This window comes from Streptomyces sp. NPDC001880 (genome assembly GCF_053594575.1).
Map to the genome: position 1 here is coordinate 1 of NZ_JBSFET010000049.1, position 44,508 is coordinate 44,508.

A 44,508-nucleotide genomic window follows, 5' to 3' on the forward strand; every position below is an offset into this window, starting at 1 on the left:
GCCTGCTTGTACGCGTCGGAGACGGCGATCGGGCCCGCCGGCGCGGAGAGGCCCACGACCACTTGGCCCTCCTCCGCCTTCGCCCCTTCGGCGGACCGCCGCCCCGGGGTGGGGTGTCACTGCCGTGGGAGGGCTCAGAGGCTGTCTCTCAGGCGCCCGGCGGGACCGGGTCCCCGCCCTCCGCGCCGTCCGCCTTCTCCTCGGCCGGAGCCAGGCCCAGGCGCTCCTGGAGCCACTTGTCGAACTCGATCGAGGCGCGCACCCAGCTGACCGTCGACGAGACGAAGTGCTCCAGGCTGACGCCCGTACCGATGAGCATCTGCGCCTCACCGATCAGACGCACCGAGATCTCGGTGTCCTCGGAGCCCTCCTCGGGCTCGTGGGTGTGCGTGTAGACCTTGGGCCACAGGGTGCGGCGGTTCCAGTCGTCGATCGCGTCGAGGAGGACCGGACGCTGGTCCGCGGCGTGCGGGCGGTCGTAGAACGTACGGACCGAGAAGACCTGCTGCTCGTCCTCGCCCCGGAACATGAAGTACGTGCGGAAGTCCTCCCACGGCGCCGCGAGGTCGCCCTCGTCGTCGACGACGTACTTCAGCTCCATCTGGTCGAGAAGCTGCTTGACGAGGTCCTGGTCAGGGACAACGGGGCCCTCGGGTCCTGCCGCCTGCGGTTCGGGCTGGCCCCCGAAATTCGGAATCGAGGACGGATCGATAGACATCGTTGTGTACTCCTGTGGATCGCACGTGGTTTCCTGCCGACGACCCTAGCCGTGATCCGCCGGACAGGCCCTACGCCCTCCGGGGAATCATCCGCGCATCGGCTCCCTGCGCCCGTGTCCAGGCGGCGGCGGCAAGAATCGCGCACAGCACCCCGAGCAGTCCGGACGCGCCGATGGTGTTCGCCGAGGAGCCGGACAGTTCCGTCGCGACACCCCCCAGGGCGACACCGATCCCCTGCATGGCGGTCACCCCCGACCTGGCGAGCCCCAGCGCCTGGCCACGCCGGTCGACCGGCGTCAGGAGCACGAAGGTGGCCCCGGCGGTGATCTGGTAGGCGGAGCACACCCCGGCCACCAGCAGCAGGAACATGGCCACACCCACGCCGGGGTCGAGCCAGTAGGCGAGCAGCGGCAGATTCGCGCCGATCGCCAACGGCCCGAGCAGACGGCGCCGCGACTCGTCGCCGACCTTGGCCCGCCCCAGCAGGGCCGCTCCCAGCACCATTCCCGCCGGATGCGAGGCGAGCAGGAGTCCCACCGAGGAGGCTCCGCCGCCGGCCTCCTCCGCGAACGGGGCGGCCAGCCCCTCCGGCAGGACGACGAACCCCGCGAGCCACCCCAGTGCGAGCAGCGACCGGAGCCTGCGGTCCGACCAGATCAGCGCGGCCGCACCCCCGACCTGTGCGCCGAGCCGCGTCTTGCGGGCGTCGGCACTGGCCGCGGGACGGGCCTTCACACCGAACCTGACCAGGGCCGCCGAGAGAAGGAAGGTCGCCGCGTTCACGCCCAGGGAGAGGTTGCTGCCCAGCCACGCGGCCAGCAGGCCTCCACCGGCGAAGCCGACCAGCTGTCCGACCTGGTGGGTGATCTGCATGACCCGCTGGCCGCGTTCGTACCTCTGTGCGCCGAGCACGGTGGGCAGCAGTGCGCCCTGGGCGGCGCCGAAGGGTGCCTCGGCCAGCTGCGCCAGCACCAGCAGCCCGGCGAGCAGCGGCAAGGGCATTCCGGGCAGGGCCATCAGCCCGACCAGCACCATCCGCACCAGATCGCAGCTGATCATGACCGTACGCCGGGGGAAGCGGTCCGCCAGGCCGGACAGGAGCACCCCGGAGAGCAGAGCGGGCAAGGTGGTCAGCGCGTACGTCGCCGCGGTCCACCCTGGCGAGTCGGTGCGTTCGAACACGAGCAACGACAGGGCCACGCGTGCCAGCTGGTCACCCAGAATCGACTGAGCATAGGCAGCCCAAAGGGTACGGAATTCGCCAAGGTGAAAGAGATTGTCAGATCTGGGCTTTTTTGGCCCCGGATTTATCTCATCGCCCAACTGCTCGTTCATGCGGGCACGCTACCTACTGCCGAATTCGTCCCCCAACCCTGCTTGCGCACAGGCCACTACGGACGCTCCGAGGTGTCCTGATTATTCGCGCACCGCCAGGCGGACACTGCTCGCACCCGAGCAGACTTCCCTTGTCAGGGGCGGGTGATGCGGCCAGGAGCGAAGCCGGTTCGGGGGATGCGACCTATCGGTGCAGTGCGAGGCGTTTGGCGCAATATCGATGTTGAACAATGGATCACCGATGACAACGGGCGTTTTCACTTTCTCCCGAAAACACCGCAATTCCTCGCTTTTTGCACAACGGTCTTCCGTACGGCAGTCTTCCGCGCGACGGGCTGCCGTACGGCGGCCCGTTCGATGCCGGGGACCCGGCATCGAACGGGCCGTGTGCCGTCTACAAGGCGCTGCCCGGGGTCGCGGGCCCGACGAGCAGCTCGTCCCCGACCCGGTCCACGCGGACGGTGTCCCCGTCCCTGACCTCGCCCGCGAGGATCTCCTTCGCCAGCCGGTCACCGATCGCCGTCTGGATGAGGCGGCGCAACGGCCGCGCCCCGTAGGCCGGGTCGTTGCCCTCCTCGGCCAGCCAGGCCAGGGCCTCGGGCGTGACGTCGAGGGTGAGCCGGCGGTCGGCCAGGCGGCCGGCGAGCCGGTTGATCTGGAGCTGCGCGATGTGCGACAGCTCGTCGCCGGTGAGCGCGGAGAAGACCACCAGGTCGTCGAGCCGGTTGAGGAACTCCGGCTTGAACGAGGCCCGCACGACCTCCAGGACCTGCGCCTTCTTCTCCTCGGGCTTGGTCAGCGGGTCGACCAGGAACTGGCTGCCGAGGTTGGAGGTCAGGATCAGGATGGTGTTGCGGAAGTCCACCGTCCGGCCCTGTCCGTCGGTGAGCCGGCCGTCGTCGAGGACCTGGAGCAGGATGTCGAAGACCTCGGGGTGGGCCTTCTCGACCTCGTCCAGCAGCACGACGCTGTACGGGCGGCGGCGGACCGCCTCGGTGAGCTGGCCGCCCTCCTCGTAGCCGACGTATCCGGGCGGGGCGCCGACGAGCCGCGCCACGCTGTGCTTCTCGCTGTACTCGCTCATGTCGATGCGGACCATGGCCCGCTCGTCGTCGAACAGGAAGTCGGCGAGGGCCTTCGCCAGTTCCGTCTTGCCGACACCGGTCGGACCGAGGAAGAGGAACGAACCGGTGGGCCGGTCGGGGTCGGCGATTCCGGCGCGGGTACGGCGTACCGCGTCCGACACCGCCCGTACGGCCTCGCTCTGCCCGATGAGGCGCTTGCCGAGCTCGTCCTCCATGCGCAGCAGCTTCTGGGTCTCGCCCTCCAGCAGACGGCCGGCGGGGATGCCGGTCCAGGAACCGACGACGTCGGCGATGTCGTCCGGGCCGACCCCCTCCTTGACCATGGTGTCCTTCGCGGCCTCCTGCTCGGCCTCGGACGCCTCCGCCAACTCCCTCTCCAGGCCCGGGATCTCCCCGTACAGAAGCTTGGACGCGGTGTCGAAGTCGCCGTCGCGCTGGGCGCGTTCGGCCTGGCCGTGCAGTTCGTCGAGGCGCTCCTTCAGCTCGCCGACGCGGTTGAGGCCCTGCTTCTCCTTCTCCCAGCGGGCGTTGAGGCCACGCAGCTCCTCCTCCTTGTCGGCGAGGTCGCGGCGGAGCTTCTCCAGGCGCTGCCGGGAGCCGGGGTCGGTCTCGTTCTTGAGGGCCAGCTCCTCCATGTGGAGGCGGTCGACGGCGCGCTGGAGCTCGTCGATCTCGACGGGCGAGGAGTCGATCTCCATGCGCAGCCGGGACGCGGCCTCGTCGACCAGGTCGATGGCCTTGTCGGGGAGGAAGCGGGAGGTGATGTAGCGGTCGGACAGGGTCGCGGCGGCCACCAGCGCGGAGTCCGCGATGGAGACCTTGTGGTGGGCCTCGTAGCGGCCCTTGAGTCCGCGCAGGATCGCGATGGTGTCCTCGACGCTCGGCTCGGCCACCAGCACCTGCTGGAAGCGGCGCTCCAGGGCGGGGTCCTTCTCGATCCGCTCGCGGTACTCGTCGAGCGTCGTCGCGCCGACCATCCGGAGCTCGCCGCGGGCCAGCATCGGCTTGAGCATGTTGCCGGCGTCCATGGCGGAGTCGCCGCCGGCGCCCGCGCCGACGACGGTGTGCAGCTCGTCGATGAAGGTGATGATCTGCCCGTCGCTCTCCTTGATCTCGGAGAGGACGGTCTTCAGGCGCTCCTCGAACTCGCCGCGGTACTTGGCGCCCGCGACCATCGCGCCGAGGTCGAGCGAGACGAGCCGCTTGTTCTTCAGGGACTCGGGGACATCGCCCTTGACGATGCGCTGGGCCAGGCCCTCGACGACGGCCGTCTTGCCGACGCCGGGCTCACCGATGAGCACCGGGTTGTTCTTGGTGCGGCGGGACAGGACCTGGACGACGCGGCGGATCTCCTGGTCGCGCCCGATGACCGGGTCGAGCTTGCCCTCACGTGCGGCCGCGGTGAAGTCCGTACCGAACTTCTCCAGCGCCTTGTACTGCCCCTCCGGGTCGGGTGTGGTCACCCGGCGCCCTCCCCTGCTCTTCTCGAATGCGTCCAGCAGCCTCTTCGCGCCGGCCCCCTGCCCACCGAGGATCTCACCGGCGCGGCCGCCCTCGGCGGCGATGCCGATCAGCAGGTGCTCGGTGGAGATGTAGTCGTCGCCGAGCTCCTTGGCGCGCTGCGCGGCATCGGCGATGACGGCGAGCAGTTCGCGGTTGGGCTGCGGCGGCGCGACCGTCGATCCGGTGACGCTGGGCTGGGCGCCCAGGAGCCGCTCGGTCTCGGCGCGTACGGCGATCTGGTCGGCCTCGACGGCGGCGAGCAGATCGGTGATGTTCTCGTTGTCCTCGCCCGCGAGCAGCGCGAGCAGCAGATGCCCGGGGGTCAGATCGGGGTGCCCGTCCTTCACGGCCCTGCTGGTGGCCGCATTGATGGCGTCCCGGCTCCTGTTGGTCAGCTCGGCGTCCACGTGCGCTTTCTCCTCCTTGCGGCGACTGACTCTCTCCACAACACTGACTTAGTCAACGTGCATAAAGTTGAGTCTATTCCACTCAAGTCATTGTTGACTCTACTCCACTCAACTTGATGCCGGGAGCTGTCCGCGCCGGGACCCCCTGCCCCGATCATTCGAGTGAACCGGCCGCACCGGCCCTCCGCCACCGCGGCGAAGCCCGTGGAGGGGCCGGCGCCGTGCCCGCGCTGCCTACGCTGTCCCCATGGCAGTCGACGTGACGAACCCCGGCCCCGAGTACCTCGCCTTCTGGCGCGCGCGCCATGTGTGCACCCTGACCACGCCCCGCCCCGACGGCACACCGCATGTGGTGCCGGTGGGCGTGACGTACGACCCCGAGACGAGGCTGGCACGGGTCATCACCGGCAAGAACACCCGCAAGGCCGCCAACGTCCTGGCCGCGGGCCCGGACGGCGCACGGGTGGCCGTCTGCCAGATCGACGGGCGCCGCTGGGCGACACTGGAGGGGTGCGCGACGGTGCGCACGGATCCCGAGGCGGTGGCCGACGCCGTACGCCGCTACACCGAACGTTACGAGCGCACGCCGAGGCCCAACCCGGACCGGATCGTCATCGAGATCGCCGTGGACCGGGCGCTCGGCAGAGCCTGACCGGCCCGCGGGGCACGGTCCACGCCGGTCGGGGAAGGCGCGGCGGGCGCGGCGGGCGCGGCCAGGGAAATGCACAACGGCGCCATCGTGTTCAGGTCACGATGGCGCCGTTGTGTGGGGGAGTGACTGAGCGACATGGAACGACGGGGGATCGCTCAGGCACTGCGGGGGGTGGCGGAAATGGTCTCTGGCTCGAACAGCTGGTGGTCCCGCCGGTCGAGGTTGACGAAGATCATGTCGTACCGAATCGCACAGCGGACGGGCTGCGGGGCACCGCGCGGCTTGCGCAGGCAACGGTAGGCACGTACTTCGTCGTCTTCTTCACGTGCGACAACGATGGGGTCGCCGAACAGAGTGACCATCAACGAGTCGCCACAGTGGGGGATGGCAGTGACGAGATCGATGAAATGCCAGCCTGATCGGTAGGCCGTGGCCATCTCTCGCCGGAAGGTCCGGTCGTCCGGCGGGATGGTCATGCGCCCGTGCGGGCCGTGGCGGAGCCGGTGCCGGCGGGCGAGACCCAGCCGATGTCGGCGGGCGAGACCCAGCCGATGTCGGACGACTTGCCGGCCGAGGCCTGGACGACCCACCCGATGTCGGACGACTTGGCAGGTGCGACCGGCCACCCGATGTCACCATCGGCCGAGGCCTGGACGGCCCACCCGATGTCACCACCGGCAACACTGTCCTCGCTCCAGCCAATGTCGCTGCCGCCCAGCAGCCCGATGCCCAGGGCCGCGACGAACGAGACGGCAAGCGCCGAGCGATGCATTCGCTTATACATAGTCGGCTTCGTCCTCACTTGTGGATTCTTCTCCCCCGCACCTAAGACGATGTCTCACCTGGGCACGCGAGCACCACTGCGTAGATGCATCATGTTCCTGCATGTTCAGGAACCTGGGGGGTGACGATATGACCACAAGCGACACAAAGCCGACACATTCTCATGGGATCACCGAACTGTGCGACGCGGGAGCACGCCTTTACGCCAGCGCTTTGCGGCTGGGACGCATCGCCCGCGCCGAAGTGGAACCGGCGCCCTGCCTGATGGAGTTCGCGCTACTGCATCCCGATCCGGACGACCCGGCATGGCTCCGGCCCGTTCCGCCGTCCACCGCTCTCGCGCAACATCTGCATCCCATCGAGCGCGAGATCCTGGAACGGCGCCGACACTCCGTCGAACTGACGGAGTCGTTCGAGCCGTTCATGGACATCAGCACTCTGGGGCCGCCCAGCACCCACGCCATCACCGTGCTGGAAGGCGTGAACCGGATCAACGCGGCCCTCGATCTCGCCACCGCAGAGTGCCGCACGGAAGTGCTCACCGTCCAGCCCGGCGGCGGCCGAAGCGAGCATCGTCTCAGCAAGTCGCTGGAACGCGGCCTGTCCGTGATCCACCGCGGCGTCAGCATCCGCACCCTCTACCAGCACACCGCGCGCCACAGCCCCAGCACACTCGCGTACGCGGAACGCATGACCGACGACAACATGGAAATACGCACGCTCGAAGAGCTCATCGGCCGCCTGATCGTGTTCGACCGGACCGTCGCCTTCATCCCGGCCAGCGACGACGACCAAGTCGCCCTGGAACTCCGCCACCCCGGGCTCGTGCAGTACCTGGCCAACGTGTTCGAGCAGTTCTGGGCCAGAGCGGCTCCACTGCAGGAGGAGGTCAAGTACGAACCGACCTCCCTGGGCATCAGCGGGGTCCAGCGCTCCATCGCCCAGCTCCTGGTGGAGGGCCATGTCGACGACTCCATCGCCCGCCGTCTCGGCATGAACGTCCGCACCTGCCGGGCCCACGTCGCCAAACTCGCCGCCGCACTCGGCAGCAACAGCCGGGCCCAGCTCGGGTATCTGATAGCCCGGTCGGGGATCCTGGAAGAGGAGCAGAACTGAGGCCCCCGCCCCACCCCGCAGCAGCTTCTCCCGTTCGCGTAGGCGTACGGCAAAGGGCCGGGCAGCCGACCCGTGAGTCGGCCCCCCGGCCCATGACCGGTCCGTTCAGTCCTTCGGCCGCTTCGGCCGCCAGACCACCAAGGCGCTGGTCTGCTGCACGTCCTGATAGGGCACCAGATCGCGCCGGTACGAGGCGTGGACCTGGGCCTCGCGCTGCTGCATCGCCTGCGCCGCGCCGTCCACGGCCGCCGAGAGCTCGGCGACGCGCTGCTGGAGCGCGGCGACCTGGTTCTCCAGCTCGATGATGCGCTTGATGCCGGCGAGGTTGATTCCCTCGTCCTGCGACAGCTGCTGCACGGTGCGCAGCAGCTCGATGTCGCGGGCCGAGTAGCGCCTGCCGCGCCCGGCCGTGCGGTCGGGCGAGACCAGGCCGAGACGGTCGTACTGGCGCAGCGTCTGCGGATGCAGGCCCGAGAGCTGGGCCGCGATCGAGATCACGTACACCGGTGATTCATCGGTCAGTTCGTACGGATTGCGTCGTCGGCCGTCCACCTCAAGCTCCCTTCGCCGCCTGGAACAGTTCCGCCCGCGGGTCCTGGCCCGCGGTCGCCTTCCGGTATGCCTCCAGTGCGTCCCTGGCCTCGTCGCTGAGGCCCTTGGGGACCGCCACCTCGACGGTGACGAGCAGGTCGCCCCGGGTGCCGTCCTTGCGTACGGCGCCCTTGCCGCGGGCGCGCATCGTGCGCCCGTTGGGCGTGCCCGCGGGCAGCTTCAGGGTGACCGGCGGACCGCCGAGCGTGGGCACCTTCACCTCGCCGCCGAGCGCCGCCTCCGTGAAGTCGACGGGCACGGTGACCGTGAGGTTGTCGCCCCTGCGGCCGAAGACCGGGTGGGCGTCGACGTGGACCACGACGTACAGATCGCCGGCCGGTCCACCGCGCTCGCCCGGACCGCCCTTGCCGCGCAGCCGGATCCGCTGGCCGTCCGAGACGCCCGCCGGAATCCTGACCTGCATGGTGCGGGAGGACTTCGCCCGCCCGCTGCCCTTGCAGACGTCGCAGGGGTCCTGGGCGATGAGGCCCCGGCCCTTGCAGTCCACGCAGGGGTCGGTGAGCGAGAAGCCGCCGCCGGTGCCGCGCGAGACCTGGCCGGTGCCGAGACAGGTCGGGCAGACCCTGGGGGTGCCGTTCTTGTCACCGGTGCCGGAACACGCCTTGCAGGGCGCCTGGCTGGACATCCGCAGCGGGACCGTGGCCCCGTCGACCGCCTCGGTGAAGCTGAGCGTCACCTCGGACTCGATGTCCTGGCCGCGGCGCGGCTGCACCCGTGTCCCCGTACCGCCCCGGTTGAACAGGCCGCCGAAGACATCGCCCAGACCGCCGCCGCCGAAACCGCCGGCTCCGCCCTGGCCCCCGCCCTGGGCGCCTCCGAAGAGGTCGCCGAGGTCGAAGTTGAAGTTGCCTCCGGCGCCTCCGGGGCCGGCCCTGAAGCCGCCGTTGCCGAAAAGTGCGCGTGCCTCGTCGTACTCCTTGCGCTTCTTGCTGTCACCGAGGACGTCGTTCGCCTCGGAGATCTCCTTGAAGCGCTCCTCCGCCTTGTCGTCGCCCTTGTTGGCGTCCGGGTGGAACTCGCGGGCGAGCTTCCGGTACGCCTTCTTGATCTCGGCGTCGGTGGCGTCCTTGGGGACGCCGAGGACCTTGTAGTAGTCCTTCTCGACGAAGTCCTTCGTGCTCATCGACGTCCCTCCTTCCGGACGATCGGCCATGCGACCGGCCTGCGGGCCGGTCGCATGGCCGGGCGGTGTGCGGCGAGGTGGTCAGACGGGATGTCAGACCTCCTCGGTGCCACCGCTCTCCTCGTCGGTTGCCTTCTCTTCCTTGGCTGCGGCCGGTGTCGCACCCGGCTGGGGTTCGGCCACCGCCACCCGCGCGGGGCGGATGGTGCGCTCGCCGATCCGATACCCCGGCTGCAGGATCGCCACGCAGGTCGTCTCGGTGACATCCGGCGCATACGAGTGCATCAGGGCTTCGTGGATCGTCGGGTCGAAGGGCTCGCCCTCCTTGCCGAACTGCTGCAGGCCCAGCTTGGCGACGACCGTCTCGAGAGACTCGGCCACCGACTTGAACCCGCCCACGAGCTCGCCGTGGTCCCGGGCCCGGCCGACGTCGTCGAGCACGGGCAGGATCTCCGACAGGATCCCCGCCACGGCGATCTCCTTGACCGTGGCCCGGTCCCGCTCGACGCGGCGGCGGTAGTTCTGGTACTCGGCCTGGAGCCGCTGGAGGTCGCCCGTGCGCTCGTTGAGCGCGGTGCGGACCTGGTCCAGCTGGGCCGTCAGGCCGACTGTCTGTACTGCGTCCCCGGCCGGGGCCGCCCCCTCCTCCGAAGAGGAGGAAGTGGCGTCCTTCGGCTCAGCTCCGTCAGGGGTGGCGCCGGAGGGGACGTCGGGCTTCTCCTCGAAGCCCGGAGTCTCCTCGGTCACACCGCACCGCCCTTGGCGTCCTTCTCGTCGTCCACGATCTCGGCGTCGACGACGTCGTCGTCGGCCTTGGCCTGCTGGGCGCCCGGCTGCGGGTCACCCTGCGGGCCGCCGTCGGCCTGGGCGCTGGCGTACATCGCCTGGCCGAGCTTCTGCGAGACGGCCGCGACCTTCTCGGTGGCGGTGCGGATCTCGGCGGTGTCCTCGCCCTTGAGCTTCTCCTTCAGCTCGTTGAGCGCGGTCTCCACCTCCGTCTTCACGTCGCCGGGGACCTTGTCCTCGTTGTCCTTGAGGAACTTCTCCGTCTGGTAGACGAGCTGCTCGCCCTGGTTGCGCGACTCGGCGGCCTCGCGGCGGCGGTGGTCCTCCTCCGCGTACTGCTCGGCCTCCTCACGCATCCGGTTGACCTCGTCCTTCGGCAGCGAGGAGCCGCCGGTGACGGTCATCTTCTGCTCCTTGCCGGTGCCGAGGTCCTTGGCGGCGACGTGCATGATGCCGTTCGCGTCGATGTCGAACGCGACCTCGATCTGCGGGACGCCGCGCGGGGCCGGCGGCAGGCCGGTCAGCTCGAACATTCCGAGCTTCTTGTTGTACGCCGCGATCTCGCGCTCGCCCTGGTAGACCTGGATCTGCACGGACGGCTGGTTGTCCTCGGCCGTCGTGAAGATCTCGGAGCGCTTGGTCGGGATCGTGGTGTTGCGCTCGATGAGCTTGGTCATGATGCCGCCCTTGGTCTCGATACCGAGGGACAGCGGGGTGACGTCGAGGAGCAGGACGTCCTTGACCTCGCCCTTGAGGACACCGGCCTGGAGCGAGGCGCCGATGGCGACGACCTCGTCCGGGTTCACACCCTTGTTGGCCTCCTGGCCACCGGTCAGCTCCTTGACGAGCTCGGCGACGGCCGGCATACGGGTGGAGCCACCGACGAGAACGACGTGGTCGATCTCGGTGAGCTGGATGCCCGCGTCCTTGATGACGTTGTGGAACGGCGTCTTGCAGCGGTCCAGGAGGTCAGCGGTGAGCTGCTGGAACTGCGAGCGCGTGAGCTTCTCGTCCAGGTGCAGCGGGCCCTCGGCGGACGCCGTGATGTACGGAAGGTTGATCGTGGTCTCGGTCGAGGACGAGAGCTCGATCTTCGCCTTCTCCGCGGCCTCGCGCAGACGCTGGAGCGCCATCTTGTCCTTGGACAGGTCCACGCCGTGGCCGTTGGCGAACTGCTTCACCAGGTATTCGACGACGCGCTGGTCCCAGTCGTCACCACCGAGGTGGTTGTCACCGTTGGTGGCCTTCACCTCCACGACGCCGTCGCCGATCTCCAGGAGCGAGACGTCGAAGGTGCCGCCACCGAGGTCGAAGACGAGGATCGTCTGGTCGTCCTTGTCGAGCCCGTACGCCAGCGCGGCGGCGGTCGGCTCGTTGACGATGCGCAGGACGTTCAGGCCCGCGATCTCGCCGGCCTCCTTCGTCGCCTGACGCTCGGAGTCGTTGAAGTACGCGGGGACGGTGATGACCGCGTCGGTCACCTTCTCGCCCAGGTACGACTCGGCGTCACGCTTCAGCTTCTGCAGCACGAAGGCGCTCATCTGCTGCGGGTTGAAGGTCTTGCCGTCCAGGTCGATCTTCCAGTCAGTGCCCATGTGGCGCTTGACGGAGCGGATGGTCCTGTCGACGTTCGTCACTGCCTGGCGCTTGGCGACCTCGCCGACCAGCACCTCGCCGTTCTTCGCGAAGGCGACGACGGACGGCGTGGTCCTGGCGCCCTCTGCGTTGGTGATGACGGTGGGCTCGCCGCCTTCGAGAACGCTGACGACGGAGTTAGTCGTGCCCAGGTCGATGCCGACCGCACGTGCCATTTCAGTTCCTCCAACTTGACTACTTGAGTGGATCTGGCTCAAGGATGCATGACACCCGCCCCACTGTCAACAGACTTGAGTCGTAGAGGCTCAACTATCGTGCACGCCCCCAGCGCCAGCTGCGGTTTCCCGCCCCGGAGGCATGCGCAACAAGGCGCGCACAGGGCGCGCACGGGCCGATCGCGCACGACACTCCGCACCCCAGCGGCGCAACGCCACCCCATCATCGCCTCATGGGATCGTTCTGTCACAAATGGCGTGAGTCACGCAAAACCGGCACTCGATCCGCCACGAACCCCGGGCAGGTGCGAACGATGCAGACGCAGACACAGCAGGGACAGAGGGCAGTGAGCGCACGGGCGCGGGCGCGGGTGCATACGTGGCCATGGAAGCCGCACCGGGACCGGCCGTCGGCCAAGCGCGTACTGGACCTGACCCTCGGCTCGGCCCTCCTGGCCCTGACCTCTCCCCTGCTCGCCGCGGGCGCCGCCGTCCTGGCGGCGCGGCGGCCCCCCGGCGGCGTACTGACCCACTCGCCCCGGGTCGGCCTGGACGGCCACGTCTTCGTACTGCGCTCACTGAGCACCCGCCGGCTCGGGCTCGACCTGCTCTCCAGGCTGCCGTACGTCGTACGGGGAGACCTCTCCCTGGTCGGCCCGGAGCCCCTGACCCCGGACGAGGCGGAGGCGGAGCGCACCGCGGCACCGGACACCTCCCCCGCCGCGAGACACTGGCGCCAGGAACTGAAGCCCGGCCTCACCGGCCTGGCACAGGTCCGCTCCCGCTCCGGAATGCCGTGGGACGAGCCGGCCCTGCTCGACCAGCACTACGCCGAGCACCACGGGGTGAGGACGGACCTGGCCATCCTGGCGAGGGCCGCGCACGCCCCGCTGCGCGAGGCGGCCCGAGGGCTCACCCGGCACGGAAAGGCGCGCCCGAGCGACACAGATCACCGCCTGTCCGGCTACAGCGCGACGGAAGAAGTGGGTAGTGTCAGCACAGACTGATTAAGTTACTGCTTAGTAATCACGGATAATCGCCAGTACTCGCTCATTGACGCTGGATCCCACCCTCGCAGGCCCGAGGAGCCCCCAAATGCAACTCGCCGCGATCATCGTGTCGCTGGTTCTGATCGTGGTCGGCGTGGCCCTGTTCCTCCGCGCCCTCCTGCAGATCTACAACTTCATGCGGCTCGGCCAGAACGTGCCCGCGGGCACCCGCACGGACGAGCCCGCACAGCGCACCGTCACCGTGGCCAGGGAGTTCCTCGGCCACACCCGGATGAACCGCTGGGGCATCGTCGGTGTCGCGCACTGGTTCGTGGCGGTGGGCTTCTTCTCGCTGCTGCTGACGATCGTCAACGCCATCGGTCAGCTCTTCAAGGCCGATTGGCTCCTGCCGATCATCGGCGACTGGGCGCCGTACAACGTCTTCGTCGAGTTCATCGGCACGATGACCGTGCTCGGCATCCTGGTCCTGATCGTCATCCGCCAGCTGGCCCACCCGCGCAAGCCGGGCCGCAAGTCCCGCTTCGCCGGGTCCAACTTCGGCCAGGCGTACTTCGTCGAGGGCGTCATCCTCATCGTCGGCGTCTGCATCTTCATGCTGCACGCCCTCGAAGGCGCCCAGCACCACGTCGACGGCTACGAGGCCTCCTTCTTCATCTCGTACCCGGTCGTCAAGTGGCTGGAGGGCATGGACCTCTCCACTCTCCAGAACCTCACCTACTTCTTCGCCGGTCTGAAGATCGCGACCTCCTTCATCTGGATGATCACGGTCGCGCTGAAGCAGGACATGGGTGTCGCCTGGCACCGCTTCCTGGCCTTCCCGAACATCTGGTTCAAGCGCAACGCCAAGGGCGAGACCTCGCTCGGCGAGCTGCTGCCGATGACCTCCGGCGGCAAGGAGATCGACTTCGAGGACCCGGGCGAGGACGACGTCTACGGCGTCTCGCAGATCGAGCACTTCTCCTGGAAGGGCCTGCTGGACTTCTCCACCTGCACCGAGTGCGGCCGCTGCCAGTCGCAGTGCCCCGCCTGGAACACCGGCAAGCCGCTCTCCCCCAAGCTCCTGATCATGTCCCTGCGCGACCACGCGCACGCCAAGGCCCCGTACCTGCTGGCCGGCGGCGGCAAGACGATGGAGGGCGAGGAGAAGGCGTCCGAGGAGCAGCTGAAGGACGTACCGGCCGCGGCTCTCGCCGAGGCCGAGCGCCCGCTGATCGGCACGGTCGAGGAGAACGGCGTCATCGACCCGGACGTGCTGTGGTCCTGCACCACCTGCGGTGCGTGCGTGGAGCAGTGCCCGGTCGACATCGAGCACATCGACCACATCGTCGACATGCGCCGCTACCAGGTGATGATCGAGTCCGCGTTCCCGTCCGAGGCGGGCACGATGCTCAAGAACCTGGAGAAGAAGGGCAACCCCTGGGGCCTGGCGAAGAAGCAGCGCGTCGAGTGGACCAAGGAGGTCGACTTCGAGGTCCCGATCGTCGGCAAGGACGTCGAGGACCTCACGGAGATCGACTACCTGTACTGGGTCGGCTGTGCCGGCGCCCTGGAGGACCGGGCGAAGAAGACCACCAAGGCCTTCGCCGAACTCCTCCACATCGCGGGCGTCAAGTTCGCGATCATGGGCGGCGACGAGAAGTGCACCGGTGACTCCGCCCGCCGCCTGGGCAACGAACCGCTGTTCCAGCAGCTCGGCCAGGAGAACGTCGCGATGCTGAACATGGCGTTCGGCGAGTCCCTCGACGAGGACGGGGGGGTGGACGAGACGACGAAGAAGCCGAAGTCGTCGAAGAAGATCGTCGCGACCTGCCCGCACTGCTTCAACACCATCGCCAACGAGTACCCGCAGCTCGGCGGCGAGTACGAGGTCATCCACCACACCCAGCTGCTCCAGCACCTCATCGACGAGGGCAAGCTGATCCCGGTGACCCCGGTCGAGGGCCTGATCACGTACCACGACCCGTGCTACCTGGGCCGTCACAACAAGATCTACACCCCGCCGCGCGAAATCATCGCGAAGGTCCCGGGCCTGCGGAACGAGGAGATGCACCGCCACAAGGAGCGCGGCTTCTGCTGCGGCGCCGGTGGTGCCCGGATGTGGATGGAGGAGCGGATCGGCAAGCGCATCAACAACGAGCGCGTCGACGAGGCCCTCTCCCTCGACCCGGACATCGTCTCCACCGCCTGCCCGTTCTGCCTGGTCATGCTGACCGACTCGGTCAACGGCAAGAAGAACGACGGCAAGGCGAAGGAGTCGGTCCAGGTGGTCGACGTCTCGCAGTTGCTGCTGGACTCCGTGAAGACTCCTGCCGACCCGGCCGGGGAGGCTGAGTCGGCGGACGCGCCGGAGCCGGAACCGGTGAAGTAACCCGCTCAGCCGCACGACGGAAGCGGCCGGACCTGCCTCGGGGGCAGGACCGGCCGCTTCCGCTTTCCCGCTCTCCCTGGGGCCGTCCCCCCAGGGTTCCCTTAGGGGATGTCACAGCTCGGCCGCAATGGCGGGCAGGTTCCCCAGGCCCTCTGACCACACCGCCCCGGACCAGGTACGTTCGATGACGTGGCTGGATTCAGGATCGGACGCGGCCGGGACAACCGCACCCCGCAGCAAGCGCAACAGCAACCGCGGCAGCAGCCGTACGGCACACAGGCACCACCGCCGTACGGCCAGCAGCCCTGGCCGCCGACAGGAGGCAACGCGGCCCCGCCCCCGTACAACAACGGCGGCAACGGCGGCTACGGCGGTGGCGGCGGCTACGGCGGTGGCGGCTACGGCAACGGCGGTGGCGGACACGGCAACGGCGGTGGCGGACACGGCTACAACGGTGGCGGCCAGGGCGGCGGCCACGGTGAGCCGGAGTACTTCGGCGACCCGTACCACCAGCCCCAGCACCCCCACGGTTCCCCCCAGCAGGGCGACCCGTACGCCAACTCCCCCGGCCACACCCAGGCGTTCAGCATCGGCGAGGACCCCTACGGCCCCGGCGACACCTACCGCGCCGGCCAGGCCCCCGCCCAGCCCGCGGGCCCCCGGCTGGGCTGGAAGGAACTGCTCACCGGCATCGTGCTCCGCCCGGGGCCGACGTTCTGGCAGATGCGCGACTACCCCGTCTGGGGTCCGGCGCTGATCGTCACGTTCCTGTACGGCCTGCTCGCGCTCTTCGGCTTCGACCAGGCCCGGGACGACGCGATCCACGCGACGATCTCCGCAGCGGTGCCCTACGTCGTCATCACGGGCCTCGGCTTCGTCATCGGCGGCCTGGTCCTGGGCGCGGTCACGCACACGCTCGCCCGCCAGCTGGGCGGCGACGGCGCATGGCAGCCGACGGTGGGCCTGTCCATGCTGATCATGTCGATCACGGACGCGCCCCGCCTGATATTCGCGGTCTTCCTCGGCGGCGAGAATTCCCTGGTCCAGGTTCTCGGCTGGATCACCTGGCTGGCCTCGGCCGCGCTCTTCACCTCGATGGTGAGCAAATCGCACGACCTGCCGTGGCCGAAGGCACTGGGCGCGTCCGCGATCCAGCTGATCGCACTGCTGTCGATCATCAAACTGGGCACGCTCTGACGCCACCGGCCCGCCCGCCCCAAGACACCGAAACCCCCGGCACACACAATGTGCCGGGGGTTTCCCACGTTCCTGCTCAGGCGTCCAGAACCTGCCCGCTGCGCCGTACGACGGGCTTGTCCACGCTCCACGGGAAGTTGATCCAGCGGTCGGTCTTCTTCCACACGTATTCGCACTTCACGAGCGAATGCGACTTCTCGTAGATGACCGCGCTGCGCACCTCGGCGACATGATCGATACAGAAATCACGCACCAGCTTCAGCGTCTTCCCGGTATCGGCGACGTCGTCGGCGATCAGGACCTTCTTGTCCGAGAAGTCGATGACGTTCGGAACGGGCGCCAGCATGACCGGCATTTCCAACGTGGTGCCCACGCCGGTGTAGAACTCCACGTTCACCAGATGAATGTTCTTGCAATCCAGGGCGTAGGCGAGCCCGCCGGCGACGAACACCCCGCCGCGCGCGATGCTCAGCACGACATCGGGCTCGTACCCGTCGTCCGCCACCGTCTGCGCCAGCTCACGCACGGCGCGACCGAACCCCTCGTAGGTCAGGTTCTCGCGCACGTCACTCGCCTCACCGCTCATGGGACATCACACCTGGGTCCGGTGGAAATTCATGAATGAACGCGACGCGGTCGGCCCGCGCTGGCCCTGGTACCGCGATCCGTATCGCTCTGAGCCGTACGGGAACTCCGAGGGCGAACTCAGCCGGAACATGCACAGCTGCCCGATCTTCATCCCCGGCCACAGCTTTATCGGCAGCGTCGCGAGATTCGACAGCTCCAGCGTCACGTGCCCGGAGAAACCGGGGTCGATGAACCCGGCGGTGGAATGCGTCACAAGCCCGAGCCGCCCCAGCGAACTCTTGCCCTCCAGCCGCGACGCAAGATCGTCGGGCAACGAGATGACCTCATACGTCGAAGCGAGCACGAACTCACCGGGGTGCAGGATGAACGCCTCGTCCCCGTCCGGCTCGACCATGCGCGTCAGATCGGCTTGTTCGACGGCCGGATCAATATGTGGATAGCGGTGGTTCTCGAACACCCGGAAGTAGCGGTCGAGCCGCACATCGATGCTCGAGGGCTGCACCATCGACGCGTCGAACGGATCAATGCGCACACGTCCGGCGTCGATCTCGGCCCGGATGTCCTTATCTGAGAGAAGCACGCCCCGAGGATACGCAGAACGCGCGGGCCCACCCCAATCCGGGACCGCCCGCGCGCCTGCCACCGCCGCTTACCGCTGCTCGAACACCACCGGCACGGCATGCCGCAACCGCGCACAGCGCGGACAGCGAATGAGCCGCCCGGGACCGATCCGCCCGGCCCCGAGCTGCTGCATCGGGAACGAAGCGGTAGCGAAAACGTGCCCTTCGGCACAGCGGACGACGGTGCGCTCCATGGAGTCCATCAAGTCCCTTCCCCAACAAGCCTTGGACGAGAAAGCCACATTAGGGGATGAACAGGACGCCACTCCAGGCGGCACTCCGACCACCACGCTACGCCCCCAACTCCCGCCCACGGCACCCGCATCCACCTTCCGCACGCAACAAAAAGGCCCCACGGCTCAAACGCCGGGGACCTGCGATGGGGTACAGTGTGGGGCGGTAGGCGCCGCTCAGGCGGCACCGCTTCGCGGGTGTAGTTTAATGGTAGAACATGAGCTTCCCAAGCTCAGAGCGCGAGTTCGATTCTCGTCACCCGCTCCATGATGAAGGCCCTGGTCAGAGACCAGGGCCTTGTTTGTTGTCTGAGACCTGCTCCATGCGTCGCGTGCCATATCCGTGCCAGATGCCCAGTGGTCCGCCGCTGTGCGCCGAGCCCGTACGAGCTGGTCGACGATCCGTGTCCGAGTACTGATCGGCAGTGTGGCGCTGGACCGGGCAGAGAGGGTCTGGCCTGTGAGCCGCGGGACTCCCTCCTCCGCCACGAACGGCAGCCCGTCAGGCTCTTCCTCCGCGAACCGGTCGAGGAGCCGCGCCGAGCTCCCTGCGGAGGATGGTCGGAAAGTGGATCGCGAGGACATCCGCTGTCGACTTGGTGTCGCCCTCGCCACCAGCCCCGGAGCAGCCTTGGCGAACCGTTCGGCGAGCGGGGCGTGAGCGCCGAACTCCGGCGCAAGGTCATCTGCCCTTCGGAGCGCATCGGCCCGCAGGCGCGGAAGCAGCCAATCAGCCGCCGCCGGACCAAGGCCTTGTCAAGATGGCGGAACAGGACCTGCCCAAGTGCATGGGCCGGCTCCCGCCGAGGTCAGCTGCCATATCGTCCCTGCCGAGCGCGGCTGCTCATCTGTCTGGCCGAGCCGCACTTTGCCGCAACTGCATTGCAGCGGTGGCTGATTCCATGATGAATACCACTGCTACGGTAAAAGGTATGTGGACGTTCCTCTATCCACTTTGCAAGTGGTAATGCGCTGTTGATAGACATGACACACCGGCGCAGGCCGTGGTGATCGGACGGCGGGCCCTGGGAAGCGACGGTGTCCAGCTCGTGAAATGCGCTGTGATCAAGCGGTGTTGACCGGACCGATGACTGACACGAGATGGTGACCGAGACCTGCTTGATCATCGCGCGCTCGACGTTGGGGTACAACGACGGCACGGCGCACCAGGCGCCGGTCAGGGCCACGGCCGCCGTCGAGGCCATCGGCGGACGCCGGGGCACTGGAAAGAGACGATTACGGAGCGGGGGGACCGTGTCCAAGTGGGACATCAAGCCGGATGGCGTTCGTGGAGTCCTGAGCAGGACAGCCGAGGTCGGCGGCGAGTTCGAGGAAGAGTTCACGTCGTACGGCGAGGGCTTGCTGGGCGCCGCGACGTGTGCGGGGACGATGGTTCTGGGCGGGACCGAAATTCCCAAGGGGGCGCGTTCGGCCCCGTGGCTCAGGCGTTGCAGGAGTTCCAGGACCATACGAACGGCGAATTGAAATTTCTTGCTGTTCGGACGGGGAAGTCCATCACCGGGGCGCGCCTGGCCACTGAGGAGTACATCAAGGGCGATCTGGAGATGGCAAGGAACAAGCAGAAGGAGTACTCCAAGGCTCCGACTCCGGAAGAATTGAAGGGTCTCAAGAAGTGATTGACCTGGAGAAGATACCGACCTTCACGGGCGATCTGGAGGCCTTGGAGACGCAGGCGACTTCACTGAAGACGACTGCCTCCAGCATTCGCGGTACGGGCAAGGACACTCACAACGCTTTCCAAGCCTTGGACGCGGTCTATGACGCTCCCGAGCAGGAGGAGTTGCTCAATTCGACCGTCCCGGTGCGGGACAAGGCGGATGAGTTCGCGAAAAAGCTGGAGTCCGTCAGTGGTGCGTTGACCGAGTTCGCGTCGACCGCCCGTCCGCTGGTGAACAAGATGAAGCATCTCCGCGAGGATGCGGAGAAATTCGTCGCGGAGAACAAGGAAGACGACGACTGGCAGAAGGACCAGGACAAGATCGACGAGAACGCGCGTCTTGTCCGTGAGGTCGGCACAACATGGGTGGCGTTCCAGGGCGTCGAGCGTGATGCGGCCAACAAGATCACTTCATTGGTGGGCGGTACGCGCTTCGTTGTTGATGACGGGTCGCACAAGGCCGGCATGTACGGCTTCAAGGAAAGCGACGTCAAGGACGCCAAGGAAACACCCTGGGGGACGGCCGACGAGCGTGAGTACACGGGCCTACGGGCTGCGTGGGAGTGGACGAAGGACCACGTCGGCGGTGGGCTGAAGGGGTTCTTCGTCGACGGCGTCTGGGGCACGATCAAGGGCCTGGGCAGCATGGTCAACGTGTTCGACTGGGACAATTTCAAGAAGACCTGGTCGGGCATCGGTAGTGTCTTCGGCGGTATCAGCGCCTACATCATCACGCCGTATGACTGGGCGATGGACAAGATGTTCGGCCCGGTCGACCACAGTGACCGTGAAAAGCAGAAGGCGGCTCTGCGCAACTTCGGCAAGTCGCTGGTCGCGTGGGACGAGTGGGACAAGGATCCCTCGCGGGCGTTCGGGGCCGTGCTTTTCAACGGTGCGACGCTCGGTTCGGGCTCATTGCTCAAGCTCGGCAAGGCCGGAAAGCTGGGTGTGGGCGCGGAGGCCGCGACCGTGCTGGGCAAGGCGGGCGCACTCGTCGATCCGATGAGTTACCTCGGCAAGGCGGCGGGTGTCACCAAGCTGAAGGTCGGCGACTTCATGGAGGGCCTGAAGGCCAGCCAGGCCGGTATCGACGACATGGCCCGCAACGCACCCACCGGGGCTCCGCCTCATACAGGTGGGGTGGACGCGCCCCCCGGCCATGAATACGTCGACCACGCGGGCAACAAGCGCATCATCGGCGATGATGCGTACATCAGGGACGAACACGGCAACGTCGTTCCCGATACCCAACCCGTCCGGGAGCCGCACAAGGACGACCTGCCCAACACGCACGAGACCACCCCCGGCGAGGAGAAGGTGCTCGAGGGCGCGGGCGGACCCAGCCGCGCGGAGAACACGGCGGGCCACCCGACCGGCTCGGCGCACCCGGGCGGTGGTTCCCACCTGACGGATGGCGGTGGCACACACCACACGCCGTCCACGGGCGGCCACGCCGCGGACCACCCGACGGCCGGTCGAGGCTCGGGCAGCGCCGCGGGTTCGTACACGCCTTCCCGCGGCGGTGGTCATGGCGAAACCCCGGGTACGGGCGCGAGCGGCCACTCGGAGCACACCCATGGCGGCGACGGAGCCCACAGCAGCGACGCGGGCGGCGACAACCCTGCGTCCGGTTCCGCCGATCACGGATCCGGTGACGGTGCCGATGGCCAGGTGGAGAAGCACACGCCCGGCGGGGAGACGCAGGAGCACGGGGGAACAGGAACATCGGATGCTTCGAGTGAGACAGGCACGACGCCCGGCGATCGTGTGAACGAGCCGATTCCGGAGCTGACGGCGGAGGAAAAGGCAGCGCACTGGGGCCATCTGGAAGACGTGGAGAAGCGGGCTCCGGAAGAATTCGATCACCTGAAGCACGACCCGGATCACAAGAATCAGATCGATGAAAAATCGATGGATGAGGCCCGGGTCGGCCTCGACCTTCGGGAGAGCGGACGTCTCCCGAAGGACATCCGCCGCCCGGAAGCCGATATGGGCGAGTTCTATTCCGAAACCACCGGCGAGTATTATGACATCAAGGGCGTCCACTCCGACTATCCTCCATTCAATAATGTGCGCGACAAGTCCCAGCCGTTCAAGGGTGCGTACGACCCGGCCAACAATGAGGCATGGGTCAACAAACAACTGGTGAAGCAGATCGAAAAGCGCGGACGTATAGTAATTATTGACATCCGGAATGCAAATCAAGCGGCAATCGACAGCGTCAAAGCAACTGTTGAAAGCCGCGGTTGGGGAGATCGTGTCATCTGGTATCCGTAAGAACTGGAAGCCGAACGTGCTCCCCACTGATCCGGACGCCACACGGCAACTGCAGGAATGGCTTGCCTCGAGTGAGTACAACCTCAACGGGATGGGCCGTGACTTCCGGGGCGCCGACCTCTCGGGCGGAGACTTCTCGAATGCATGGTTCACCGACGCAATCCTGGTAGGCGTACGACTTGCCAGCACGTCCTTCTACCGGGCCGACCTTCAGTCGGCCGATCTGACCGGAGCGGATCTGACCGGAGCTGATCTCGTCAGGGCGAACCTGGACGAGGCGGTGCTCCGATCAGCGCGGCTCGACGGAACGGACATGGTCCGGGCTTCGCTGTGCGATGTCGACGCGTCGGGAGCGAGCTTCCGCAGAGCACGGTTCCTCGGTGCTTCGCTGATCGACACCGACATGAGGGGGGCAGACCTGACCGATGCTGTCCTTGACGAGAACTTCTTCGAGATCAAAGTCGACGACACTACAGTGGTGCGTGGCCTGACGGGCACCGTTTTCGGGCCGATCACTGTCTTCAGCGGCGAATCTTCCCAAGAGCTGGCCGGCGCAGAACTCGAGGCATGGATCGGTGCGCGAGGCGGACAAGTACGAGTGATTCCTCCGCGCCGCCCATCACAATAGGGCCTGGCGGCCCATTAGTCGGAATCCACCAGTTCTGCAGCAGGTGACTGGTTTTCGCTGATCTGTCAATTCTTCTGGTCTCGAAGTCGAGCGGCTCTTCAGGCGGCTTGTCGGCGACGAACGCAGAGGATCCAGTAGCCGTCCCATGCACTGCCATCGTGAATTGTGCGACACGGATTTCGGCGGTCAGCCGACGGACGAAATCGACGACGTGATCCACGACGCGCTCGAACGTCCCTGCTGCACCGGCTCTGTGCCCCTGGCCTCGTCGCCTTGATGAACAGCCCCAGTGCGCCCGAGATCGGGCGGTTGTCGGCTTGCCTGGTGCTGACGACCTGGGACCAGGCGGTGGGATACGGAACGGTGATCCGTGCTGCCGCGGACGTCGGCATCAAGACGACAGCCGACCACGCATGATCGGAGAATACTTCGCATGACCAAGGACGTGATCGCGCTCACCGAGCGTGTACCGGACGCGCTGAGCGTGCTGGCGGGCCTGCTCGCGGGCGGCCCGGACCTGCGGGTCGAGGCTGCTGGCGAGGGTGCCGTGGTCCAGCTGTGTGATGCTGAGGGTCGTCCACTCGTCTCGATCGAGGTGCCGCTGCTGCTCCAGGTGCGGGGTGAGGCGGCTCGGCTGCTGGGTCCCGGCGCCGAGCCGTCCGGCGACGGCCCGGCGTGGTGGGTCGAGGCCCGTGCCGCCGCGGGGGTTCCCCAGGCCGAACAGCTCGCGGGTGCCTTCGCAGCACGGCTGACCATGCTTCTGGGCGGCAGGGTTTGGCCGCCGGATGCCCCCGGCACCGTCGGTGCGGCCAGCCCGGTCGATGTCTCCGGCATCACCGCCGTACCGGCCCCCGCCGCTGCCCAGCCGGCCGTCGACATGCTCACCAACAAGGCTGCCGTCGTACTCCAGGACCGACCGGTCGTCCCCATGACCAGCTGGCTCTCCGAGGCACTGCGGGCCACCGTGGACAGCGACCGGTCCCTTCAGATCGTCACCCCGTCGCACAGCCGGCTCTCCCTGCCCACCCGCATGCTGCTGCAGTCCACATCCTCGCGTTGGGTGGTCCAGGACGAACGGTGCGGCTACTACGACGGACTGACCGGCGCAGTGCTGCGCTGGCAGAACGACACCTTCTCCCCGGTCCGGGATGAGAACGGTGAGACCCCGGTGGCGGACGCCTTCGCAGAGGTTCGGCCCAGCGGCGAGTGTCAGCTCATCCTTTCCTTCCGCACCCTGCACCCTCCCAGGGCGGACCTCGTTCTCGGCGGCGCGCTGGAAGCCGCCTGGCAGGCGTTGGCCGGTGGCCCGCCGGCCAGCTGGGGGACATCGGAACCGGCCGGTCTGGCCTGGTCGAGGCGGCAGCTGACCGAGCTGGCGTACGAACGTGCCCCACGGCCCACCTGGACGGTGGTCGTCGGCGTCCCAAACCAGCCCGCCGTCGCCACCCTGCGCGTGATCCGCACCCCGGAGGGCGTAGAGGAGGACATCACCCTCACCATCGGCTACGGCCCCGGTGAGAAGCCGACCCTGGAGGCACTGCCGGAGCTGGCCGACGAACTCGTGACCCGGCATGGACTGAAGACCATGCTGTGCCAGCTGCGCGCGGCACGCCGGGACCTGAGCGCCCCGCCCCACTTCGAGCACCCGCCGCTGCCCTACGCCTTCGTGCTGGGCCCCGCGGAGGTCCGGGAAGCAGGACGCGACACCGCGAGCAGGACACCGCTCAAGGAACGCCCGGTGCGACTGGGCCCGAACGCCCGGCCCGGCTTCTACTACCCGCTCGGCGACGGAGAGACCGCCGAGAGCTGGTACGCACTTGAGCAGCTCATGCGTCATCTGCGAGGGGCGCCGCCCGCCTGAACGATCACGCATGGTGCGCTCGGTCGCGCGCTGCGTCCGACCGGAAGACGGACATGCTAGTGCCGGTGTGCCCCGCACAGGAGCGACACCCCGCCTCCCGGCTCTGCCGCCCACCGGCCCGGCAAGGCCCTCGGATCGGATACGTGAGCGGCGGCACATCGAGCTATCGCTCATACAACCGAGCATCCTGCCGAGTCCCACCACCGCGCCGGGCAACACGACTTTCCTCCCGCCCAGCGTCTCTCCCGACGCCACGCAGGTGGCCGTGCCACAACGTGCCAGAAGGGGCGGTAATCAGCGGTCACCAAAGGGCTGAAGCCGCTATCAGGACGAGGCCATCAAGGCGCGTTCCCGCAGTTCACAGGCTATACATGGACCGAGTGCAGGGTGATTCCCAAGCTCAGAGCGCGAGTTCGATTCTCGTCACCCGCTCCATGTATAGCCCCAGGCCAACGGCCCGGGGCTTCCTCTTTGACAGCTTCACCCCTGGCGGAACGGCACCGGTCGACCCCTCTGCCTGCCCGCGGGAGCGTACGTCCGCGGATCGCGGAGCCCACCACTGGCTCTTCCTGGATAATCGAGCTATGGCAACACCGCCCGGTCTTTCTGATCTCCGCCGTGCCAAGTTTGCTCGGCGCCTGCCCGCAGCGCTGTCCGATCTTGTCGGCCCCGAGCACGGCACAGTGAGTCTGCCGCTCCACCTGGCATGGTCGGGGCTCACTACGTTCGACCTCGATCAGCCCCGGCTGCGGATGAGCTACTACCGCATCGTCCTGGCCGAAGGGCAGCACGACGACCTGGTCCGGTACCTCGATCGCGACCTTCTCGTCGGCCTGTGGCCCACACTGCGCACACTGGTCAGCCGTGATGTCCGTGAGGTCTGGGAGAGCTCCTTCGACGAACTGGCTCACAGCGTTCAGGCCGCTGCGTGAACCTCACAGAACTGCACCGCCGCCTGCTCGCAGATGTGCTCGCCGTGGGCGGTGATTACCCTCTGGTGCTCACCGGTGGCTACGCGGTCCAAGCACACGGCCTGGTCGACCGGCTCAGCCAGGACCTCGATGTCGCGACCGAGAACCCAGATCCCATGGAGGACATCGCGACCGTCGTGCGCACCGGACTGGAGCGGCGCGGATGGCACGTAGAAGCCCTGGAGACAGACCCACTGTCCGCACGCCTGATCGTCACCGACCCTGCCAGCCGCGAAGAGTGCGAGGTCGACATCCTCAAGGAAGCACTCTGGCGACCACCCGTACACACCGAACACGGCTTGGTGCTGTCCCTCGAAGATGTCGTCGGCACCAAGGTCCGCGCCCTGGCCGACCGCGGACTCGCCAGGGACCTGATCGATGTGCAGGCCGCCACGAACCGCTGGAGCCCCGTCGAACTCGAAGAGCTCGGCCGACGCCATGCCCGCGACTCCTTCGACCTCAGCGAGCTTCAAGCGCGGCTGAGCGGAGCCGACTGGATCGATGACACGGAATTCGCCGCCTACGGACTCGACGCGCAGGCAACTGCCGGGCTGCGCCGGTGGGCACAGACCTGGGCCGACGACATCGGGGAACGGCTTCACGAGCTTGAGGCCCCGCACGAGGACTGATGGTCTGACGGATGCCGACCGTTCGACAGGAATGCGGTTCGCAACGAGGGGCTGGCTGCCCCTCGGCCGCCGTGCCCCATCCGTGCCCTTCAAAGCGGACAACAGCGGTCACGTACGGCTCCCAGAGACCTCGCCGACCTCACCCGGTCCAGGCAAACATGCAGGCCAAGGCCCCTGTGGCAGTCCAAGCACCGTAGATTCCCAAGCTCAGAGCGCGAGTTCGATTCTCGTCACCCGCTCCATGAAAAAGCCCCAGGCCAGCGGCCCGGGGCTTTGTTGTCTGGATCTCTCGGGCCTTTCCGAACCCTTCGGCATGCCCCAACTCGCATGAACGCCCTCGGCGTGCACCTGCAGTTCGCTGAGCACGCCCGGAGCGCGGTGCCGGGTTTGCTCCCGGTCCGTGCCGGAAGACCGCATCCTCGTCCCCGACCGGAAGTACGTCGTCGGTGCCGATCGCAGGGCACTGCTTCACCGGTGCCTAGTCATGGGCGACCTTCACATAACCCGGGCCCACCGTCGCACCGTCGCACCGTCCAGAGGAACGAACACCAGACTTGGCGGGTGGGCAAACCGACCCGGATCGCGGCCATGGCCGACTCGTCAGTGCTGGTGTCGACGTAATTCGCCTCCAGCTCGCCGATCCTGCGGCCCCGGGTGTCCACCACGTCGTCGGTCCCCCACTCACGGATCCACCATTCCGATCATCCCGACTCCTCGCGCTCGGTCGCCGGTTCGGCAAGCGTGGCGACAAGGATGTCGGCAGCCTGGGTGACGTTGTCGGTGTCGACCGCACGGGCCATGGCGTCTCGTGCCGCGTCGGGTGTCGTGTCCGGCGGCACCACCAAGAGGGCGAAGTGGTCATTGTCGCCGCGCGTGATGAGGGCGGTGTCGTCGCCGACGGGAAAGGAGTCCAGGTGCACGACCCGGTCGTCGACGACCACACGAGTCGGGACATCCTCCCAGGCGGCGGCGTCCAGGCCGACCCTCGTGATGGGGCCGAGGTGCGCGGTGAGCACCTCGATCAGGGCGGGCAGCTCGGCCGTGACGTCCCGGGAGCGGGGCCACCAGGCACCGTCAAGGATGCCTTCGCGAAAGTGCGTTGTCTGCAGCCGGAGCAGTGCCGTGCCGGGTTTCACCGCCCGATGGATCTCGTCCGGAAGGAGCCTCCGGGGGGTGGGGGTGTCAGATTCGGCCATGGTGGTCCGCCTGCCTGCGCGGGGCCGCCGACACCTCATGGCCGGCGAGATACCGCCTTGTTGTCACGGTACTCCGCGTGCCTGCCCACGAGCATCAGCCGGGCGGTGTTCCCGGTCGGAAATCACCTGGCCAAAACGGCTCGCCCGGCCGCGGCGCGGAGTAGGCTCAAAGTACCGGGAGTAACTCGAACACCCGCTCCCACGCGGACGTCGTTTCCGGCGATCAAGACACTGGGCCGTCCTGCAGGGCGGCCCGGAGACGGGTCCGCATCATGACCACGACCGTCGAACGCGGAGTGGCACGGACGCTTGTTCCCCCGCTCCCGACGCGCATTTCCCTCACGCCGAAAACCACCCTCGCCGGCCAGTTGGACGGTGCCTGGTGGCCCCGCTCGCGCGACCTGCTCACTGAGCTTCCGTCCCTGGTCGAAGCGCTGGAAGGACGTCTGGAAGGGCGTTGGGGACGCATCACGCGCGCCATGGTGAACCCGACCCGCTGGCCCGTCGTCCCGCACAAGGTTCCCGTCACCGGGCACATCGTGCACGTGGGCTGGTTCACCGAACAGGATCCCGACAAGATGATCCTGCTCTCCTACACCTGCACCGCAGGCCGCTGCGACCTGCTGGTGATCCCGCCCGAGACCGAGCCCGCCGCAGCCGCCCGGCTGATGACCGCCGCCGCCGTCCCCGGCAGCGTCCTCACCGCAGGTGTGCTGATGTCCGACGAAGCCGCGACCGGCCGCCGTATGCGGGACGCCCGAAGCAGCCAGGAGGCTTGGGAGACCGATGGCGGGTCCTTGCTGCCTCTCCGGCACCCGGTCGTCGGCGCGCGGATGATTCCCCTGCCGGGGAACACGCGGAGATGACGACATGGAGACCCTGATCACGCTCGCGGCAGGCGCCCTCCTGATCGCGCTCGGCATGCTCCTGATCCACCGGCTCAACGCCCAGCACGACGCACGCATCGCGGTCCACCACTTCAGCGATCCCTTCCCGGCCATCAGCCGGCCACCCGGCCACAGCCACGGCCACCACACCTCGACAGGGCAAGCCTCCAGCCGCAGGCTCACGGGCATCTGGCCCTGACCTCGGACCGCTCCTCCGACCGAAGGCCGCGGGTGGGGCGCCCGACACCCGGGACAACCCACCCGTCGGCCTCTCGCTTCGCCCGGAAGGGAACACACCGCCTTGTACCCCGTCGAGAACGAGCCCCTGCCGCAGGCAGGACACGCCGAGATCCGGATCGTCGCCGCAACTCCCGAAGCCGCCCGCGCGGTCGCCGAAGTAATCCGTCGCTGCTTCGCCGGAACGGAACAGCGCAGCTACCCCGCTCCCGGAGGCGGCACCCGGCTCCACCTCACCGTGGACACCGAATCCGCCGCAGGACCGGCCCTCTCCTGGCTCACCACCAGCAGACCGTCCGCGCACACCGGCACCCACGGCAACGAAGTCTGAGAAGCACCGGACCTTCACATGCACGAAAGGACTCGATCATGGCGACCCTCCGCGAGCGGCAGATCTACCGCGAGCGGGTCCTGACCGCCCTCTACGAAGCCACCGAAGGCAACCGTCTCCTCGGAGTCCCTGGGCGCAAGCTGCAGAACGACCTGCGCATCCCGGAGGAAGACCTGGCCGCCGCCTGCACGTACCTCGCCGGCGAAGGTCTGATCACTGTTGACTGGGAACCGGGCAACACACCCGCGATGGTCTCCCTGACCCACCAGGGAATCCGCCGCATGGAGGCCGAAGAAGAAGAACGCGACTGAGCCGGACTGTCCAAGGGCCGAGCCGTCCACCGCTCAGCCCGGCACGTACGGCCTGCACGGCCCCCTGCGCGCACACGAACGAGGGGGACGGGGCCTGCCCGATGGCCCGCTCTCCCCTCCCGGTCCGTCCGGCCCGCAGTCGTACAATTAAACGTGGATCGAGCACTCTCACGTGTGACGATCCGGAAGGGCGGCCCCGGCGGAGTGAATGCGCTGGGGCCGTTGCGACGACGGCCGCCATAAGGCCCACGCGCCCGACGTCATGTGGCCGCCTCACAGCCGGCGGATCGGTCCCCCTCCGGGGCGAAGGCGCCAGGAGCCCCGGGGCCAGGAGGTGGGCACGGTCCGCAACGCCCCTCTCCCGGAGGCCGGCCGACCTGGCCCACATCGATGCGGACCCCGTCGACCGCGTCCTGTGCGGCGGTCCCGTACGCGTAGACGTGCACGTCGGCAGCGGCGCAGAGTGTTCCGTTCAGATGGTGTCGCCCTGCCGGACTGCAGCCCAGAACTGGTTCGTGCACTTCCGGCACGGACGGCCCTGACCATCGGAGCGGGCTTCTGCTACGAGGTCGCGCAGGGCTCAGTCTGTCCCTCGGCCCCCCAGCGCGTGCTGCTGGGTCAGCCGTGAAATGTCCTTCGCGGTGACGATCCCCACCAGATGGTGCCCGTCCACGACGAGAATGCGCATGCCCGTACCCGGGCGGAGCTTGTCGAGAGCCTCACTCAGAAGATCACTCGGCGCGGCAACCGCGCACTGTGACAGCGGGATCGCCACCTCGCGCACGCGCAACGCCTCCCGGCGCGCTCCCGGTATCCGGGCAAGCTTGCGTATCGATACGATCCCGCTGGGACGGCCTTCGAAATCGAGCAGCGGCACGGCGGAATGGCGGGAGTTCACGGCCACCTCGTCGATGAAATGCCGGATGGTCAGCCAGTCGGCGCCGGTGGTCACCGGGCTGGACATGGCATCGGCCACCTTGATGCCCCGCAGCGCTGTGTGGATCACGGCGCGCTGCCGTTCGGCGCCGGCAACGACCGTGATGAAGAGACCGACGAAGACGATCCACAGCCCGCCCGGCGCCCCACGCAGGAAGGAGATCCAGCCGAAGGCCATCAGCAGCCCGCCCACGACCTGACCGCTTCGGGAGGCCGCCCGATCCGCACGTTCCCGGTCTCCGGTACGCCACCACAACAGCGCCTGCACCACCCTTCCGCCGTCGAGCGGCGCAGCGGGAAGGAGATTGAATGCGCCCAGGAACAGGTTCGCCCAGCCGAGCCACACCAGAACGGCGGCGGGCACAGCCCAGCCGGACATCGCGTGCAGCCCGATTCCCGCTCCGAGCGCGGCGCTTCCAATGGCCAGGCTGGTGAGCGGCCCGCTGATCGCCACTGCGAAAGCCACCGCGGCCGTCGGCGGTCGCCCCATCCGGGTCATCCCGCCCAGCGCCCACAGCGTCACATCCTGTACCGCGATCTTCTTCCTGCGGGCAGTCGCAGCGTGTGCCGTCTCGTGGAGCAGGAGGCTGCCCATGAGCAGCACGGCCCCCACTGCACTGGCGAAGGTGTAAACCGCATCCGAGCGCCCTGGAGTCCACGCGGGGAGGGTCTGGCGGCCAAGACCGTACGCGAACAGGACGACCAGCAGCGGCACGCTCCAGTGCATCCGCAGTGGTACCCCGACAACCTGTCCGACACGGACCGAGCCGTTCATCGTCGTCTCCCGCCGGCTCGGCACCCGGTCCACCGGACAGGACCTCGCGACCCGACTCCATGGACCGACCAGCACGGCACCCACCCACAATTGTCGCTCTCGGAATCTCCCGCAATCGCCCAGGGCCCGGAACGGGCTTGCTGACCGGCGAACTGCCCGAAGAGCCCGCCCGTCCATTCCGGATCCGGGTACGCCAGCCGCCCCTCGTCCCCTCCGAACCCAAATGCACGGCTCCAGCCGATCCGACACACCCCGCGTGCCACTACGTGCCATTCGTAGGGGAAAAAGCGGTCACCACAGCGCACCGTCCGGCCGTCGGCCAGCAACACGCCTGTGCAGCGTTTCCGCTGCTCAGGAACATGTCTGGCGATCACGCGCTGGTTGATTCCCAAGCTCAGAGCGCGAGTTCGATTCTCGTCACCCGCTCCACTGCAAAGCCCCAGGTCACCTGCCTGGGGCTTGTTTGCTGTCCATACCCCTCGGGGCCCGCGTGCCCTCGTGTGCCACAAGTGCCCTCGTGGCGCGTCGGGTTGGTTCTGGACGCTACTCAAAATTCCGAGTCGCTGCCGTCAGTCGCCCTCTGCTGTGAGGCCGACAGGCGGGGCGTCATCCGTGTGTCTCGCTTCGCAGTCGCCATCATGCGGACCTTCGCTGTGCGTGGCAGCGTGATCCGAGAGGAATCCGTACCCCCACGCATCAAGAGGAGCGCCGTCATGGACGGTACGCAGGACAAGCGTCAGGAGCCGGGCAAGGGCCGGGGCCGCGAGGCGCAGGAACACCATCGCCCCGGAGACCCCGCGCAGCCCCGACCGGGCAGGCAGGCCCGTGAACAGGGACGGAAGCCCGGGCAGAAGGAGAGCTCGCGCCGCCGCGAGGACGACCTGCTGCGCGAAGAGGACCTGCACGACGAGGGGCTCTGACCAGGGCACCGCACGCCCGGAGCCCGGCCGGTACGCAACACTCCGGCCGGGCTCTGTCGCATCCCGCCCGACGCCGAAGGAGACCGGGCCGCCCACCACGGTGGCGCCGCACTCTCGGCTCGGCCGCCGTGAATTCGGGGGTCAGCCTTCCGCATCGGCGGCGCTGTCCTGAGGCACCCTCGACCGGACCGCGCCCGGCGACCTCGCCGCAGAGTTCCCGGCCCGCTTGTCCCTCGCCCCGAAGGCCACGCTCTACGGCCAGTTGGACGGGGCCTGGTGGCCGAGGAGGAAGGAACGGCCTAGATGCGGGCGAACTTCTCGGTCTGGTGGGCGAACTCCTGGGCCATGGCCGCGCTGACCGTGGGCCTGGTTTCGCCGATCGTGCGCAGGTAGTCCTCGGTGGTGGGGCGGGCCCGGGCTCCGGTGTCGAAGGTACGCTCGAATTGGGCTTGGGAAACGGTGCGCGCCACATGGGCGATGTCGGCAGGGGTGAACCCCTCGCTGGCGGACGCCAGCGCCGTGCCGTCGGCCTCCGCGCCCGCTCGGGTCAGATAGCTCTCCCACAGCGCGGTCCTCGCGCGGTCGTCGGGCGGGCCGATCGGCAGCACGTAGTCGAAACGGCCGTGCCGCAGGAACGCGGAGTCGAGCGTGGTCACGTCGTTCGTGGCGCAGACGAGCAGCCGCCCGTCCTGGCCCCGGAACCGGACGATCGCCTTGAGCAGTTCGTTGACGACACCGACCGCGGTCGCGTCCGCACCGCTCCGGGTCCCCGCGATCTCCTCGACCTCGTCGATGAAGACCAGGACGTGGTCGAGCCGGGCGATCTCGTCGAAGCGCCTTTTCAGCCCGCTGGCCAGCCCGTACTCGGCGGCCAGCCGGGCTGGGAACAGTTCGAGGAACGGCCATCCCAGACGGCTGGCTATCGCGTGCGCGAACGTGCTCTTGCCGGTCCCGGGCGGACCGAACATCATTACCGCCCGCGGCAGCTCCACCCCGTGCTGGGCGGCCATTTCGGGATGGGCCAGTGGCAGGACCAGACGCCGCTCGATGAGCTTCTTCTCCCTCTGCATGCCCGCGACCTTCTGCCACAGTCCCCCTGGCGGCAGCTCCGCTCCGAGCGACGAGAGCATGCTGACCGCCTGAGGGGTCACTCGCCCGCGCTTCTCGAAGAAGACCAGGCCCGGACGGGCGCCGAAGCCGCAGTTACGCAGGGCGGTGGCACCGGTCTCGCCATCGGGCAGGACCGCGTGCACCGTTCGGACGCCACCGGCGAACAGCCGGTCCTCCAGGGCCGTGATCAGGTCGCTGCCCAGCCCCTGGTGCCGCCAGGCAGGCGCCATGCCGATGCACAGGATCCACGCCCGGTCACCCTCCACCCTGCTCACCGCGGCGCCGACCACCTCCTCGTCCGCGGTGGCCACCACCGCCGGGTGGAGGGCCTGGAGGGCCGCCACAGTGTCCGAGAGCGGAAAGAGAGGCGCCTCTTCGGCCGTGCCGCTCTCCGCGTCGACTCGGATCACCGCTTCGAGATCTTCCTGGGTGTAGTCCCTGACACGCCAACCCGTCATGCTCAGCTCCGCGCGTTCGGCCGTACTCCCATCATCAGCCGATGTAAGCCGGAACGCGCGCTGCAGCGGCCGCGCGCCGAAGACCTGGTCAACGGTGACCACCGCGATGCGGTCGCCCGCTCCCACTCCGCCACCCACATACTCCGCCGCACGCTGGCGAGCGACCACGCGCCAGCACGGCTCCCTCGTCGACGCCGGACGCCTCCGCTTCGACTTCGTCCACTTCTCCGCCATCGAGCGCACCGAACTCGCCGCCGGTAGACGACCACCTGCCGGTCGGGCCGGAAGCCGGATGGCCTGAAAGCCCGAGTCGGGGACGGGGTACATATCTCCCCCAACGACCCCGGGCAGGATGAGTGTCGGAGGAGTTGAACCCTGCACCCCGATCAGGCGGGCTCCGGTGGCGCGGCCGTCGGTCGGGGGAGATCGGCGACGAGGATCTCGGCGGCCTGGGTGACGTTGTCGGCGTGGACGGCGCGGGCCATGGCGATGCGTGCCGCCTCGGGCGTGGTGTTCGGCGGGACGACCAGGAGGGCGAAGTGGTCGTTTTCGCCGCAGGTGATCAGGACGGTGTCGTCACCGACGGGGAAGGAGTCGAGGTGCACGACCCGGTCGTCGGCTTCCTGATCGGAGCCGACGGGCACGGGCCGGTCGGACGTAGGGTGGAGATACGGGGGAACGTGTCGGTACGCGCTCCTTTGTGTCGCTCCGGCCCCGCGGGAGCGACCCCGGGTGATAAGGACGGTTCCGCCTTGACCCGCTACGACTCAGAAGCCCTGCCGGCGCCAGGGCATGCCGAAGTCCGCATCGTTGCCGTCACGCCCGACGCCGCCCGGGCGGTGGCCGAAGTCCTCCGCCGCTGCTTCGCGGGCGACGAGCAACGCAGCTATCCCGCCCCGGGCGGAGGCACGCGGCTCCACCTCACCGTCGACACCGCGCACGTCGCGGAGCCGGCCCGCTCCTGGCCGGCCACCAGCAGCCCCCCGAGCGGCGCGGACCCCCACTCCGAGAAACCCTGACCAGCCTCGGCGACGAGGTCGGCACGGCAGACCGCCGCCCTTGTGGAGGCAACGGAATGACCACCGGACGGCACGGGAATCGTGACGACGACCGCGCGGAGAGCTTCGGGGAGATGCTGCTGGGTGGGCTCCTGGACCGCGCGCACGAGCTGCCACCCCATCGGGTGGGACCGGTCGTCGCCGACACGGTGGCCCGGCTGGGAGGCCGGGATCTGCAGATCCTGCTCCAGGACTACGGGCAGCAATGGCTGGTCCCCCTGCCCGGCGAGGGACTGACGGGCGGCGAACCCCTGCCCATCGACCATTCGAAGGCAGGCCGGTGTTTCCTCACCTCACACCCGGTCGAGGAGAAGCTGACCGACGGGGTACGGGTCCTCCTACCGCTGCTGGACGGCGGCGAACAGGCAGGCGTCCTGGCCGTCACCCTGGACACGGTTGTCGACGACGACCGCCGCATCCTGCGCAGGATCGCGGGCCTGACCGCCGACCTGCTGCAGACCCAGAACGGCTACACCGACCTGTTCTTCCGCGCCCGCCGCAGCGAACCGATGAGCGTCGCAGCCGAGATCCAGTGGGCGCTCCTGCCGCCACTGGCCATGTCGATGCCACGCGTCGCGGTCGCCGGAGTCCTGGAGCCCGCCTACGACGTGGCCGGCGACAGCTTCGACTACGCCCTGAACGGGGACGCCCTCCACCTCGCCATGATCGACGCCATGGGCCACGGGCTGGACGCGGCCACGATGGCCACCGTCGCCATCGGCGCATACCGGCACGCCCGCCGGATCAGCGTCGAGCTGTCCGAGATCTACCTCTTCATGGACCGGGCCGTGGCCGAGCAGTTCGCCCCCGACCACTTCGTCACCGCGCAGATGATGCGGCTGGACACGAACACCGGCCACCTCCAATGGGTCAACGCCGGACATCCCGCCCCCATGCTGATCCGCGGACACCGCGTCGTACGCCGCCTGGACAGCCCCACCACCCTCCCCGTCGGCTTCGGAGGAGCACAGCCGCAGGTCAGCGAAGTGGCACTCGTTCCCGGGGACCGCATCCTCTGCTTCACCGACGGCCTGACCGAGGAGCGCAAGAACGGGCAGGAACAGTTCGGCGAGGACCAACTGGTCGCCTGGATCCATCAACTGGACAGGGCCGACCGAGGGGTCCGCGCGGTGGCACGCGACCTGTCCCACACGCTCAGACGGGCCCGCGGCGATGCCACCTCCGACGACGCCACGCTCGTCCTGGCCGAGTGGCGTGGATGATCCGCCGTCGTGCCACAACGTGCCAGTAGGGCCGGTACGCAGCGGTGAACAAGGGGGCGGAAGAGACAGCCAAGAACGGGCCGCTAGGCATCGTTCCCGCAGGTCAGAGCCCTTTGCCGGCCCAAGTGCCAAGTGATTCCCAAGCTCGGAGCGCGAGTTCGATTCGGCACCACCCGCCGGAACAGCTCCCGCCCACGCAGAGCGCTCGGCTGGGAAACTCCAGCCGAGCGTCTGACTGAACTGCTGACAACAGCCGCTCGACCAGCGGGTTGCTACGCCCTCTTGAATCCGCCACCGGGAGGGGCTTGTGCCTCCGGCGCGGCCTCTAGGCCGCCATCAGGTCAGATCGTCGGTGTGTCATCGACGATTTCCTTGTGCGGTTCGACAATGAACTTCCAGCCCTCGCTGGGCTCCAGGAACCGCACTCGGGTCGGATAGATGTCCAGGGCGCGGCGGTCGCGGTTCTGGCCGTTCGTGTTCTTCCGCGCCCGGGCCGGCTCCTCGTACAGATCGACCTTGACATCCGGCACCGCGACGGTTTCCTCGCTCCAGCGCTGAACGATCCCCGCGCCGAACGCGTCCCGTGCGGCGGAGTAGAGCGAATCCAGCGATTCCTTGTTCCCGTCGGGCACGAAGAGTGCGAGGTTCAGGAGGACGCCGGCACTCCGGAGAACCTCGATTTCTTCCCCTGCCTTGTCGGCAATCCAGATCCCGCGCTCTTCGGCATTGTCCGGGAGAACATGAATTTCCTCACCGAAGATCGTCCTCGCAGTGAAGGACCCTCCCTCGAAATTCTTACCCGGCTTCGTGAGGAAAGCCGGGGCGTAGCAGTCGAGAGGAAGGCCATCCATCACCGCCGAGACGAAGATGTCGTCCTGGAGGTCCAATTCTGAGACCTCTCCGGCCGTAAGACGTCGAGCCGTAACCTTCTCGGTATTCACGCCATTCCCCTTTTTCGCGGCGTCCTATAAATTCATCAGGACTATATCACGAAAGCGAACAGCCAGCCCCTTTACGCACACCTTCGCGATCACGACAGCACAGTCAACCCTCCGAGTAATTTCTTCCGACAGAACAGCCGACAAACCCTCTCGAATCACCGACGAAACGCAGCCCCCGTAAAGAAATACGGCGAGATCCATCCAAAGGTGACTCACCGCTTCGTCCGGGTTTTCGAACTGAGTCGGCCGCCAAGTGAAATGGGAGCGGCCTTGGCCGAATGGCGACCCGGCGACCCGGCGACCCGGCGACCCGATCGAGCGATCCAGGCGGTTTCTGCTCCATGTCGGAGGAGGGGAGCCCGCCCCGACTACGGCCTGATGACACCGGCCTTGGGCGACAGTGGGTGGCAGTGGCGCGGCATCGGGCTCGCCTTCTCCGCGCACCGGATCCGCGCCGCTGCACCATTCCTGTCCCGTGCCCAGACATCGGCCACCCCGAGCACCGGGCCTGCGAGCGGGATCCTCGTGGAGTCTGGTCAGCGATGCCTTTGGCCATTAGAGTGCCTGCTCAGCGCGTGATCGGCCTCGCCCGCAGCGCCTTCCCCCCTCACCTCGTCCGCGTTACCCGCCTGCCCGCGCCCTGCTGCAACGCTGTGGGGGCGAGCCCGGGCCTGAAGGGGCCTCTCTCTACGTGAAGCACCGTATCCGACTGAGATCCGTGTCCGCCGCGGTCGTCATCGCCACAGCGGGTGGCCTACTTGCCGCCGTACCGGCCTCAGCCGCTGTCACCTGCACCTCCCCGGTGTTCAAGCGCCAGTTCTTCGCGAACACCACGTTCTCCGGTACGCCGAAGAAGACCGACTGCGACTCGGTGATCAACCAGTCCTGGGGAACGGGCGCCCCGGCCGCCGGGCTGCCGTCCAACAACTTCGCGGTTCGCTGGACCGTTACCCGCGACTTCGGATCGGGCGGACCCTTCACCCTCGCCGCCGAGGCACGGGACGGCATACGCGTGTACATCGACGGTGCGCGCAAGATCGACCTCTGGAAGAACGTCTCCACGGCCGTAAGAAAAACCGTCAACGTCACCGTCCCATCCGGTAAGCACACCCTGCGCGTCGACTATGTCAACTGGACCGGTTCGGCCGACGTCAAGTTGAGTTACGCGCCCCGGACGTCGGCCACCGTCGACAAGGTCCAGCCACTCGCGCCCAGCGGTGCCACCGCCGCTTACAATGCGAGCACGTTGAAGGCGACCGTCAAATGGGCCAAGAACAAGGAGATGGACCTCGTCGGCTACCGCGTGTACCGGCGGTTGCAGGGCACCAGCGTATGGACCCTTGCGGCGACCACCACCGGCACCAGCTACACCGGCGCCCCGCCAGCCACCGGCCAGACCTTTTACTACGAGGTCCGCGCCTACGACAAGGCAGGCAACATCTCCACCGGCAGCGCCGACCAAGCCGTCCGCACCGCCGACAGGACCCCGCCCTCCCGCGCGGTTGCCACCGTCGCCATGGGCACCGACCGTACGCGGGAGAGCTACGTCGTCACCTGGAAGCCCGTGGCCGACGCCGCACGCTACCGGGTACTCCGCATCGTGTCGGGTCACGGCACCTGGGCAGAGGTCGCCCGCACGACCGGCACAACTTTCACCGACTACGTACCCGCCGTGGGCAGCTCGGTCGGCTACCGCGTCGAGGCCTATGACGCCGCAGGCAACGTCGCCCCCGCCCAGGCCGGCGACGAGAGCTACGCGAATGCCTTCTGGTATCCCCGGGCGACCGACGTCACCGTCTCCTACCAGGGCGACAACAAAGCTCTCCTGCAATGGAGCCTGCCCCAGGACACCTTCGCCATCCGATGGGACCTGTACCGCCTCAACCACAGCGTCGGCATCCCGTCGTCCGCGGAAGGAGCGCCACCGGAGTACTGCACCAAGCTCACGTACGTCGCCGAAAGCGACCACTTCCGCTTCAGCTGCGTTGCAGCGGTGACTCCGGGTGAGACGAATTCCTTCTCCGTGGAGCCGTACCTGAGCGAATCCGCTCGCGCGCTGCCCAGTTCCGCCGTCTCCGTCGCCGTTCCATCTGCCCCGGCGCCCGCCACCGACTTCACCGGTGTCGCGGACGGCTCCCGGGTGGATCTCAGCTGGACCGGGAGCACTTCGGGTGACGTGGACCACTATGAACTGCACAGCGGCGTCTGGTACCCGGCTACCTCCCCCGGAAATGAGGGGCGGTTCCACACCTACATGAGTATCGAAGTTCCGGGTGACACCACCAGCGTCAGGTGGCCGTGGCTTTACTCGCAGGCGGTGGACTTCGTGCTCGTCGCCGTCAAGGAGGACGGCACCAAGCTGTCTGCCGCCAGGTCCCCACGGGTGCATATGCCTGACCCCGCTGTCGGCCAAGGGTGATCACGTTCTGTGGGACGTGTGGCGTCCGTGGGACCGGGTCCATGACCTGTTCCGGCGCTGGCAGCGTGATGGCACCTGAGCCAGGATCGCCACTCGGCTCCAGGCCCGAGCGGACGCCGAGGGCCTGATCACCCAATCCGTGATGGGGGCCCAGGTCGGGGACCCGGGCCGTGCTGTAGTGCGCGGTGATCAGTCATCACCACACTCCCCGACCGACCGCAGGTCACGTACACGTCAAGTGCTAATATCCGGCCACTCGCCTGGGGGGGTGTCTGAACGTCATACGTGCCGCGCGTCCATGACCTGCGGCTCGACGGCGTGCGCACAAGTCCCTCCAAGTCTTCGCCTATCGTCCCCGGAGAGGTCCCTGCATGGGCAGACGTGCGCTCGTACGAGGCGCCACCGCCACCGCTGTTTCCTTCACGCTCGCCCTCGGGCTCGGCCCGCTCACGGCCGGCAGTGCGCATGGGGCGGCGGTCACCGGAGAGGTGGTCGTGCCGGCCACCATGGCCACGGTTCCCCGGACGGGCCTGCTGAGCGCGGGGCCCTCGGGGTTCCTCCGGCACGAGGAGGGGCGGGGCCAGCTGTGGACGACGTACGACGGTGTCGACACGGTCGTCGACGCCTCGGGCACGGACGTGTACGGCGTCACGAGTGCCGGCGCGGGCTCGGACGTCGTCGCCCGCTACGACGACTCCGCCAGGGCCGTGACGCTGCGGAACATGACGTCCGGCCAGGTCAGTACGGTCGCGCTCCCCGACGGACACTCATACTTCAGCACCCTCGGGTCGACGGTCGTCACGACGGCGGGAACCCCGGGCACCGATTCCGTGTGGCATCTGCTGGACGCCCGGGCCGACGGCTCCGTCACCGACCGCACGGTGGAAGGCGTCCCCTCCGGCGTCCACCTGTGGTCCGCCGCGGGGCTGGGTGACGCGCACGGACAGGTCGTGCGGTACCGAAAGGGCGACGACGAAGTCACCGGATGGCTCGATGTAGAGCAGGGGCGCTTCACCGCCCTGCCGTACACCGTGCAGTCGTGGCACAACATGGTCGCGCTCAGCCCCACCCACCTGGTGTGGTTCTACGACGGCACCCTGCACGTCGCCTCCCGCCAGGACCCGGCCGCCGCCGTGCGGACCGTAGCGGTCGGCGACATCGCACAGGTGCTGGGCCTGGTCGGTGACACCGCCATCGTGTCCCGGTACGACTCGTCCCTGGGCCGCTACGACACCAGTCGCGCGGTCTCACGGGTCGAGGCCGTCCCCCTCGACGGCTCCGTGCCGCGGACGCTGCTGGCCAGGACGTCACGGCAGGCCGTGGCGACTCCGGACGGCGGGCTCCTGGTCGCGGGCGGCACAGACACGGACCACTGGGGTGTCTCCCTCGTCGAGGCTGCCGAAGGCGGCGGGGTCACCGTGCGCAGGATCGCGGACGCGTACCCCCGGCAGACCGCCCACACGGTCTCTCACCTGACCCTCGCCCAGGGGCGGTTGACCACCGTGGAGCGGGACCCCGTGGGTGACTGGTCGTATCTGCACACCCGGGAGACCGGCGTGGCCGACTCCCCCACGGCGGGGGCTCGCACCACCCGCGGCCGTATCGTGCTGGAGGACTACTCGCAGGGCCGTCCGCGTCTCATCGACACCGGCGACGGCCGTACGGTCATCTCCGGCTACGGCACGAGCGGCGCTCAGCAGCCCCAGCTCCTCGGGGCCGCCGGGTCGCTGCCCGGCACCCGGATCGACAGCTCCCGCAGCTACCAGACCGCGACCGCCGCGGACGGCCGCTTCGCCGCCCTGACCAGGCCGTACGACAGCACCGGCGCTGCGGAGACCCGGATCGTCGACCTCGACACCGGGCGCACGGTGTACACGACGACGAAAACCGTGCGGGCGATGTGGGGCACCACCGTGTGGGTGATGTCCGGCAACGACACCGTGGTCCCCGTCGACCTGCTGACCGGGCAGCAGGGCGAGCCGGTGTGGTTCGGGCGCGGCTGCCTGCTGAACGGCTTCCAGGCGGTCGGTCGGTGGCTGCTGTGGAACTGCGTGCTCGACTCGGAGGGCCAGGGCGTCTACGACACCGTCACCAAGCGGAACCTGACCCTCGTCTCCGGCTCCGGCTGGGAGCAGGCACAGCTCGGCGACGGCTTCGTCGCGACGGTCGAGGCCGGCCTGCTGAAGGTGATCGACGTCCGCAGCGGGACGCCCGTTTCGCATACCGCCGGGAAGTTCGAGGGGAACGCCTGGGACGTCGACCCGTACACCGGCGTGATCGCCCAGCTCCGCTCCGACAACACCATCCGCCTCACCTCCAGCGACGTCCCCGTCTCCGCCCTCGTCCAGCGCGACGCCACCGTCGCCGCCTCGGTGGACGTCAAGGGCGGCGCCGCGCAGTGGAGCCCGAAGTGGTGGCTGAACAAGCCCGCGGCCTCCTGGAAGCTCGTGATCAACAACAGAGCCGGTACGGCCGTGCGCACGCTCTCCGGCGGTCCGGCACGCGGAGTGGTGACCCCGGCCTGGAACGGCAAGGACGGCTCCGGCCGGCTGGTGCCCAACGGCGCCTACACCTGGAAGCTGACCGTCACCCCCGCGGACGGGCAGGGCGCGGCGCTGACGAGGACGGGCACGGTCAAGGTCACCGGAGCCGCCGCGGCCCGTCGCGACTTCGTCGGATCGGACGGCTTCGGCGAGTTGCTGACGCTGAACGGCTCGGGCGGGCTGACGTACCAGTACGGGACGGGGAAGGGAACGTTCACCGGGAAACGAACGGGTTCCGGGTGGCCGACCACGGTGAAGGCGGTGCCCTTCGGCGACCTGAACGGTGACCGGTGCAACGACGTGCTCGTCCGGTTCAGCAGCGGTGCGCTGCGCGCCTACCGGCCCGCGTGCGGGGCGGCGGTGACGTCTTCCACCGCGTACACCTCGCTGGGCACGGGCTGGAACCAGTACGACGTGCTGACATCGCCCGGGGACATCAGCGGTGACGGCCGGGCCGACCTGATCGCACGTCAGTCCTCGACCGGCGATGTCTACCTGTACAAGGCGACGAGCACGGGCAAGCTCTCCGCCAAGGTGAAGATCGCGTCGAAGTGGACGGGTTACAAGAAGATCCTGGGCGCGGGTGACCTCAACGGCGACGGTTACGGCGACCTGCTGGTGCATGACAGGTCGAACGAGCTGTGGCGCTACGACGGCACCGCGACCGGCAAGTTCAAGAGCCGCGTGAAGGTCTTCAACGACTGGGGCTCGTCGTACAACGTGATCGTGGGCGTCGACGACATCACCGGCGACGGCAGGGCCGACATCGTCTCCCGCGACACCGCCGGCACCGTCTGGCGCAACAACGGCAACGGCAAGGGTTCCTTCGGCGGCCGTACGAAGATCGCCACCGGCTGGCAGGGATACAAGGGCCTGTTCTGAGCCGGCCTTCACCACTGCCCCGCGGGCCCGGACGACATGATTCGTCCGGGCCCGTTCCACGCCGCATGCCCAGGACACCCCGGCCACCGCTGCCCGGCGAACGAACCGCGGGCGAATTCCGGCTCCGCCCCGGTCCGGAACCCGAACTGCTCATTCAGCGCCCAGGCCATGACCTGCGACCAGAAGCGCGCCCGAGATGGCGCGTGAGGAGGTCAGCAAAGCCGGGCAGACCGGCCTTCCCTCCCGACCGGCTGATCTCCGCCGAACCCGGAACGGTTCACACCGCACTCGGCAGGGACCGCCGGCCTCCGCCCCAAACCGGCCCGGCCCGTTTCGCTGCTCCCAGGTGCGCCGGAGAGCCGTTCGGCACCACTCACACTGCCATTCCCTCCACCAGGCCCGGCCCGGCCGTTCGCTCCGGCCCTGGTCACGCATCGTTCACCTGCGGGGGATCACGCCGTCAACGTCGCTGGCTAGCGTGCCGAGCCGAAAGTGATGTGTTCGTCGGAGGTTCTGCCATGCACCGTCCCCTCGCCCGCGCAGCCGGGCTCCTCAGTACGTTCGCGCTCGCGTCCGGGCTGACCGTCTCGGGCTCGACGCTCGCGGCCGCCGAGGCGCCCGCAGCGAAGCCCACTCAGGGGCAGGCCAAGGAGCACCCCGAGCACACGGCGTCCCTCCTGTACTTCAACGACGCGCACGAGATCGGCCCGGTCCTGACCGGCGGTCAGGACCGGGGCGGCGTCGCCCGACTGGCCACGGCGGTGCGCTCGGTCAAGGAGCAGAACCCGGCCACGGCCGTCGTCTTCGGCGGGGACCTCGCCGGCGGCACCCTCTTCGGCGGCCTCTACAAGGGCGTGCCCATGGTCGACGCGCTCAACAAGGTCGGCGTGGACCTGGCGAACTTCGGGCAGCACGACTTCGACTTCGGTGTGGAGCACACGCGCGAGTTGGTCGCGGCGTCCGACTTCCCGTGGATCACGTCCAACCTGACCGACGCCGACGGGGCGCCTTTCGTGGACAACGGCACCTGGGCGGTGCAGCGGGTGGGCAAGGTCCGTGTCGGGTTCGTGGGGCTCACGGATGCGATCGAGACGACATCGGCCGCCGGGAAGGTCGTCGAGACGGACCCGGTCAAGGCGGCCCGCGCCGCCGTCGCCGACCTGAAGGCGCACGCCAAGGCCGATGTCGTCGTGGCCGTGAGCCAGTACCCGATGGACGAGAACCGCGAGCTGGTGCGCGCCGTGCCGGAGCTGGACGCCGTGTTCGGCGAGGAGATCGCCGAGTACGACTCGGCGATCGAGTACGAGGGCGACGTGCCGCTCATGGCACCCGAGGGGAACATCGGGTCGCTGATCCGCCTGGACATCACCAAGCAGCGCGGCGAGTACCGGGTGAAGCCATCGGTGGTCGAGGTGGACCACACGGTCACGCCGGACCCGGAGCTGCGCGAGGTCGAGAAGCGGTACGCCGATGAGATGGACGAGCGGCTCTCCGAGGTCCTGGCCGACATGCGGACCCCGCTCCGCCGCGAGGGCAGGCTGTCCGAGGAGACCACGCTGGGCGACTTCGTCGCGGACGCGTTCCGCGAGCGGCACCAGGCCGACATCGGCTGGGTGAACGGGGGTGGCCTGCGCGCCGAGGCGCCGGGGCCGGACTTCACGCTTCGTGACGCCTACTCGATCGCCCCGTTCAGCAACCGGGTCATGAAAGTGCGGGTCACGGGCGCGGAGCTGCGGCAGTCGCTGGAGGACGCGGTCTCACGGGTGGAGCACTCCGGCGGCGGATTCCCGCAGGTCTCCGGCATGACGTACGCCTACTCGCCGACCGCCCCCGTGGGCTCGCGCGTGAGCGGCGTCAGCGTGGGCGGGCAGCCACTCGACCCGGAGGCCACTTACACGGTCGCGGCGACGAACTACGTGGTCGGGGGCGGCGACGGCGTCAGCGGGTTCGCCGACGCCGAGGTGCTGGTGCCCGTCGCGGACGCCCCGGTCGACGCCGAGGTGATCGCAGAGCGCGCCCGGACGCTGGGGACCATCGACGTCGCTCTGGAGGGCCGCATCACGGTCCTGCCGTGAGGCGGTCCTCCGGGGAGCGTCACAAGGAACGCGTCGGACCCTTGGTCGACGCCCTGCTCGTCAGCTCCTGCACCGGCGCCCCGGGCCCGCTCAGCGGCCTGGGGCGACCGCGCTCCCCCAGGGCCTGTCCGGCGGATCAGGGTCGGACAGGGCGCGGCGTCCGGTGCGGTGCATCGCAAGGCGCCGGAGCGTCTTGATAGCGGAGCTGTTCGGA

At 68.3% G+C, this 44,508-nt stretch carries 39 protein-coding genes, 1 tRNA gene and 2 pseudogenes; 25 read left to right on the forward strand and 17 right to left on the reverse strand.

The window, feature by feature from the left end; genetic code table 11:
• Positions 1 to 148: 148 nt before the first annotated feature.
• The 3 genes from ACWCQ6_RS23670 to clpB form a co-directional block, all read right to left on the reverse strand.
• Complete coding sequence (locus ACWCQ6_RS23670) at positions 149 to 718, reverse strand: YbjN domain-containing protein (RefSeq protein WP_451092230.1); 570 nt, start codon at positions 716 to 718, stop codon at positions 149 to 151.
• Positions 719 to 788: 70 nt separating this feature from the next.
• Positions 789 to 2,054: an MFS transporter gene (locus ACWCQ6_RS23675; RefSeq protein WP_451092232.1), complete on the reverse strand. Its 1,266-nt coding sequence runs from the start codon at positions 2,052 to 2,054 to the stop codon at positions 789 to 791.
• Between the two features lie 394 nt (positions 2,055 to 2,448).
• Positions 2,449 to 5,049, reverse strand: coding sequence for an ATP-dependent chaperone ClpB (gene clpB, locus ACWCQ6_RS23680; protein ID WP_451092234.1), 2,601 nt, complete (start codon positions 5,047 to 5,049; stop codon positions 2,449 to 2,451).
• A 247-nt stretch (positions 5,050 to 5,296) separates the two neighbouring features.
• On the opposite strand from clpB, the gene ACWCQ6_RS23685 reads away from it, so the two are divergent.
• Positions 5,297 to 5,701 (forward strand): pyridoxamine 5'-phosphate oxidase family protein, encoded by a 405-nt coding sequence (locus ACWCQ6_RS23685; protein ID WP_451092236.1) that lies wholly within the window; start codon positions 5,297 to 5,299, stop codon positions 5,699 to 5,701.
• 155 nt (positions 5,702 to 5,856) lie between these two features.
• Here ACWCQ6_RS23685 and ACWCQ6_RS23690 read toward each other — a convergent pair whose 3' ends face one another.
• Together ACWCQ6_RS23690 and ACWCQ6_RS23695 are read right to left on the reverse strand one after the other, a co-directional pair.
• Complete coding sequence (locus ACWCQ6_RS23690) at positions 5,857 to 6,177, reverse strand: Rieske (2Fe-2S) protein (protein ID WP_072487853.1); 321 nt, start codon at positions 6,175 to 6,177, stop codon at positions 5,857 to 5,859.
• A complete protein-coding gene (locus ACWCQ6_RS23695; RefSeq protein ID WP_451092238.1) occupies positions 6,174 to 6,473 on the reverse strand; it encodes a hypothetical protein in 300 nt (99 codons plus the stop codon). The genes ACWCQ6_RS23690 and ACWCQ6_RS23695 overlap by 4 nt, the downstream gene beginning before the upstream one ends.
• A gap of 140 nt (positions 6,474 to 6,613) precedes the next feature.
• On the opposite strand from ACWCQ6_RS23695, the gene ACWCQ6_RS23700 reads away from it, so the two are divergent.
• Positions 6,614 to 7,600: a helix-turn-helix transcriptional regulator gene (locus tag ACWCQ6_RS23700; protein WP_451092240.1), complete on the forward strand. Its 987-nt coding sequence runs from the start codon at positions 6,614 to 6,616 to the stop codon at positions 7,598 to 7,600.
• A gap of 105 nt (positions 7,601 to 7,705) precedes the next feature.
• Here the strand turns inward: ACWCQ6_RS23700 and ACWCQ6_RS23705 are convergent, their stop codons facing one another.
• From ACWCQ6_RS23705 to dnaK, 4 genes are all read right to left on the reverse strand, one after another.
• Positions 7,706 to 8,152, reverse strand: a complete 447-nt coding sequence (locus ACWCQ6_RS23705; protein ID WP_072487850.1) for a heat shock protein transcriptional repressor HspR — start codon at positions 8,150 to 8,152, stop codon at positions 7,706 to 7,708.
• A 1-nt stretch (position 8,153) separates the two neighbouring features.
• The gene (gene dnaJ, locus ACWCQ6_RS23710) at positions 8,154 to 9,335 is read right to left on the reverse strand and encodes a molecular chaperone DnaJ (RefSeq protein WP_451092242.1); all 1,182 of its coding nucleotides are present in this window, start codon (positions 9,333 to 9,335) and stop codon (positions 8,154 to 8,156) included.
• 93 nt (positions 9,336 to 9,428) lie between these two features.
• The gene (gene grpE / locus ACWCQ6_RS23715) at positions 9,429 to 10,082 is read right to left on the reverse strand and encodes a nucleotide exchange factor GrpE (protein ID WP_451092244.1); all 654 of its coding nucleotides are present in this window, start codon (positions 10,080 to 10,082) and stop codon (positions 9,429 to 9,431) included.
• Positions 10,079 to 11,932 (reverse strand): molecular chaperone DnaK, encoded by a 1,854-nt coding sequence (dnaK, locus tag ACWCQ6_RS23720; RefSeq protein WP_451092246.1) that lies wholly within the window; start codon positions 11,930 to 11,932, stop codon positions 10,079 to 10,081. The genes grpE and dnaK overlap by 4 nt, the downstream gene beginning before the upstream one ends.
• 314 nt (positions 11,933 to 12,246) lie before the next feature.
• On the opposite strand from dnaK, the gene ACWCQ6_RS23725 reads away from it, so the two are divergent.
• From ACWCQ6_RS23725 to ACWCQ6_RS23735, 3 genes are all read left to right on the forward strand, one after another.
• A complete protein-coding gene (locus ACWCQ6_RS23725) occupies positions 12,247 to 12,939 on the forward strand; it encodes a sugar transferase (protein WP_451092248.1) in 693 nt (230 codons plus the stop codon).
• Positions 12,940 to 13,027: 88 nt separating this feature from the next.
• Positions 13,028 to 15,310, forward strand: coding sequence for a (Fe-S)-binding protein (locus ACWCQ6_RS23730; RefSeq protein ID WP_451092250.1), 2,283 nt, complete (start codon positions 13,028 to 13,030; stop codon positions 15,308 to 15,310).
• 189 nt (positions 15,311 to 15,499) lie between these two features.
• Positions 15,500 to 16,507 carry a Yip1 family protein gene (locus ACWCQ6_RS23735; protein ID WP_451092252.1) on the forward strand — a complete coding sequence of 336 codons (1,008 nt, stop codon included), beginning with the start codon at positions 15,500 to 15,502 and terminating at the stop codon, positions 16,505 to 16,507.
• Positions 16,508 to 16,583: 76 nt separating this feature from the next.
• On the opposite strand, the gene ACWCQ6_RS23740 is transcribed toward ACWCQ6_RS23735, so the two are convergent.
• A complete protein-coding gene (locus ACWCQ6_RS23740; protein ID WP_451092254.1) occupies positions 16,584 to 17,093 on the reverse strand; it encodes a phosphoribosyltransferase in 510 nt (169 codons plus the stop codon).
• A gap of 6 nt (positions 17,094 to 17,099) precedes the next feature.
• A complete protein-coding gene (gene dcd, locus ACWCQ6_RS23745) occupies positions 17,100 to 17,675 on the reverse strand; it encodes a dCTP deaminase (RefSeq protein WP_072487843.1) in 576 nt (191 codons plus the stop codon).
• Positions 17,676 to 18,142: 467 nt separating this feature from the next.
• Here dcd and ACWCQ6_RS23750 point away from each other — a divergent pair.
• The 9 genes from ACWCQ6_RS23750 (at position 18,143) to ACWCQ6_RS23790 (ending at position 25,992) form a co-directional block, all read left to right on the forward strand.
• Positions 18,143 to 18,216: transfer RNA gene (locus tag ACWCQ6_RS23750), tRNA-Gly, on the forward strand.
• A gap of 833 nt (positions 18,217 to 19,049) precedes the next feature.
• Entirely contained in the window at positions 19,050 to 19,433 is a 384-nt protein-coding gene (locus ACWCQ6_RS23755; protein ID WP_451092256.1) for a DUF6507 family protein, read from the forward strand.
• Positions 19,385 to 19,585 carry a DUF6507 family protein gene (locus ACWCQ6_RS23760; RefSeq protein ID WP_451092258.1) on the forward strand — a complete coding sequence of 67 codons (201 nt, stop codon included), beginning with the start codon at positions 19,385 to 19,387 and terminating at the stop codon, positions 19,583 to 19,585. The genes ACWCQ6_RS23755 and ACWCQ6_RS23760 overlap by 49 nt, the downstream gene beginning before the upstream one ends.
• The gene (locus tag ACWCQ6_RS23765) at positions 19,582 to 21,903 is read left to right on the forward strand and encodes a hypothetical protein (protein WP_451092260.1); all 2,322 of its coding nucleotides are present in this window, start codon (positions 19,582 to 19,584) and stop codon (positions 21,901 to 21,903) included. The genes ACWCQ6_RS23760 and ACWCQ6_RS23765 overlap by 4 nt, the downstream gene beginning before the upstream one ends.
• Positions 21,884 to 22,531, forward strand: a complete 648-nt coding sequence (locus ACWCQ6_RS23770; RefSeq protein ID WP_256088848.1) for a pentapeptide repeat-containing protein — start codon at positions 21,884 to 21,886, stop codon at positions 22,529 to 22,531. Before ACWCQ6_RS23765 ends, ACWCQ6_RS23770 begins: the two co-directional genes overlap by 20 nt.
• A gap of 276 nt (positions 22,532 to 22,807) precedes the next feature.
• The gene (locus tag ACWCQ6_RS23775) at positions 22,808 to 22,948 is read left to right on the forward strand and encodes a hypothetical protein (RefSeq protein WP_161275694.1); all 141 of its coding nucleotides are present in this window, start codon (positions 22,808 to 22,810) and stop codon (positions 22,946 to 22,948) included.
• A 16-nt stretch (positions 22,949 to 22,964) separates the two neighbouring features.
• The gene (locus ACWCQ6_RS23780) at positions 22,965 to 24,392 is read left to right on the forward strand and encodes a DUF6177 family protein (RefSeq protein WP_451092263.1); all 1,428 of its coding nucleotides are present in this window, start codon (positions 22,965 to 22,967) and stop codon (positions 24,390 to 24,392) included.
• Between the two features lie 584 nt (positions 24,393 to 24,976).
• The gene (locus ACWCQ6_RS23785; protein WP_451092265.1) at positions 24,977 to 25,324 is read left to right on the forward strand and encodes a transcriptional regulator; all 348 of its coding nucleotides are present in this window, start codon (positions 24,977 to 24,979) and stop codon (positions 25,322 to 25,324) included.
• Entirely contained in the window at positions 25,321 to 25,992 is a 672-nt protein-coding gene (locus ACWCQ6_RS23790; protein WP_451092267.1) for a nucleotidyl transferase AbiEii/AbiGii toxin family protein, read from the forward strand. The genes ACWCQ6_RS23785 and ACWCQ6_RS23790 overlap by 4 nt, the downstream gene beginning before the upstream one ends.
• Before the next feature lie 400 nt (positions 25,993 to 26,392).
• Here the strand turns inward: ACWCQ6_RS23790 and ACWCQ6_RS23795 are convergent.
• Both ACWCQ6_RS23795 and ACWCQ6_RS23800 read right to left on the reverse strand, forming a co-directional pair.
• Positions 26,393 to 26,681: pseudogene (locus tag ACWCQ6_RS23795) on the reverse strand (PRC-barrel domain containing protein); the annotation flags it as partial.
• Between the two features lie 12 nt (positions 26,682 to 26,693).
• A complete protein-coding gene (locus ACWCQ6_RS23800) occupies positions 26,694 to 27,188 on the reverse strand; it encodes a DUF5994 family protein (RefSeq protein WP_451092269.1) in 495 nt (164 codons plus the stop codon).
• 272 nt (positions 27,189 to 27,460) lie between these two features.
• On the opposite strand from ACWCQ6_RS23800, the gene ACWCQ6_RS23805 reads away from it, so the two are divergent.
• The 4 genes from ACWCQ6_RS23805 to ACWCQ6_RS23820 all read left to right on the forward strand — a co-directional run bounded on the left by ACWCQ6_RS23805 (position 27,461) and on the right by ACWCQ6_RS23820 (position 28,954).
• Complete coding sequence (locus ACWCQ6_RS23805) at positions 27,461 to 28,054, forward strand: DUF5994 family protein (RefSeq protein WP_451092271.1); 594 nt, start codon at positions 27,461 to 27,463, stop codon at positions 28,052 to 28,054.
• Between the two features lie 4 nt (positions 28,055 to 28,058).
• The gene (locus ACWCQ6_RS23810) at positions 28,059 to 28,274 is read left to right on the forward strand and encodes a hypothetical protein (RefSeq protein WP_451092273.1); all 216 of its coding nucleotides are present in this window, start codon (positions 28,059 to 28,061) and stop codon (positions 28,272 to 28,274) included.
• 102 nt (positions 28,275 to 28,376) lie between these two features.
• Positions 28,377 to 28,643 (forward strand): hypothetical protein, encoded by a 267-nt coding sequence (locus ACWCQ6_RS23815; protein WP_451092275.1) that lies wholly within the window; start codon positions 28,377 to 28,379, stop codon positions 28,641 to 28,643.
• A gap of 38 nt (positions 28,644 to 28,681) precedes the next feature.
• On the forward strand, positions 28,682 to 28,954 hold the full coding sequence (locus ACWCQ6_RS23820; protein ID WP_451092278.1) for a hypothetical protein: 273 nt from the start codon (positions 28,682 to 28,684) through the stop codon (positions 28,952 to 28,954).
• 580 nt (positions 28,955 to 29,534) lie between these two features.
• Here ACWCQ6_RS23820 and ACWCQ6_RS23825 read toward each other — a convergent pair.
• Positions 29,535 to 30,665: a site-2 protease family protein gene (locus ACWCQ6_RS23825; RefSeq protein WP_451092280.1), complete on the reverse strand. Its 1,131-nt coding sequence runs from the start codon at positions 30,663 to 30,665 to the stop codon at positions 29,535 to 29,537.
• 713 nt (positions 30,666 to 31,378) lie between these two features.
• On the opposite strand from ACWCQ6_RS23825, the gene ACWCQ6_RS23830 reads away from it, so the two are divergent.
• Complete coding sequence (locus tag ACWCQ6_RS23830) at positions 31,379 to 31,585, forward strand: hypothetical protein (protein ID WP_451092282.1); 207 nt, start codon at positions 31,379 to 31,381, stop codon at positions 31,583 to 31,585.
• Positions 31,586 to 31,884: 299 nt separating this feature from the next.
• Here the strand turns inward: ACWCQ6_RS23830 and ACWCQ6_RS23835 are convergent, their stop codons facing one another.
• Positions 31,885 to 33,153: an ATP-binding protein gene (locus ACWCQ6_RS23835; protein WP_451092284.1), complete on the reverse strand. Its 1,269-nt coding sequence runs from the start codon at positions 33,151 to 33,153 to the stop codon at positions 31,885 to 31,887.
• 94 nt (positions 33,154 to 33,247) lie between these two features.
• Here ACWCQ6_RS23835 and ACWCQ6_RS23840 point away from each other — a divergent pair, with 94 nt between their 5' ends.
• Positions 33,248 to 33,454: a hypothetical protein gene (locus ACWCQ6_RS23840; protein ID WP_451092286.1), complete on the forward strand. Its 207-nt coding sequence runs from the start codon at positions 33,248 to 33,250 to the stop codon at positions 33,452 to 33,454.
• Between the two features lie 85 nt (positions 33,455 to 33,539).
• On the opposite strand, the pseudogene ACWCQ6_RS23845 reads toward ACWCQ6_RS23840, so the two are convergent.
• Positions 33,540 to 33,770 (reverse strand): annotated as a pseudogene (locus ACWCQ6_RS23845) (DUF5994 family protein); the annotation flags it as partial.
• Positions 33,771 to 33,905: 135 nt separating this feature from the next.
• On the opposite strand from ACWCQ6_RS23845, the gene ACWCQ6_RS23850 reads away from it, so the two are divergent.
• Positions 33,906 to 34,172 (forward strand): hypothetical protein, encoded by a 267-nt coding sequence (locus tag ACWCQ6_RS23850; RefSeq protein ID WP_451092288.1) that lies wholly within the window; start codon positions 33,906 to 33,908, stop codon positions 34,170 to 34,172.
• A 56-nt stretch (positions 34,173 to 34,228) separates the two neighbouring features.
• On the forward strand, positions 34,229 to 35,434 hold the full coding sequence (locus ACWCQ6_RS23855; RefSeq protein WP_451092290.1) for a PP2C family protein-serine/threonine phosphatase: 1,206 nt from the start codon (positions 34,229 to 34,231) through the stop codon (positions 35,432 to 35,434).
• Between the two features lie 341 nt (positions 35,435 to 35,775).
• Here the strand turns inward: ACWCQ6_RS23855 and ACWCQ6_RS23860 are convergent, their stop codons facing one another.
• Positions 35,776 to 36,375, reverse strand: a complete 600-nt coding sequence (locus ACWCQ6_RS23860; RefSeq protein WP_451092292.1) for a hypothetical protein — start codon at positions 36,373 to 36,375, stop codon at positions 35,776 to 35,778.
• Between the two features lie 691 nt (positions 36,376 to 37,066).
• Here ACWCQ6_RS23860 and ACWCQ6_RS23865 point away from each other — a divergent pair.
• The 3 genes from ACWCQ6_RS23865 (at position 37,067) to ACWCQ6_RS23875 (ending at position 44,294) form a co-directional block, all read left to right on the forward strand.
• On the forward strand, positions 37,067 to 38,794 hold the full coding sequence (locus ACWCQ6_RS23865; RefSeq protein WP_451092294.1) for a fibronectin type III domain-containing protein: 1,728 nt from the start codon (positions 37,067 to 37,069) through the stop codon (positions 38,792 to 38,794).
• Between the two features lie 371 nt (positions 38,795 to 39,165).
• Positions 39,166 to 42,219 carry an FG-GAP-like repeat-containing protein gene (locus ACWCQ6_RS23870; RefSeq protein ID WP_451092296.1) on the forward strand — a complete coding sequence of 1,018 codons (3,054 nt, stop codon included), beginning with the start codon at positions 39,166 to 39,168 and terminating at the stop codon, positions 42,217 to 42,219.
• 518 nt (positions 42,220 to 42,737) lie between these two features.
• Complete coding sequence (locus ACWCQ6_RS23875; RefSeq protein ID WP_451092298.1) at positions 42,738 to 44,294, forward strand: bifunctional metallophosphatase/5'-nucleotidase; 1,557 nt, start codon at positions 42,738 to 42,740, stop codon at positions 44,292 to 44,294.
• The last annotated feature ends 214 nt before the right edge of the window (positions 44,295 to 44,508 follow it).

Bases quoted from the DNA above. Each gene is read 5' to 3' on its own strand.
- ACWCQ6_RS23670 (WP_451092230.1), bottom strand. From the start codon at position 718: ATGTCTATCGATCCGTCCTCGATTCCGAATTTCGGGGGCCAGCCCGAA.
- ACWCQ6_RS23675 (WP_451092232.1), bottom strand. From the start codon at position 2,054: ATGAACGAGCAGTTGGGCGATGAGATAAATCCGGGGCCAAAAAAGCCC.
- ACWCQ6_RS23685 (WP_451092236.1), top strand. From the start codon at position 5,297: ATGGCAGTCGACGTGACGAACCCCGGCCCCGAGTACCTCGCCTTCTGG.
- ACWCQ6_RS23690 (WP_072487853.1), bottom strand. From the start codon at position 6,177: ATGACCATCCCGCCGGACGACCGGACCTTCCGGCGAGAGATGGCCACG.
- ACWCQ6_RS23695 (WP_451092238.1), bottom strand. From the start codon at position 6,473: ATGCATCGCTCGGCGCTTGCCGTCTCGTTCGTCGCGGCCCTGGGCATC.
- ACWCQ6_RS23700 (WP_451092240.1), top strand. From the start codon at position 6,614: ATGACCACAAGCGACACAAAGCCGACACATTCTCATGGGATCACCGAA.
- dnaJ (WP_451092242.1), bottom strand. From the start codon at position 9,335: ATGAGCACGAAGGACTTCGTCGAGAAGGACTACTACAAGGTCCTCGGC.
- dnaK (WP_451092246.1), bottom strand. From the start codon at position 11,932: ATGGCACGTGCGGTCGGCATCGACCTGGGCACGACTAACTCCGTCGTC.
- ACWCQ6_RS23725 (WP_451092248.1), top strand. From the start codon at position 12,247: ATGCAGACGCAGACACAGCAGGGACAGAGGGCAGTGAGCGCACGGGCG.
- ACWCQ6_RS23730 (WP_451092250.1), top strand. From the start codon at position 13,028: ATGCAACTCGCCGCGATCATCGTGTCGCTGGTTCTGATCGTGGTCGGC.
- ACWCQ6_RS23740 (WP_451092254.1), bottom strand. From the start codon at position 17,093: ATGAGCGGTGAGGCGAGTGACGTGCGCGAGAACCTGACCTACGAGGGG.
- ACWCQ6_RS23755 (WP_451092256.1), top strand. From the start codon at position 19,050: ATGGTGACCGAGACCTGCTTGATCATCGCGCGCTCGACGTTGGGGTAC.
- ACWCQ6_RS23775 (WP_161275694.1), top strand. From the start codon at position 22,808: ATGAACAGCCCCAGTGCGCCCGAGATCGGGCGGTTGTCGGCTTGCCTG.
- ACWCQ6_RS23780 (WP_451092263.1), top strand. From the start codon at position 22,965: ATGACCAAGGACGTGATCGCGCTCACCGAGCGTGTACCGGACGCGCTG.
- ACWCQ6_RS23785 (WP_451092265.1), top strand. From the start codon at position 24,977: ATGGCAACACCGCCCGGTCTTTCTGATCTCCGCCGTGCCAAGTTTGCT.
- ACWCQ6_RS23800 (WP_451092269.1), bottom strand. From the start codon at position 27,188: ATGGCCGAATCTGACACCCCCACCCCCCGGAGGCTCCTTCCGGACGAG.
- ACWCQ6_RS23805 (WP_451092271.1), top strand. From the start codon at position 27,461: ATGACCACGACCGTCGAACGCGGAGTGGCACGGACGCTTGTTCCCCCG.
- ACWCQ6_RS23810 (WP_451092273.1), top strand. From the start codon at position 28,059: ATGGAGACCCTGATCACGCTCGCGGCAGGCGCCCTCCTGATCGCGCTC.
- ACWCQ6_RS23820 (WP_451092278.1), top strand. From the start codon at position 28,682: ATGGCGACCCTCCGCGAGCGGCAGATCTACCGCGAGCGGGTCCTGACC.
- ACWCQ6_RS23825 (WP_451092280.1), bottom strand. From the start codon at position 30,665: ATGAACGGCTCGGTCCGTGTCGGACAGGTTGTCGGGGTACCACTGCGG.
- ACWCQ6_RS23830 (WP_451092282.1), top strand. From the start codon at position 31,379: ATGGACGGTACGCAGGACAAGCGTCAGGAGCCGGGCAAGGGCCGGGGC.
- ACWCQ6_RS23835 (WP_451092284.1), bottom strand. From the start codon at position 33,153: ATGACGGGTTGGCGTGTCAGGGACTACACCCAGGAAGATCTCGAAGCG.
- ACWCQ6_RS23855 (WP_451092290.1), top strand. From the start codon at position 34,229: ATGACCACCGGACGGCACGGGAATCGTGACGACGACCGCGCGGAGAGC.
- ACWCQ6_RS23870 (WP_451092296.1), top strand. From the start codon at position 39,166: ATGGGCAGACGTGCGCTCGTACGAGGCGCCACCGCCACCGCTGTTTCC.
- ACWCQ6_RS23875 (WP_451092298.1), top strand. From the start codon at position 42,738: ATGCACCGTCCCCTCGCCCGCGCAGCCGGGCTCCTCAGTACGTTCGCG.